The 57,671-nt window shown below is 68.7% G+C and carries 38 protein-coding genes, 1 tRNA gene and 1 pseudogene (2 of these 40 cut by a window edge); 29 read left to right on the top strand and 11 right to left on the bottom strand.

What is annotated here, in order from left to right; translation table 11 throughout:
• A protein-coding gene (locus ACZYZ3_RS09985) for a GtrA family protein (protein WP_463963668.1) crosses the window boundary here: on the top strand, positions 1-91 show its final stretch. It extends 506 nt beyond the left edge of the window; only the last 91 of its 597 coding nucleotides appear in the window; its start codon lies beyond the left edge, outside the window; the stop codon is at positions 89-91.
• 38 nt (positions 92-129) lie between these two features.
• Here the strand turns inward: ACZYZ3_RS09985 and ACZYZ3_RS09980 are convergent, their stop codons facing one another.
• The gene (locus ACZYZ3_RS09980; RefSeq protein WP_463963667.1) at positions 130-834 is read right to left on the bottom strand and encodes a TIGR03089 family protein; all 705 of its coding nucleotides are present in this window, start codon (positions 832-834) and stop codon (positions 130-132) included.
• 350 nt (positions 835-1,184) lie between these two features.
• Between ACZYZ3_RS09980 and ACZYZ3_RS09975 the strand changes: the two genes are divergently transcribed.
• From ACZYZ3_RS09975 to ACZYZ3_RS09965, 3 genes are read left to right on the top strand one after another with little or no spacing between them, the layout of a single operon-like run.
• A complete protein-coding gene (locus tag ACZYZ3_RS09975; protein WP_463963666.1) occupies positions 1,185-1,727 on the top strand; it encodes a WhiB family transcriptional regulator in 543 nt (180 codons plus the stop codon).
• Positions 1,727-5,107: a glycosyltransferase gene (locus ACZYZ3_RS09970; protein ID WP_463963712.1), complete on the top strand. Its 3,381-nt coding sequence runs from the start codon at positions 1,727-1,729 to the stop codon at positions 5,105-5,107. Before ACZYZ3_RS09975 ends, ACZYZ3_RS09970 begins: the two co-directional genes overlap by 1 nt.
• The gene (locus ACZYZ3_RS09965; protein WP_463963665.1) at positions 5,100-6,767 is read left to right on the top strand and encodes a DUF5719 family protein; all 1,668 of its coding nucleotides are present in this window, start codon (positions 5,100-5,102) and stop codon (positions 6,765-6,767) included. The genes ACZYZ3_RS09970 and ACZYZ3_RS09965 overlap by 8 nt, the downstream gene beginning before the upstream one ends.
• Positions 6,768-6,847: 80 nt before the next feature.
• Here the strand turns inward: ACZYZ3_RS09965 and ACZYZ3_RS09960 are convergent, their stop codons facing one another.
• Positions 6,848-7,384, bottom strand: coding sequence for a metallopeptidase family protein (locus tag ACZYZ3_RS09960; protein WP_463963664.1), 537 nt, complete (start codon positions 7,382-7,384; stop codon positions 6,848-6,850).
• Between the two features lie 106 nt (positions 7,385-7,490).
• On the opposite strand from ACZYZ3_RS09960, the gene ACZYZ3_RS09955 reads away from it, so the two are divergent.
• The 5 genes and pseudogenes from ACZYZ3_RS09955 to ACZYZ3_RS09935 all read left to right on the top strand — a co-directional run.
• Positions 7,491-7,880 carry a DUF3499 domain-containing protein gene (locus tag ACZYZ3_RS09955; protein WP_463963663.1) on the top strand — a complete coding sequence of 130 codons (390 nt, stop codon included), beginning with the start codon at positions 7,491-7,493 and terminating at the stop codon, positions 7,878-7,880.
• An 82-nt stretch (positions 7,881-7,962) separates the two neighbouring features.
• Positions 7,963-8,256 (top strand): Trm112 family protein, encoded by a 294-nt coding sequence (locus tag ACZYZ3_RS09950; protein ID WP_463963662.1) that lies wholly within the window; start codon positions 7,963-7,965, stop codon positions 8,254-8,256.
• Positions 8,257-8,379: 123 nt separating this feature from the next.
• Entirely contained in the window at positions 8,380-9,867 is a 1,488-nt protein-coding gene (gene ahcY / locus ACZYZ3_RS09945; RefSeq protein WP_463963661.1) for an adenosylhomocysteinase, read from the top strand.
• A 211-nt stretch (positions 9,868-10,078) separates the two neighbouring features.
• Positions 10,079-11,341: a L,D-transpeptidase gene (locus ACZYZ3_RS09940; RefSeq protein ID WP_463963660.1), complete on the top strand. Its 1,263-nt coding sequence runs from the start codon at positions 10,079-10,081 to the stop codon at positions 11,339-11,341.
• A 174-nt stretch (positions 11,342-11,515) separates the two neighbouring features.
• Positions 11,516-12,646, top strand: a pseudogene (locus tag ACZYZ3_RS09935) (TIGR01906 family membrane protein); the annotation flags it as partial.
• A 413-nt stretch (positions 12,647-13,059) separates the two neighbouring features.
• Here ACZYZ3_RS09935 and ACZYZ3_RS09930 read toward each other — a convergent pair.
• Together ACZYZ3_RS09930 and ACZYZ3_RS09925 are read right to left on the bottom strand one after the other, a co-directional pair.
• Positions 13,060-14,889, bottom strand: a complete 1,830-nt coding sequence (locus ACZYZ3_RS09930) for an AMP-dependent synthetase/ligase (protein WP_463963659.1) — start codon at positions 14,887-14,889, stop codon at positions 13,060-13,062.
• A 58-nt stretch (positions 14,890-14,947) separates the two neighbouring features.
• A complete protein-coding gene (locus ACZYZ3_RS09925) occupies positions 14,948-16,660 on the bottom strand; it encodes a dolichyl-phosphate-mannose--protein mannosyltransferase (protein WP_463963658.1) in 1,713 nt (570 codons plus the stop codon).
• 132 nt (positions 16,661-16,792) lie between these two features.
• Between ACZYZ3_RS09925 and rsmI the strand changes: the two genes are divergently transcribed.
• Both rsmI and ACZYZ3_RS09915 read left to right on the top strand, forming a co-directional pair.
• Entirely contained in the window at positions 16,793-17,761 is a 969-nt protein-coding gene (gene rsmI / locus ACZYZ3_RS09920; protein WP_463963657.1) for a 16S rRNA (cytidine(1402)-2'-O)-methyltransferase, read from the top strand.
• A gap of 203 nt (positions 17,762-17,964) precedes the next feature.
• Positions 17,965-19,464 (top strand): NAD-dependent succinate-semialdehyde dehydrogenase, encoded by a 1,500-nt coding sequence (locus tag ACZYZ3_RS09915; RefSeq protein ID WP_463963656.1) that lies wholly within the window; start codon positions 17,965-17,967, stop codon positions 19,462-19,464.
• Positions 19,465-19,491: 27 nt separating this feature from the next.
• Here the strand turns inward: ACZYZ3_RS09915 and ACZYZ3_RS09910 are convergent, their stop codons facing one another.
• Genes ACZYZ3_RS09910 through ACZYZ3_RS09900 form a run of 3 tightly spaced genes read right to left on the bottom strand, consistent with a single transcriptional unit; the run spans position 19,492 to position 24,698 of the window.
• Complete coding sequence (locus ACZYZ3_RS09910; RefSeq protein ID WP_463963655.1) at positions 19,492-22,068, bottom strand: transglutaminase TgpA family protein; 2,577 nt, start codon at positions 22,066-22,068, stop codon at positions 19,492-19,494.
• Complete coding sequence (locus ACZYZ3_RS09905) at positions 22,065-23,573, bottom strand: DUF58 domain-containing protein (protein WP_463963654.1); 1,509 nt, start codon at positions 23,571-23,573, stop codon at positions 22,065-22,067. Before ACZYZ3_RS09905 ends, ACZYZ3_RS09910 begins: the two co-directional genes overlap by 4 nt.
• Positions 23,574-23,585: 12 nt before the next feature.
• On the bottom strand, positions 23,586-24,698 hold the full coding sequence (locus ACZYZ3_RS09900) for an AAA family ATPase (RefSeq protein WP_463963653.1): 1,113 nt from the start codon (positions 24,696-24,698) through the stop codon (positions 23,586-23,588).
• Between the two features lie 300 nt (positions 24,699-24,998).
• Here ACZYZ3_RS09900 and ACZYZ3_RS09895 point away from each other — a divergent pair, with 300 nt between their 5' ends.
• From ACZYZ3_RS09895 to ACZYZ3_RS09875, 5 genes are all read left to right on the top strand, one after another.
• Positions 24,999-25,886, top strand: a complete 888-nt coding sequence (locus ACZYZ3_RS09895) for a TatD family hydrolase (protein ID WP_463963652.1) — start codon at positions 24,999-25,001, stop codon at positions 25,884-25,886.
• Positions 25,887-26,167: 281 nt separating this feature from the next.
• Entirely contained in the window at positions 26,168-27,361 is a 1,194-nt protein-coding gene (locus tag ACZYZ3_RS09890) for a resuscitation-promoting factor (RefSeq protein ID WP_463963651.1), read from the top strand.
• A 161-nt stretch (positions 27,362-27,522) separates the two neighbouring features.
• Positions 27,523-28,434, top strand: a complete 912-nt coding sequence (rsmA, locus tag ACZYZ3_RS09885) for a 16S rRNA (adenine(1518)-N(6)/adenine(1519)-N(6))-dimethyltransferase RsmA (protein ID WP_463963650.1) — start codon at positions 27,523-27,525, stop codon at positions 28,432-28,434.
• A gap of 82 nt (positions 28,435-28,516) precedes the next feature.
• A complete protein-coding gene (locus tag ACZYZ3_RS09880) occupies positions 28,517-29,479 on the top strand; it encodes a 4-(cytidine 5'-diphospho)-2-C-methyl-D-erythritol kinase (RefSeq protein ID WP_463963649.1) in 963 nt (320 codons plus the stop codon).
• A 98-nt stretch (positions 29,480-29,577) separates the two neighbouring features.
• Positions 29,578-31,407: an ABC-F family ATP-binding cassette domain-containing protein gene (locus ACZYZ3_RS09875; protein WP_463963648.1), complete on the top strand. Its 1,830-nt coding sequence runs from the start codon at positions 29,578-29,580 to the stop codon at positions 31,405-31,407.
• A gap of 392 nt (positions 31,408-31,799) precedes the next feature.
• Here the strand turns inward: ACZYZ3_RS09875 and ACZYZ3_RS09870 are convergent, their stop codons facing one another.
• On the bottom strand, positions 31,800-32,399 hold the full coding sequence (locus tag ACZYZ3_RS09870) for a TetR/AcrR family transcriptional regulator (RefSeq protein ID WP_463963711.1): 600 nt from the start codon (positions 32,397-32,399) through the stop codon (positions 31,800-31,802).
• Positions 32,400-32,615: 216 nt separating this feature from the next.
• Here ACZYZ3_RS09870 and ACZYZ3_RS09865 point away from each other — a divergent pair.
• From ACZYZ3_RS09865 to sufU, 11 genes are all read left to right on the top strand, one after another.
• A tRNA-Gln gene (locus tag ACZYZ3_RS09865) sits at positions 32,616-32,687 on the top strand.
• 212 nt (positions 32,688-32,899) lie between these two features.
• Positions 32,900-34,390, top strand: a complete 1,491-nt coding sequence (gene glmU, locus ACZYZ3_RS09860; protein WP_463963647.1) for a bifunctional UDP-N-acetylglucosamine diphosphorylase/glucosamine-1-phosphate N-acetyltransferase GlmU — start codon at positions 32,900-32,902, stop codon at positions 34,388-34,390.
• A gap of 5 nt (positions 34,391-34,395) precedes the next feature.
• Positions 34,396-35,376, top strand: coding sequence for a ribose-phosphate diphosphokinase (locus tag ACZYZ3_RS09855; protein WP_282381411.1), 981 nt, complete (start codon positions 34,396-34,398; stop codon positions 35,374-35,376).
• A 261-nt stretch (positions 35,377-35,637) separates the two neighbouring features.
• Positions 35,638-36,243, top strand: a complete 606-nt coding sequence (locus ACZYZ3_RS09850; protein WP_463963646.1) for a 50S ribosomal protein L25/general stress protein Ctc — start codon at positions 35,638-35,640, stop codon at positions 36,241-36,243.
• Between the two features lie 107 nt (positions 36,244-36,350).
• Positions 36,351-36,944: an aminoacyl-tRNA hydrolase gene (pth, locus tag ACZYZ3_RS09845; protein ID WP_463963645.1), complete on the top strand. Its 594-nt coding sequence runs from the start codon at positions 36,351-36,353 to the stop codon at positions 36,942-36,944.
• A gap of 181 nt (positions 36,945-37,125) precedes the next feature.
• Positions 37,126-39,870, top strand: a complete 2,745-nt coding sequence (locus ACZYZ3_RS09840; protein WP_463963644.1) for a helix-turn-helix transcriptional regulator — start codon at positions 37,126-37,128, stop codon at positions 39,868-39,870.
• Positions 39,848-42,571, top strand: coding sequence for a helix-turn-helix transcriptional regulator (locus tag ACZYZ3_RS09835; protein WP_463963643.1), 2,724 nt, complete (start codon positions 39,848-39,850; stop codon positions 42,569-42,571). The genes ACZYZ3_RS09840 and ACZYZ3_RS09835 overlap by 23 nt, the downstream gene beginning before the upstream one ends.
• A gap of 898 nt (positions 42,572-43,469) precedes the next feature.
• Complete coding sequence (locus ACZYZ3_RS09830; protein ID WP_463963642.1) at positions 43,470-46,205, top strand: helix-turn-helix transcriptional regulator; 2,736 nt, start codon at positions 43,470-43,472, stop codon at positions 46,203-46,205.
• A 99-nt stretch (positions 46,206-46,304) separates the two neighbouring features.
• Positions 46,305-49,184, top strand: coding sequence for a helix-turn-helix transcriptional regulator (locus ACZYZ3_RS09825; RefSeq protein ID WP_463963641.1), 2,880 nt, complete (start codon positions 46,305-46,307; stop codon positions 49,182-49,184).
• A gap of 142 nt (positions 49,185-49,326) precedes the next feature.
• A complete protein-coding gene (locus ACZYZ3_RS09820) occupies positions 49,327-50,631 on the top strand; it encodes a SufS family cysteine desulfurase (protein ID WP_463963710.1) in 1,305 nt (434 codons plus the stop codon).
• Between the two features lie 12 nt (positions 50,632-50,643).
• Complete coding sequence (sufU, locus tag ACZYZ3_RS09815) at positions 50,644-51,111, top strand: Fe-S cluster assembly sulfur transfer protein SufU (protein ID WP_463963640.1); 468 nt, start codon at positions 50,644-50,646, stop codon at positions 51,109-51,111.
• 68 nt (positions 51,112-51,179) lie between these two features.
• Here the strand turns inward: sufU and ACZYZ3_RS09810 are convergent, their stop codons facing one another.
• From ACZYZ3_RS09810 to ACZYZ3_RS09800, 3 genes are read right to left on the bottom strand one after another with little or no spacing between them, the layout of a single operon-like run.
• Positions 51,180-51,401, bottom strand: coding sequence for an SCO4848 family membrane protein (locus ACZYZ3_RS09810; protein ID WP_463963639.1), 222 nt, complete (start codon positions 51,399-51,401; stop codon positions 51,180-51,182).
• Positions 51,402-51,404: 3 nt separating this feature from the next.
• Positions 51,405-51,902: a DUF2505 domain-containing protein gene (locus ACZYZ3_RS09805; RefSeq protein WP_463963638.1), complete on the bottom strand. Its 498-nt coding sequence runs from the start codon at positions 51,900-51,902 to the stop codon at positions 51,405-51,407.
• Between the two features lie 47 nt (positions 51,903-51,949).
• Positions 51,950-53,485: an SDR family oxidoreductase gene (locus ACZYZ3_RS09800; protein WP_463963637.1), complete on the bottom strand. Its 1,536-nt coding sequence runs from the start codon at positions 53,483-53,485 to the stop codon at positions 51,950-51,952.
• A 236-nt stretch (positions 53,486-53,721) separates the two neighbouring features.
• Here ACZYZ3_RS09800 and mfd point away from each other — a divergent pair, with 236 nt between their 5' ends.
• Both mfd and ACZYZ3_RS09790 read left to right on the top strand, forming a co-directional pair.
• Complete coding sequence (mfd, locus tag ACZYZ3_RS09795) at positions 53,722-57,414, top strand: transcription-repair coupling factor (protein ID WP_463963636.1); 3,693 nt, start codon at positions 53,722-53,724, stop codon at positions 57,412-57,414.
• Positions 57,415-57,420: 6 nt separating this feature from the next.
• On the top strand, positions 57,421-57,671 hold the beginning of the coding sequence (locus tag ACZYZ3_RS09790) for a metal-dependent hydrolase (RefSeq protein ID WP_463963635.1). Its footprint extends 580 nt past the window's final position; only the first 251 of its 831 coding nucleotides appear in the window; the start codon lies at positions 57,421-57,423; the stop codon falls past the right edge of the window.

Raw genomic sequence — 57,671 nt, 5'->3', positions numbered from 1 at the left:
CCCCGCCGTCAGGAACAGCCCCGCCGTCAATACCCGCGCCGTCAAGACCCGCGCCGTCAAGGACCCGGAACGGCCGGGCCCCCCGGCCTAGGAGGAACCGGCCTGCCGCCGGCAACCCCGGCACCCGGCTCAGCTGCCGGTGATGCGCTCGTCCGCGAGCAGTTTCTCCGTGACCGTGACCTCGGGGTGCACCAGGACCACCGAACCGTCCCTCTTCCAGGCGCCCAGGCAATGGGACAGGGCGGGCTCCGGGCCGTCACCGGCGGTCACCAGCAGCCGGACGCCTGCGTCGTGCGCGGCCGCGAAGCCGTCCAGCAGATCACCATGGGTATGCTCCGTCCCCGCAGCGGCCAGCACGGCCCGCCGCGACGCTTCCGGATCCACGTGCGGCATAAAGACATCCCCGTGGGAGCGAACCTCGGCGGCGTAGTCAACGACGCCGGTGGGCAGCTCGCCCTGCCACCGCATCGCCAGCGCCGGCAGCGCCACCGCCAGGACGGCGTCGAAAGCCCCCTGCGCCGCCCCGGGGCCGGGATCGCCGGTGGCCAGCAGCTCGGCCTCGGCATCGTCGAACACGACCTCCATACCGAGCTGCCAGGCGGCGAGGGCAAGAATCACGGACTTCCAGTGGGCCGGCAGATCAAGCCGCAACCGCGTCCCGGGTTCGGCGTCAAGCTCGTCCTGGAGGAGGTTGCTGGTCTTCGCCACCCAGTTATCCAGGACCCGGCCGGAGAGCTCAACCCGCTCGGACCCGGGCCCGTACCAGGTCAGCCGGGGGGAGGTGGAGTGGCCCGAACGCAGGGCTGTCATCAGGTCGATTGCCGGGATACTCATGGATTCATCTTGCCACGGCAGCCACGGGCGTGATCTCCGTCATATGCCATCCCGCGCCCGCCAGCCGGCGGCCAGCGCCGCGCCGGGAAGTTCCCCGGAAATTCAGCAAAAATTTCTCCGAAGTGCTCAGCACCCTGATTATTCCGCGCAATCTCCGGGGTGTCGCCCAGAAATCCCGGGCGTGGCGTGCCCCCGCTTTGAGCCCGGCGTTGATTATTATCTCCGCCGCGGCTTGACTGCAGATACTTACACACGTGTAATTAGGTATCGAAGGCCGATGTGCGGAAACCGGAACTCAACCGAGTCCTAACGGGTCAGGCAAAGGCTGCAAAATCAGAGAGGAAACGCCAATGGGGCTAGCAGAGCGTATCCATGAAGAGGCCGTCGTTGCTGGGCAGGCCACGGCCAAATACCGTTCACGCGGAGTGCCGAGCGACTGGTATGTCGATCCGGCCGATCCGGACGCGGCGGACCGCTTCAACGAACATACCAAAGATCAACTGCAGGACCAGGCGACAGCCTTCCTCGCGGCGCACGACGAACTTCTCTCCGGTCCGGACCTGGAGAACGATCTTCACGATCCGCCGATGGAGCTCCAGACCCTCCACGCAGGCACCACCACTCAGCCGGTATGGATCGGACTGCCCTCCCAGCAGGACTTCGACGACGAAGGCGAGCTGGGCTGGCAGACGGACGCGCTCTGCGCGCAGACCGACCCGGAGGCATTCTTCCCCGAGAAGGGTGGCTCCACCCGCGACGCCAAGAAGGTCTGCGGGGCGTGCAACGTGCGCTCACAGTGCCTGGAATACGCCCTGTCCAACGATGAGCGTTTCGGCATCTGGGGTGGCCTCTCCGAGCGCGAGCGGCGCCGGCTTAGGAAGCGAGCAATCTAATTCTTCAAGAAGTACGAGTCACCGCCGTCGTGGTTTCCCACGACGGCGGTGACTTTCTCCCCAGGACCCTCGCGGCGCTGGCGGCTCAGAGCCGGCCCGCGGACACCTGCATCGGGGTTGATACCGGTTCCCGCGACGATTCGGCGGCGCTCCTCGAGCAGGCCTTCGGCGCAGACAACGTCACAGTCTTTGAGCAGGCCCGCAGTGGCATGGGCGCGGCGGTGCAGGCAGGCCTCGGCGCCCTCGCACCGTGGGGCGGCGCCGGCCCGTCCGGCAAGGGCGGCGCCGGCCGCCCCGCGGTCGAGTGGATCTGGCTGCTGCACGACGACGCAGCCCCCGCCCCCGAGGCCCTCGCCGAACTGCTCCGCGCCGTCGAACGTGCCCCCTCGGTCACGGTGGCGGGCTGCAAGCAGCTGGACTGGCACTCCGAGCGCCGGCTGATCGACGTCGGGCTCTCCACCAGCCGCTGGGCCGAGCGGCTGACGCTCATCGAAGCCGACGAGCTCGACCAGGGACAATACGACGGACGCAGCGACACCTTCGCGGTCAACTCCGCCGGCATGCTGGTCCGCCGCGATGTCTGGGAGGACCTTGACGGCTTCGACCCGGCACTTCCGGGCAGCGGCGACGACGTCGACTTCTGCTGGCGCAACCGGCTGGCCGGACACCGTGTGGTGGTGGTCCCGAGTGCACGGATGTTCCATGTCTCGCACCGCCCGCACGCCCTGGGCAACGCGGGGGCGGCCCGCAAGGCCCAGGTGCATTTGCGGCTCAAGCACGCCCCTGCCTGGAAAGTTCCGCTGCACGCCGCCGGGGCCCTGCTGGGCAGCATCTTCAAGCTGGTCCTGAGTATCGCGGTCAAAGATCCCGGACACGGTTTCTCGCAGCTCCTGGCCACCTTCGGTGCCCTTTCACGCCCCGCGGCCGTGGCCCGGGGCCGGCGCAACGCTGCCCGGACGCGCCGCATCCGGCGTTCCGTCATCAAGGGCCTGCAGACCCCGCGGCGCGAGGTCTGGGCGCACCGCCGTTCGCTCATGGAGGCCCTCGGGGCCGATGACGCCGGGGATAACCCGGGCGGCATCGACCCCCTGGCCGAGCAGCCCACCGGCGACTCGGCGGACGACTTCGCCGCCCTGACCACTTCCGAGCGGGGCTGGGTGGGCAACGGCGCGCTGCTCGCCGTCCTGCTCACCACCGCGGCCTCCCTGGTCGGCCTGCTAAGCCTGTTCCGGGCCGAAGCTGTCGCCGGCGGCGCAAGCATTCCGCTCTCGCTGCGGCTGGGCGACATCTGGAACCACGCCTCCGGCTGGTGGATCACCCTTGGCGCAGGACTTCCCGGGCACGGTGACCCCTTCGGCTACGTGCTGTGGGCCCTGGGCGCGGTCGGCGGCGGCAACGCCAACAGTGCACTCGCCGGGTTCCTCATCCTGGCCATGCCGCTTTCCGCCCTCGGCGCCTGGTTTGCTGCGGGAGCGCTGACGCCGCGCCGCCGGCTCCGGCTGGCCGCCGCCCTTATCTGGGCCGGAGCCCCGGCCCTGCAGGTGGCGCTCAACCAGGGCCGCGCCGGCGCCCTGGTCGCCCACGTTATGATGCCGGTGCTGGTGCTGGCCCTGCTGCGGGCCACCGGCACCGCCGCGGGACGCGGGCGCTTCGCCGTTCCGGCCCCCGGGGAGCGGCGCTTCACCGAGGCGCCCCCGGTGAAACCCGGCATCAACGGCACCCCCTCCTGGACCGCCGCCGCCGCGGCCGGACTGGCGCTGGCCGTCGTGACCGCGGCAGCCCCTTCGCTGCTGCTGCCCGGCGTCGTCCTCGTGGCCTTATGCGGCACGCTCCTGGGCCGACGCGGCCGCACCGTGTGGTGGGCGCTGCTGCCCACCCTGGCGCTGTTCGTGCCGTTCCTGGCCTCCACGATTGACCGGCCCCGTGCCCTGCTCGCAGACCCCGGCCGGCCGCTGGGCTTTGACGCGGCACCGCTGTGGCAGCAGGCCCTGGGCCAGCCGCTGCGCTTCACGCCCGACGGCGGCCTCACCGGCCTTCCGGTCTTCGGCGCAGACTCCGCCGTACCGTGGGCGCTCCTGCTCGCCCTGCTGATCGGACTGCCCGTCCTGCTCCTGGCCGTGGCCGCCCTGCTCCTGCCGGGCCGGCCTCCGCGGACTGCCCGCGCCCTCTGGACCGCGGCTCTGCTGCTGCTGGGCGGCGGCTGGCTCAGCAGCCAGGTCGCCACCGGGGCCAGCGCCGACGTCCTGGTCACCCCCTTTACCGGACCGGCTGTGTCGGCCGCGGCCTTTGCCCTCCTGGGGGCGTCCCTGATCGGCGCGGGAGGCCTGCTGGACTCCGCCGACCGGGCCGCCGCCGCAACCACCGGCCGTAAGATCCTGATCCGCGGCACTGCGGTCACGGCCATGATCCTGCTGCTGGCCGGCCCCGTGGCCGGACTGACTGTGTGGGCCGTGCAGAACGTCCTGCCGCCGGCCACTCCGGCTGCCGGAGCGGCCGGCAGCGGTTCCCTGGGCGCCACGCGGCTGGTCCAGCCGGCCGAACCCAGGACCCTCCCCGCAACAGCCATCGACCGCGGCGAAGGACCCGAACAGTCCCGCACCCTCATCATCTCCACCGGCGAAAACGGAACGTTCGACGCCGCGCTCATGCGCGGCGCCGGCACCACCCTGGACTCGCTGTCCACGATTGGCGCCGCCCGCCCGATCATGGGGGAGCCCGGCCAGGAGACCGTCCGTGACGACGACGCCGCCGTGGCTTCGCTGCGCAACGTCGTGGCCACGATCGTGGCCGGACAGGGCGTCGATCCCCGCGCCGAGCTGGAGCAGCTCGGCGTCGGCTTCGTGGTCCTGCGGGCCGCCGATACCGCGGCCCAGCTGACCGCCAGCCGGATGGACGCCGTCCCCGGCCTCGTCGCCGTCGGCAAGACCGACGTCGGCTGGCTCTGGCGGATCAGCCCCCTGAACCAGCCCGTCATCGCGGCCGCCGACGTCGCCCACCGCGTGCGGATCGTCGACGGCGCGGGCGCCACCGTCGGGCTGGTTCCGTCCCAGGCGGTGTCCGCCGACGCCGCGGTGCCCGCCGGGCCGGAAGGACGGCTCGTGGTGCTGGCCGAACGCGCCGATCCCGGCTGGAGCGCCTGGCTCGACGGCCGCAGACTCACCGCCACCACCTCCGGGTGGGCGCAGGCCTTCACCCTGCCCGCCGAGGGCGGGCAATTCAGGCTCCGCTACGAAGCACCCTGGGCCATCTGGACGGGCGCTGCCCAGGCCGTCATCATCGGCCTGACCGTCCTCCTGGCCATCCCCATGCCTGCCCGTCGGCCGAACACCGGCCTCTCCAGGGACGAAGGCTCCCTGCGTAAGGAACATCAACATGCCTAGGGACGACATCCCCGACAGACCCGCCAACGACGCCCACGACCCTGGGGCCGACGCGTACGCCGCGGAGGCCACCGCGCGCCCGCGTGCCCGGCGGCTGGGCGGTGTCGTCGCCGCCGCCGTCCTCGTCGCTGCCGGCGGCGGGCTTGTTTCCGCCACGGCGCTCACGCCTCAGGGTCCCGGCAGCAGCCGGCCCATCGCGGCACCGCTGGCTGCGGTCCCCGCAGGCAGCAGCGTGGGTGTCTGCCCGGGACCGGCCCGGCTCCTGGAAGGTGCCCCCGTGGGCACCGATCCACAGTTCAGTCCGGAATCCGCCACCGCCCGCAGCGATGTCAACGCCGTCGTGCTGGGCTCCAGCTCCGGTGTCCTGCCCGGCAGCAGGCTCGCCTCGCTGACCGGCCGCACCCTGGTCGAACTTGCCAAGGCCGCACCGGCGTCCGAGGGTCCGGCCGCGGCCAGGCCCGCGGCCGCCGCGCCGCTGGCCGGTGTCGTGGCCCAGCAGGGCGTCGACGACGTGACGGTCCTGAGCGCGGACGCCGAAGCCGACCGCCAGCCCTCCGCGGGGGCGCTCATGCGCTACACCGCCGAGGACGGCGACCTCCGCGGCTCCGCGGCCGCAGCCTGCCAGCAGCCCGGCAACGACCTCTGGCTGGTGGGGGCCAACACCGCACTCGGCCGGACCGCCGTGCTGAAGCTCAGCAACGCCTCCAGCAGCCCCGCCACGGTCAGCCTTGAACTTTTCGGCGCCGAAGGCCTGATCCAGGCCCCGGGCAGCCGGGGACTCCTCGTCGCGCCGGGCACCACCCGCTCGGTGATCCTCGCCGGGCTCGCCCCGGGTCAGGAGCGGCTCAGCGTCCGGGTGCGCAGCGCCGGCGGGCCGGTGGCCGCGCACATCCAGCAAAGCGTGTTGCGTGGACTGACGCCCGGCGGCGTCGAGTTCATCGCTCCGGCCGCAGCGCCGGCACTCCGCCAGGTCATCACCGGTGTCGACATCCAGGACCCCGCCGGTCTGGCCGGGCTCACCAGCCAGACCGGCTTCGCGGATGCCGGACCGGCCCTGCAGCTCACAGTGCCGGGTTCCGCCGACGCCGTCATCGCGATCAAGGTCCTCGGGCGGGACGGCCAGAAGGCGCTGCCCGGCGGCGGAGTGGTCACGGCGAAGGCCGGATCCGTCACTGAAGTCCCCCTCGCGGGCGTGCCGGCCGGGCCCTACACGGTGTCTGTCAGTTCGGACGTTTCCTTCACCGCGGCGGCGCGCGCCACCAGGGGACTGACGGCCGCGGATGCCTCCGACTTCGCGTGGTCACCGGCCTCGGCGAGGCTGGGAAGCCAACACGTTGTTCCGGTCCCCGGCTCAGGAGACCGTTACCTGATTTTCGGCGCTCCCGAGGGCCGGGCCACCATCTCCTATACCCCGGTCACGGCGGACGGCAAGATCCACGCGGCCGCGGCCGCCGACATCGCCGGCGGCACCACCGCGTCCATCAAGATCCCGGCCGACGTCGCGGGCTCGCAGCCCGTCGGCTACCTCGTGTCCGCCGCGGGGGATCCGGCCTACGGCGCGGTCCTGCTGCAGCAGGACGGCAAGCAGGACATCTCAACGATCGCCGTCGCCCCCGGAGCCGCGGGCCAGGAGCAGGTCCCGGTCACCCTCGGCTACTGACCGTTCCCGGTCGCCGGGCGGCCCGGGGCGTCGGTGCTGGCCGCAGGTGTGCCTGCGGCCAGGGTTTTCGGCGGATCGGGCTAGTAGCGGCGGCGGTATACAGGATCGAGCGACTCCGGCGGCACGCCCAGCATCTCGGCGGTGTACTCCACCACGACGTCATGGACCAGGTCCTGAAGTTCCTCGCGGCTGCCGGAGGCCTGCTCGACGACCCGGCGGTACAGGGTGATGACCGGTCCCTGCTCCGCCGTGGCGGGGGAGTAGGAGCCCATCGGGGCGACAGCGCGGTCCGCCACGAGCTGTTCGAGCCCCGGCGGGATCTCATCGACGGCGAACCGGACCCCGTCAAGCGGCTTGCCCCAAATATCATGGAGCCGCTCAGCCGAGTCCAGGACAAAGTCGTCGAAACGGTCCGAGCGGGTGCGGAAACCGGGCAGCGTGGGCAGCATCAGTTCGCCGCGGAGCCCGCGGCCGTGCCGGTTCCTGCGCCGCTGGCGGAAGCCCTTCGGCGCCGTGGCCCGGCCGGGACCACCCGCGGTGGAAGAGGCGTCGTGACGTCCGGCGTCGGTTTCAGCCAAGCGGACCGTAAAACCCGGATCTTGGTGCGATGACTGCATATCTCGACTCTAAACCCGGCGGATGGTTTACGCGATACGGGCCGTCCGACCCGCCGCCAGCGTGCCGACCGGCGTCCGGCGGCCCGGGGGAGTAGTCTGTGATGTCGTGGGTGCCATTCGTCTTTGTTCAAGGTCAGCCTGCCGCAATTCAGCGGTGGCCACTTTGACGTACGTCTATGCCGACTCCACTGCCGTGCTGGGGCCGCTGGCAACCTACGCCGAGCCGCACTGTTACGACTTGTGCGAACAGCACGCCGGATCCCTGACCGTCCCGCGCGGCTGGGAAGTGCTGCGGCTGGCCATGCCGGCTACCCCCGCAGGTCCCGGCCCCGATGACCTCCTCGCCCTGGCCGATGCCGTCCGGGAGGCGGCCTCACGGCCCGCATCGCCGGAATCCGGCCAGGGCAAGCGCGGAGTCCACCCCGCACTCGAAGCCCCGGCCGCCACCGAGGGCACCCGCCGGGGGCATCTGCGCGTCCTCCGCGAACCGTCGTAGCCTGCAACTGGCGGTAGGCTGGGAACTGCAAAATCCGTAAGCCACCGGCGCCTGCTGCGGCGTCCACCAGGGAGCGTTCACCATGCCGAAGATCAGTCCCGAACTCCTGTCTGTCCTCAGATGCCCCGTGACCGGGTCCCCGCTGGTGCAGGACGGCGGGGAACTCGTCACCACTGAGGCCGGTTCCGCCGGGGTGAAACTGCGTTACCCGATCGAGGACGGCATCCCCCTGCTGCTTCCGCCGGAACTGCTTCCTGCCGCCGCAGCGGCCCCCGCCTTCCAGCATGACGCCGGCCAGCACGACGCCGACCAGCACGACGCCGGCCAGCACGACGCCGACCAGCCGGACGCCGCGGCCCGGCACACCGCCGGCTAGGCAGCCGGCCCATCGCTGCGCCGTTCGGCTCCGAAGTACTTTCCAGACATTGATCAGCCCCTCTACATCCGTCACAGGCAGCCAGGTCAAGGACCTGCCCGCCGGCCACAGCAAAGGATTCATATGACTCTCGATTACAAGATTGCGGACATTTCCCTGGCCGAAGCAGGCCGGCACCAGATCCGCCTCGCGGAGCATGAAATGCCCGGCCTGATGTCCCTGCGCGAGGAGTTTGGCGCCAGCCAGCCGCTCAAGGGTGCCCGGATCGCCGGGTCCCTGCACATGACGGTGCAGACCGCCGTGCTGATCGAGACTCTCACGGCACTGGGCGCCGAGGTCCGCTGGGCCTCCTGCAACATCTTCTCCACCCAGGACGAGGCCGCCGCGGCCGTTGTGGTCGGCAACGGAACGGTCGAGAACCCCCAGGGTGTTCCCGTGTTCGCCTGGAAGGGCGAGACGCTGGAGGAATACTGGTGGACCGCCGAGCAGATCCTGACCTGGCCCGGGGCGGACAGCAACCCGGACCTCGGCCCGAACATGATCCTCGACGACGGCGGCGACGCCACGATGCTGGTCCACAAGGGAGTCGACTTCGAGGCGCTCGGTGCTGTCCCGGCCACCGCCGAGGACGAGTCCGAGGAGGGACGGGTCTTCCTGGACGTGCTGCGCGCCTCGCTGCAGGCGGATCCGCAGAAGTGGACCCGGATCGGCTCCCGCCTGCTGGGCGTCACCGAGGAAACCACCACCGGTGTGCACCGCCTCTACCAGCTCGCCGAGCAGGGCAAGCTGCTGTTCCCGGCCATCAACGTCAACGACTCCGTCACCAAGAGCAAGTTCGACAACAAGTACGGCATCCGCCACTCCCTGCCGGATGGCATCAACCGGGCCACCGACGTCCTGATGGGCGGCAAGGTCGCCGTCGTCTGCGGTTACGGCGACGTCGGCAAGGGCGCCGCGGAGGCCTTCCGCGGGCAGGGCTCACGCGTTATTGTCACCGAAATCGATCCCATCTGCGCACTCCAGGCAGCCATGGACGGCTACCAGGTCGCGAAGCTGGAATCCGTCCTCAGCGAGGGCCACATCTTCATCACCACGACCGGCAACAAGGACGTCATCATGGCCGAGCACATGGCCGGGATGCGTGACAAGGCGATCGTGGGCAACATCGGCCACTTCGACAACGAGATCGATATGGCCGGGCTGGCCCGGATCCCCGGCATTACGAAGGTTGAAATCAAGCCGCAGGTGCATGAGTGGGTCTTCGCGGAAGATCCCGCCACGGGTGAGGGCAGCCGCTCCATCATCGTGCTGTCCGAGGGCCGCCTGCTGAACCTCGGCAACGCCACCGGCCACCCGTCCTTCGTGATGAGCAACTCCTTCGCCAACCAAACGATCGCGCAGATCGAGCTCTTCACCAAGCGTGACCAGCCAGAAGGGGCGCGGGAGTACGACAAGCAAGTCTACGTACTGCCGAAGATCCTGGACGAGAAGGTTGCCCGTCTGCACCTTGACGCCCTCGGCGTCGAACTGACCGAGCTGTCGAAGGAGCAGGCCGAGTACCTGGACCTGGAGGTGTCCGGCCCGTACAAGCCGGACCACTACCGCTACTAGGAACCGCCGGGGCAGCGGCCCAGGCCGCCAAAGTTCCCGCCGTTCCGCAGTGGAGGGGCCCCGTGCCAGGTGTCCGGGGCCCCGCCCGTGACCTGATCGTGGCGCCGCCGGGGGCGGCGCGCCGGGACGCTTCGCTTATGCTGGCATAAGGAGATTGTGAGCCCGGATGTGGGCTTGAAGGCAAACGCAGTGGGGAACACAGGAAGTGGCCATGACTGAAGAGAGCGGGCGTCGACGCCGGCAGCCGGGACGCGGCTCCCGCAACACCGGGAAAATGCTGGCTGTCGTTGCCATCTGCGCAGTTGTCGGGGCGGGCGGCATCGGCGTCGTCACGTCACCGGGCTGGGCCCATGCCGACATGCCTTCCGAGGCTTCGGCGCCGATGCGGAACGTGTCCGGCCTTGCTGCCCCGGTCGTTAAGCCCGTTGAGCTCGGAGTGACCCCGACCGACGGTGCCAAAGGCGTCAACCCCGCCGCCGCCCCCTCAGTCAAGGCAGTCAACGGCGTCGTGAAAGACGTCGTGCTGGTCCCGGCCGCCGGCGGCGACCCCGTGCCGGGAACCACAAGCCCGGACGGCTCCACCTGGACCGCCGGGGATCCGCTGGAATTCGACACGAAGTACAAGTACAGCTTCACCATCCTTGACCAGGCCGGACGTGAGACAAAGAAGGTCCAGACCTTCGCCACCGTGGCCACGGCCAACGAGGCGGACGCCGCCGTCTATCCGCTCAACGGCACCACGGTCGGGGCCGGACAGCCCGTCGAAATTGTCTTCAGTGAGCCCGTTCTGGACAAGGAGGCCATGGAGAAGGCGATCACCGTCACGGCGTCCTCCGGCCAGGCCGTGGCGTGGCACTGGTATTCGGACCGGCGGGTCCGGATCCGCCCCGAAGCGTTCTGGGCCTCCAACAGTGAGGTCACCGTGGACCTGAAACTCTTCGGCGTGGACTTCGGTAACAAGATGGTCGGCAACTCCGATACCAAGGTCTCCTTCAAGGTCGGACCGCAGCGCCTGGCCGTCGTTGATGACATCACCAAGACCATGAAGGTCTATTTCGACGGCCAACTCGTCAAGACCGCTCCGGTCACGCTGGGCGGCGCTGACTGGCTCTCCCCAACCGGCTATGCCGTCATCATGGAACAGGAACGCCACTCCGACTTCAACGCCGGCAGCATCGGGCTCAAACCCGGCGACAAGGGCTACTACCCGCCGCTGACCGTGGAGTACGCCAACCGCCTGACCAGCTCCGGTGTTTACGTCCACCAGGCCCTCGAATCGGCATGGCGTGCGGTGGGCAGGTCCAACGTCTCGCACGGCTGCGTAGGGCTGCTCCCGGCGGACGCCGCCTGGTTCTTCACCAATATGAAGACCGGCGACGTCGTCCAGACCCTCAACACCGGGGCCCCGGCGGTGGAACCGCTCGAAGGTTTCGGCGACTGGAACATCCCCTGGGCGCAGTACGCCAAGCGCTGACCGGCCGCACCATGCTGCGGCTGACTCCCCGTCGCTGAATCCCGCCGCTGAATCCCTGTCCCTGCGGGGTGGCTTCTCGCCCACTCCGAGGCGCTGGCGGTAGGCTCGGAAGCAGATATGTAGCGTTGCCCGGCCCCGGCCGGCGGCGCGGACACCTACGGAAGCGAAGCTGCAGTGACTGACTCAAGTCCCACCCCTCCGAACCGGCAGGATCCGCAGCTGGATCCGGCCGGTGACGCTGACGAGCCTGCATTCGACTGGATGAAGCCGACGTCCGCCGAGCAGCATTCCGCCGCCGCGTCTGACAGCACAGCCTCTGACAGCGCCGTCTCGGGCAGCGCCGTCTCGGGCAGCGCCGGCTCGGACCGTGCCGCCCCCCACAACAAGGCCCCGGACCGCACAGCCGCACCGGCTGCCGGCAGCATTCCCGGGCCCCTGTCGCGCGCCGACCGCAAGGCGGCCGAAGCCGCCGGGGAGCCGGCGCCCCGGCATAACGGCACCCACTTCAGCGAGCCGCTGCCCACCGCCGCCTTGCAGGTCCGGCCCCCGGAGGAGGAAGTGCAGCGCCGCAACGCCGAACGTGAACATGCCTTGAAGGCCAAACCGGTGGCCCCGCGGGTGATGCAGGTCCTGCTCGCCGTGTGCTTCCCGGTCATCCTGCTGGTGCTGGCAGTCCGGGCCGTCGCCAGCCCGCTGTTCCTCTGGGTGGAGTACAACCGGCCCGGCTTCCCCGGCGACGGTTACGGGTTCAGCACTGACGACCGCATGACCTACGGCTCCTATGCCGTGGACTACCTCAGCAACTGGGCGGGACCGCGGTACCTGGGCGAACTGCTCCACCGCAGCGGCGACAGGCTGTTCGAGGACGGCGAAGTGAGCCATATGGCCGACGTCAAAGTCGTCATCCTGTCCGCTTTCGGCGCCGGGGTCCTGCTCATCCTGCTGAGCCTGATCGCCGTGGTTTACCTGCGGCGCCGCAGCCCAGGGGGAGTGCGGCGCGGCCTGTTTGCCGGGTCGATTGTCACCCTTGTCATCATCATCAGCCTCGGAGTGCTGGCGGTGCTGGGCTGGGAGCGGTTCTTCGCCCAGTTCCACAGCGTCTTTTTCGCCAGCGGCACCTGGACATTCTCCCTGCAGGACACCCTGATCCGGCTGTTCCCGGCCCAGTTCTGGGTCGACGGCGGGATTGTGATCGCGGGCCTGGTGCTGCTCGCCTCGCTCGTCACCCTGATTCTCACCTGGCCGACGCGCAAGCGCCGCGGACTGCCGAAGCGCGGCGAGGCGGTCCAGGACCCGGCCGGGGACATGGCCGCCGAGACTGACCGCGCCGAGACTGACCGCGCCGAGGCCGCCCCCAGCCAGGCTGCCCCCACCAAGGCTGCCTCCGGGGAAGCTGCCCCCACCGACGGTGCCCCCGCGAAGCGGTCGTTCTTCCGGCGGGACAGGTCCGGCAAATCCGGCGAGGCACCTGCCGCGACGGGATCCGCCACGGCCGACGCCGCCGCAGCGGATGCACCCGCCGGACGCTCCGCCGCTGGCGGGCCGGCGGGTGCGGGCTCCGGAGGAGCCCACACCGGCGACTCTGGGACAAACGAGACCCCCGCGCGGGGACACTCCAGCGCCGTCTAGGCTCACTGAACCCGGCGGACAACAGACACGCAGAAGCGGCCGGGCAAGGTGCCCGGCCGCTTCTGCGTGACCCGTTTGATGCCGCGGCGTCAGCCGTAAATCCGGTTGATCTGCTCCTCGAAGTCACGCACGACGGCGGCGCGCTTGAGCTTAAGCGACGGCGTCAGATGCCCGGATTCCACCGTGAAGTCGGCGTCCAGCACCACGAAGCTGCGGATGGACTCGGCCTTGGACACGAGGGCGTTCGCTTCGTCCACCGCGCGCTGCAGCGCTGCTCGGACCTGGTCGTTGCCGCGGGCCTCGGCCGGGCTCATGGCGGGAACCTTGTGCGTGGCACACCAGTTTTCCAGGCCCTCCGGATCCAGGTTGATCAGGGCTGACACGAACGGCCGGCCGTCCCCGACCACCACGGCCTGCAGGACCAGTTCGTGCTCGCGGATCTTCTCCTCCAGCGGTCCGGGGGCGACGTTCTTGCCGCCGGCGGTGACCAGCATGTCCTTCTTCCTGCCGGTGATCGTCAGGAAGCCGTCCGCGTCGAGGGACCCGAGGTCGCCGGTGCGGAAGAACCCGTCCACGAACGCCTCCGCGTTGGCCGCCGCGTTGTTATGGTACCCCTTGAAGACGCCGATGCCCTTGACCAGGATCTCGCCGTCCTCGGCCACGCGGATGGTGGTGCCGGGCACCGGGATGCCAACCGTCCCCACCCTGGTCCGCGTCGGAGTGTTGGCCGTGCACGGGGCCGTGGTTTCGGTGAGGCCGTAGCCTTCGAGGACCGGGATGCCCGCGCCGCGGAAAAAGTGCGCGTCGTGGTAGCTCAGCGGGCTGGCCCCCGAGACGGTGTAGCCCAGCTGGCCGCCGAAGACCTGCCGCAGTTTGGGGTACAGCAGCCGGTCGAAGAGGGCGTGCTGGGCACGGGTGACAAATCCGGGCCCGGGACCGGTGCCCCGGGCTGCGGCGTCGAGGGCCCTGGAATAGTCGATGGCGACGGCGGCGGCGGACGCGAACAGGTGTTCCTTCCCGGCGAGGGCCGCCTTGTGGGCGGCGCCGGCGTAAACCTTCTCGAAGATCCGGGGCACCACGAGCAGGAAGGTGGGTTTGAAGCTGGCCAGGTCCTCCAGCAGCTCCTTGGCGCTGGCGGTGTGGCCCAGCGTGGTTCCGGCGCTGAGGCAGATCACCTGGACGGCGCGGGCGAGGACGTGGGCCAGCGGGAGGAACATCAGCGTCCTGGTCCGGGGCTGCCGCAGGATCTCAGGAAGGAACAGCACGATGTTCCTCGCGACCAGGGCGAAGTTTCCGTGCGTGATTTCGCAGCCCTTCGGCCGGCCGGTGGTGCCGGAGGTGTAGACGAGGGAGGCCACGTCCGCGAGCCCGGCCGCGGACCGGTGCCGTTCCAGCTCGGCGTCGCCGACTCCGGTGCCCGCCGCGGCCAGGCTGGCGAGGTTGGGGGCAGCACCGTCGTAGTCCATCCGCACCACCGGGAGCACGGTGCCGCCGAGCAGGCCGGAGCTGTCCAGGACCTGGCGGACCAGCCCCGCCTTTGCCTCGTTTTCCGCGAAGATGCGCCGGGCCCCGGAGTCATGCAGGATCCATTCGATCTGGCCGGCGGAGGACGTTTCATAGATGGGAACGGGGACCCCGCCGGCGAACCAGATGGCAAAGTCCACCACGGTCCATTCGTAGCGGGTCCCGGACATGACCGCCACGGTTTCCCCGGGCGTGATGCCGCCGGCGATCAGGCCTTTGGCCAGCGCCCGGACCTGGTCCAGGAACTGCTGTGCGGAGACGTCGGCCCAGCCGGCCGGTCCTTGCCGGGAGTACAGCGCATGTACGGGATCCTTGCCGTGCTGCTCCAGCAACAGGTCCGTCACGTTGCTGCCCGGATCGAGCTCGACGAGCAGTCCGGTGCTTGCTTCTCTCACAGCCGATTCTCCGTTCCGGGTCCGCCTGATGCCGGTGGACGTCCCCTGCAATCCTGCCCTAGATCCAGGACGGCATCCACATCCGGAACCGCCAATCCTGGTAGGTGATGGTCTCGGCGGTCCAGACCGGATAGAAGAAGGCCGAGACGACGACGGCGGTGACCACAAAGAGCGTCACGAGGTAGAGCCCGGAACGCCGCCGCCACGGCGGGTCCGTGCGCTGGCCCAGCACGAGGCCCAGGCAGTACACCAGGGCCAGCACCAGGAAGGGTTCGAAGGACACGGCGTAGAAGAAGAACATGGTGCGTTCGGGGTACAGGAACCAGGGGAGGTACCCGGCCGCCACAGCCGCGAGGACGGCCCCGGCACGCCAGTCGCGCCGCCCGGCCCACCAGAAGAGCAGCACGCCCAGGCACACGGCGGCGCCCCACCAGATCAGCGGGTTGCCCACGGAGAGGATCGCCGTGGTGCAGCTGGCGGTATCGCACCCCGGGCTGCCCTGCTTGGGGGATTCGTAGAAGAAGGACGTGGGCCGGCCGAGCATCAGCCAGCTCCAGGCGCTGGCCTCGTACGGGTGCTCCGCGCTCAGCCCCTGGTGGAACTTGTAGGCCTCCAGATGGTAGTGCGCCAGGGACCGGACGGAGTCCGGCAGCCAGCCCCACTCCGCCGAGGGGACCGACCCGGCCCAGTTCCGGAAGTACGCGTTCGTGGACCGGAACCAGCCGGTCCAGGAGGCGGCGTATACCAGGACGGCCACCGGGACGATGCTGAGGAACGCGGGAATCCCGTCCTTGAGGATCCCGCCGCTGATCCAGCCGTGGATTCCGGCGATCCGGCGCGCGCTCAGGTCCCAGAAGACCGTCAGCAGCCCGAAGCCGGCCAGGAAGAACAGGCCGGACCATTTCGTGCCGACCGCCAGGCCCAGGCATACCCCGGCCGCGAGCCGCCACCAGCGGATCCCCAGCCAGGGCCCGGACGCCAGCTGGAGCAGGCCGGGACGCCCGTCCGGGGAGTTGGCGGCCTGCCGGCCCAGCCGCCGGGCAAGCCGGCGGCGGCCGTCGTCGCGGTCCATCAGCAGCGCCCCGAACGCGGCGAGGATCCAGAACATCAGGAAGATATCCAGCAGGGAGGTCCGGGACATCACCAGGTGGTGACCGTCCACCGCCAGCAGCACACCGGCCACGGCCCCGAGGGTCAGCGACCGGAAGAGCTTCTGGGCGATGAGGGCCAGCAGGAAAATGGACAGCGTGCCCGTCAGTGCCGCACCGAACCGCCATCCGAAGGCATTGTCCGGGCCGAAGAGCCACATGCCTCCGGCGATCATCCATTTGCCGACCGGCGGGTGGACGACGTACTCGGGGGTGTCCAGCAGCACCCCGGGATTGCCGGCGACGAACGCGTCATTGGCCTTGTCCGGCCACGCCCGCTCGTAGCCGCTGACCAGGAACGAGTAGCCGTCCTTGACATAGTAGGTCTCGTCGAAAACCAGGTTCCGGGGCGTATCCAGCCGGACGAAGCGCAGGACCCCGCCCAGGGCCGCCGTGATGGCCGGAATGAGCCAGAACCACAGCCGGAGCGAGGGCGGGTAGTCCCGCCAGCTCCGGATGCGGCCGATCAGGCGATCCGTGAGTGCGTCAGGGGCGAACGCCTCCGCCGGGCGGCTGACCCAGCGGTGCCCCTCCAGGTTGCGTCCGCGGCGGGGGGCTGGGGGCGTCGATCCGGTGGAACCGGCTTCGGCGGGCCGCGTGGGGGTCTGCGTCACGATGCCCATGCTACCTTTTGCTGTTGCGGCTGTGGTCCCCGGCCTTGCGCGTCGGTCCCGTCCCCGGCGGGGCCGGCCGTGTCCCGCCGGGTGCTGCCCGGTGAGTCGGCCCGCACCCCCTGCCAGCAGTAGGCTGGTCATGTGGACCCTAAACTCAGCACCTCCCCGAATCTTCCCGGCGACGACCCGGACCTGGCGGACGGCGTTGAGGGTGGTGCACGTCCCGGACCCGGCGGTACCCCCGGAACGGAGTCGGAGCCGGTTCCCCAACACGGCGGACCCGGCCGGATCGTGCTGGCGGCTACCCCGATCGGCAACGCCGGAGACGCCACCTACCGGCTCGTCGAGCTGCTGACGACGGCGGACATCGTCGCCGCTGAGGACACCCGGCGGCTGCACCGGCTGGTCCAGAACCTGGGCATCACCGTCGCCGGCCGGATCATCAGCTACCACGAGCACAACGAGGCCGCCAAGACCGGCGAACTCCTGGATCAGGTCCGGTCCGGGAAGACCCTCGTGATGGTGACCGACGCCGGCATGCCTTCCGTCTCGGACCCCGGCTTCCGGCTGGTTGAAGGGGCCGTGGCCGCCGGACTGACCGTCACCGCCGCCCCCGGGCCTTCCGCGGTGCTGACGGCACTCGCACTCTCCGGTCTGCCCACCGACCGCTTCTGCTTCGAGGGGTTTCTGCCCCGCAAGGCCGGGGAACGCGCCTCCCGCCTCGCGGACCTCGACGCCGAGCGGCGCACCATGATCTTCTTCGAGGCCCCGCACCGGCTGGAACCGATGCTCCGGGCGCTGCGTGAGCGGTTCGGCGCGGACCGCCGCGCCGCCGTCTGCCGGGAACTGACGAAGACGTATGAGGAAGTCATCCGGGGCACCCTGCGCGAACTGCTGGAGTGGGCCGAGTCCAACGAGGTCCGCGGCGAGATCGCCGTCGTCGTGGGCGGTGCCCCGGAGCGGGAGCCGGGCACACCGGAGGACCACGTGGCCGACGTCAACGCGCTCATCGCGCAGGGAATCCGGCTCAAGGAAGCCGTGGCGGCCGTGGCGGAGGACGCCAGGGTCAGCAAGCGCGAGCTGTACTCCGCGGTGCTCGCAGCCCGTTAGGCCGGGCTGCCTCCGGGCCGGACACCCGCTGTGCAGGTGCACAGCGGACCCCGCTTGACGTAGTGCGGACACGCGTAGACAGTCCGGAGAGCCCGGCAGTACCGTGGCAGTAAATCCAGCACGTTCCCGGCCTGCGTTTCCGCGGTCTGCGGAACCGCTGAATCCGATCCAATCCACCCGAATCGCTGACGAGGGAGTCAACCGTGACTGTAACTGCCCAGCCCATTGTTACCGCGGAGCGCGAAAGCGCCCTGCTGGCCTCTGTTCCCACCGGTCTGCTGATCGGTGGCCAGTGGCGCCCGGCCGCGTCCGGGAAGACCTTTGAGGTGGAGGACCCCTCGACCGGCAAGGTCCTGCTGAGCCTCGCCGACGCCGGCCCGGAGGACGGGGCCGCGGCCCTGGATGCGGCGGCTGCCGCACAGGAGTCCTGGGCGAAGGTCCCGGCCCGTGAGCGCGGGGAGATCCTGCGCCGGGCCTTCGAGATGGTCACGGCCCGCGCGGAGGACTTCGCGCTGCTGATGACCCTGGAGATGGGCAAGCCGCTGGCCGAGGCCCGCGGCGAGGTCACCTACGGCGCTGAGTTCCTGCGCTGGTTCTCCGAGGAAGCCGTGCGGGCCTTCGGACGCTACTCGGTGTCCCCGGACGGGAAGTCCCGGCTGCTGGTGACGAAGAAGCCGGTGGGCCCGTGCCTGCTGATCACGCCGTGGAACTTCCCGCTGGCCATGGCGACCCGCAAGGTCGCCCCCGCCGTCGCCGCAGGCTGCACCATGGTGCTGAAGTCCGCGAACCTGACGCCGCTGACCTCCCAACTGTTCGCCGCCGTGATGATGGAGGCCGGACTGCCGGCCGGGGTGCTGAACGTTATCCCGACGTCCACGGCCGGCGCCACGACGGGGCCGCTGATCAAGGACTCGAGGCTGCGTAAGCTTTCCTTCACCGGATCCACCGAGGTCGGCCGCCGGCTGCTCGCGGATGCCTCCGAGAACGTCCTGCGGACCTCGATGGAACTTGGCGGGAACGCCCCGTTCGTGGTCTTTGAGGACGCCGACGTCGACGCCGCCGTCGCCGGGGCGATGCTGGCGAAGCTGCGGAACATGGGCGAGGCCTGCACGGCTGCGAACCGGTTCATCGTGCACGAGTCCGTAGCGGACGAGTTCGCGGAGAAGTTCGCCGCGAAGATGGCGGGGATGACCACGGCCCGCGGCACCGAGGCGGACTCCAAGGTCGGCCCGCTGATTGATGCGAAGAGCCGGGACAAGGTCCACGAGCTGGTCTCCGATGCGGTGTCCGCCGGTGCGGTCGCGGTGATCGGCGGCGCCGCCGTCGAGGGTCCGGGCTACTTCTACCAGCCCACCATCCTCAAGGGAGTCACCGAGGGCACCCGGATCCTGTCCGAGGAAATCTTCGGACCCGTCGCGCCGATCATCACCTTCGACACCGAGGACGAGGCCGTCCGGCTGGCGAACAACACCGAGTACGGACTCGTTGCCTATGTCTTCACCCGGGACCTCAACCGGGGCATCCGGATGGGCGAACGCCTGGAGACCGGCATGCTGGGCCTGAACGCCGGTGTGGTCTCCAACGCCGCGGCCCCCTTCGGCGGGGTCAAGCAGTCCGGCCTGGGCCGGGAAGGCGGCCTCGAGGGCATCGAGGAATACCTCTATACCCAGTACATCGGCATCGCCGACCCGTACGCCGGCTAGGACCAACCCCGGCAGGCCCGAGCTGCCTCAGTTCCGGTGCGGCCACCGCTCCCGGCGCACGCGCCGCAGCGCCCCGCGGATCCTCGACCTGGCGTCGGCGAGGCCGCGCCGGGTGCGCTGTGCTGCGCGGCGGGCGGAGCGGAACGGCGCCGTGGCCGCACGCCGCCAGGCGGCCAGGATCGACGGCGGGAGCCACTCCGCGCGGAACCGCACGACCGGCCCGGCGTGGTCGCGCAGCGAACTGCGGACCGCCGAGATCAGTGGCCCGGCGGATGCTCCGTTGCTGCCGGCGCCGGCGGACCCGTCGGCGCCGGTCCGGACGCCGTTGACCCCGGGCACGGACGGGGGCCGTCCATACTGCAGGCGCTCGAAGCCCGCGGTCAGGGACCTCACGGCCTGGTCGCCATCCGCGTCCAGACCGTGTGGCTCCCCGAGTGCGCCCGCGTGGCGCAGCCGTTCGGAGAAATGGCGTGGTGTTTCGCTGGTCCGCGGCGCGATGCCGTAATCCGTTGCGAGGTCGCGCAGTTCCAGCCAGGCGCGCGAGGCTGCCGCGCTGTCGAGCCCGGAACCGCCCAGCCGGCGGCGGCGCAACGCCGTGCGCGCCAGGTGCGGGGACGCCAGCAACAGCCCAAGGAACAGCACTGCGCCGGCGCCGTACAGCACGGGAAGTAACACGCTTGCCGCGTCCGGCTGGGCGGCGGCGCCCGGGAGCGGCAGCGGCGCCACACTGGACGGCGGCGTGGGGAGGGGGCTGTTGCCCGGAATGAGGCCATCGTTGTTTTCATTCGTGCTGGCGCCGCTGGGGGCCGCGGCTTCCGCGGCGTAAGACGGAACCACACCCCGCGATGGGGTCGGCTCGAAAGGAACCCAGCCCAGCCCCTGGAAATACAGTTCCGGCCACGCATGGGCGTCACGGGCATCGACCTCATACTCCGGCAGGGCACCATGGCCACCGATCGACACCGTAGCGCCGGTGGGCCGGCCCGGGGCATAACCGACGGCGATGCGGCTGGGGATGCCTTCCAGTCGCGCCATCACGGCCATCGCGGACGCGAAGTGGATGCAGTAGCCGCTCTTCTGGTTCAGGAAGTCCGCCAGCACGGACAGTCCGTTGCCGTCATAGCCCCCCTGCACCGGGGACTGCAGCGAGTAGGTGAATTCGACGGAGCGCAGGTACCGCTGGATGTCCATGGCCCGGGCGTAGGGGGTGGTGCTTCCCGCAGTCACGGCCTCGGCGGTGGTGCGCACGATTTCCGGCACGTTGTCCGGTGGCCGGATGAACTGTTCCGGGACACCCTGCACCGGCCCGGTGGCCTCTGCCAGCAGGTCCGGGGTGAGCTGGGGGGCAACGGAGAGCGCCACGTACCGCTGGTCGCGGGAGTCAGTGTCGACCCCCTTGATGCTCAGTGTCGCAGGGTCCCAGCTCCAGCGGCCGGTGAGGCCGTTGACTGCCTCCGGCGCGTAGGGCACCGGCAGATAGGGGCTGATGAACTGGCCGGTATTGACCGCGGTGACCACACGGACTTCGGTCGCGGCGGACTCGACGCCTGATTGGATCCGCCCCGTGCCCAGCCGGCGGGTGTCATCGCGGTCGTCCGGCGCCCAGTTGTCGCCGTTGAAACTGTCCACGGTCACGGAGCGCAGGTACGGCGTGCTGGGCGCGTTGGTGGCAAAGGTGATCCGGCCGTCCCCGCCGGGGCTGCGCAGGCTGTTGCCCAGGCTGATCATCGGGTTCAGTCCCGAGGCCGAGCCGAACGGATTCAGCCGCGAGCCCTGCGGGAAAACTCCCTGGTTGAAGCCCGGGATCACCAGCTGGAGCAGGAGGGTGGCGGTCAGCGCAACGGCACCCGTCAGGGCACCGCGCCGGAACTGGCCCCGGTTGCGTACGGTGTCGGCACCGGTCCCTGCATCGGGCGCGAACCAGTGGCTGCAGCCGAGGATCATGAGGTAGCCGGCGGCAGCCGCCGAGAAACCCAGCGCGCCGACGCTGTGCGGCTTGATCATGGCGGGAACGATGAGGACAGCGAGGATCCCCAAGCCGCTTGTCGCCGGCAATGCCAGGGGATAGGCAAGGGCATCGACCAGGATCACCATCAGCCCCAGGGCGGCGCAGACCAGCAGGACGATGCCGGCATTCGGAGCCACGGGTGCGCTTTCCGCAAGGACAGTCTCACTGGCCCGGCGCAGGTACCGGCCCAGCTGCGTCATGGTGGCGCCGGAGGGGATGAAGCCGATAATGCTGTGCGGGCGGAAGAAGGTAAATGTCAGGATCAGCACGAGCGCCGCCAACGCACCGGCTGTCACGAAGACGCCGCGCCAGCGGAGCGCGCGGAGCCCGGCCATGGTGAAGGCCACCGTGAGGACCGTCGAGAGGACAGGGGAGTACCACGCCCATCCCCGCAGCACTCCATTGAGGCTCAGCGCCGCACCGGCGACGGCGGTTGCCACCGCGAGGGCCATCAACCACGGCTGTGCGCCCACCGCCCTCCGGGCTTTCTGCGTCCCACGGGATTCCGGCCCGGGGGCGCCCGGGGCTTCCGGATCCCCTGCCGCCCCGGCCTGTCCGGCATGCGTGCCCGCGCTTCGCTGTGGTGTCAGTGTCATCGCCGGAGCCCCGTTCCACGCCGCACATCGGCTGCGGCCGCCATCGGCGCAGTGCCGCCGTCGTCGAATGCCGCCCACGCTGCTGGCAAAGGCGTCAAGGGGGAGACGGCCACTGCCCGCCAGCCGCCGAGCCGGAGCGTTTCAAGCACTTCCTCGGGTTGCCCGGCCCGCTCCGTGATCACCATGGCGAAGGCGTTTGCCGCGAAGCCGGCAGCCGGGGACAGCGCCCGCGCTTCGGCCGGCGTGAGATTTCCCAGGATCGCAAGCACCGGCCCGCGCATCCGGTGGGCGGCCAGCTTGTCCATAAGCCGGTCGTCGAAAGGCTGCAGGCCGGCCTCCGCGCCCGAGGGATGCCGGCGGCCGGCAGTCCCGGGTGCGGCACCCTCCTTCGCGCCCCGGCGGGTGTAGTGCGCGCTGGTGAGCTGGATCGCGGCCAGGCTTTCGGCGACGGACTGCAGCCCGGATGCGCCGACGTACTCCTCGGCCTCCGGTTCGGGGGCGGACGGCGAATGCTGGAACGCGGGCTCGCCGGCGGCGTCGAGGAAGCGCAGCGCGTAGTTGCGCTCGGCGAGATGCGCACCGATGGACATCGCTGCTGCCACTGCCCACTCGAAGGTGTCGCTGGTCAGGAATCCGTGGCCGTCCGCGGCGATAGCGCCATGGTGAAGCGCCCCTCGGTCAGTCCCGCGTGGGCTGCCGAAGGTGCGGTGGGTGTGCGGCGTCGAGCCGCCGGAAAAAGCGCCGCGGCTGAAGGCAGACAGCCGCTGGTCCAGGATGATCGTCGCTTCCGGAGTGGTGACGGACTCCTCCTGGCGGACCATCAGCTCCCCGTGCCGAGCCGTTGCCGCCCAGTGAACACGGCGCATCGGATCACCGTGTCGGTACTCCCGCGTCATGACGTCGTCGACGCTGGGGTTTGCCCGGATGCGCGTGGCGGTGACGCCATCCTGCCCCCTGGCGCCGGCCAGACCGGTGGCGGGAAGGTCGACTGCGGCGGGCGTCACCGTGAGGATGTCGCCGTCATCGATGGCGCGGCGGTGCAGGGACAGCCCGAAGGGGTCGCTGACCTCAGCTGTGACCGGCCCGATCAGGAACTGGCCGCGTTTTCCGGAGCGCAGGCGATACTCGTAGCGGCTGGTCCCGCCGGGGGACGAACGGGCCGGGAACCGGAAAACGGGGGATTGGCCGAACCGGGCAGGGATGTGCTCCTCCATCAGCGCGTCACCCGAGCCGATTCCGGTCCGGGCGACGGCCAGCCGGACGGTTGCGGCGGTGGCCGTTTCGACGCTGGCGGGGTTGAATTCCCGATAGACGCTGAAGTTGGGTTTGAGCAGGCGGGTGCCGGCCAGGGAGAGCAACGGCAGGACAAAGAGCAGGATGGCCAGCGCCAGCAGGTCCCGGCGCCCCATTACCTGGGCTGCCAGCAGGAACACCGAGCCCGCCCCAAGCAATCCCCAGCCCCGGGTCGTGAAGATGTGCCTCGGGAACCGGACTTTCAGCGGCACGGCCAGGCACCCCTAGCGGCGGTTCGGCAGCGTGGCGGCCGGGGCGCCCGCCAGATCCGGGCTGACCGGGATCATCGCCAAGATGGAACGGACCACGCTTTGGGCAGTCTCACCCGTGCTTGCGGCTTTGCGGTCCAGGATGATCCGGTGGGCCAGGACGGATTCAGCCACGCTGACGACGTCGTCGGGCAGCACGAAGTCCCGGCCCGCCAGGGCCGCGGTGGCTTTGGCCGCGCGCAGCAGCTGGAGCATGGACCGCGGGCTGGCGCCGAGCCGGAGCATCCCGCTTTCCCTCGTCGCGCGCCCCAGGGCTACGGTGTATTCCTTGATCGACTGGGAGACATACACTTCCCGCACGGTAGCGATCATGGACGCGACCTCGCCCGCGGTGACGACGGCGGTGACCTTGGCCAGCGGGGACGTGGCCTGATGGGTTTCCAGCATCTCCATCTCTGCCTCCTTGTCCGGGTAGCCCATGGAGATCCGTGCCATGAACCGGTCCCGCTGCGCTTCCGGGAGCGGGTAGGTCCCCTCCATTTCGATCGGGTTTTGCGTGGCCACCACCATAAAGGGCTCGTCGAGCTTGTAGGAATGGCCGTCCACCGTGACCTGGTGTTCCTCCATGCATTCCAGCAGGGCCGACTGGGTCTTGGCCGAGGCCCGGTTGATTTCGTCCCCGATGACGATGTTGGCGAAAACTGCCCCGGGCCGGAACTCAAAGGACCTCGACGCCTGGTTGTAGATGGACACACCGGTGATATCGGAGGGCAGCAAGTCGGGGGTGAATTGAACGCGGCTCACCGAACAGTCGATGGTGCGGGCCAGCGTCTTCGCGAGGAGGGTCTTGCCGACCCCGGGGACGTCCTCGAGGAGAAGGTGGCCCTGGGCCAGGAGCACGGTCAGCGCCAGCCTTGCCGCGTCCGCTTTCCCGTCAATCACGGTGTTGATGGCGGTCAGGATCCGCTCGCTGGCGGAGCGGAACGCCGCCGCATCCATGGCCGCGGTGGGCTGGGCGGTGCGCAGGGCGGGGAGCAGGGCGGCCGGGATGCCATCCGCAGCGGAGTCTTCCGTGAGGTCCTGCCCCCCGGGGAGTGCTTCGTCTAGAGAGATGCGGTGGTACTCCATCGGTAGCCTTCCAGCCCTGGTGGTTTTCCCGGGGCGGATCGGCATGGAGCCTGCCGGGCCACTCGTCGGGTATACGCCTGTGTTCCTGACCGTTGATTCCTAGCCATCTGTTCCTGACGGTTGATTGTATTTGTTGTCCGGCAGTCAGTCTTTAGAACAGAGTACTAACACAACTGCCGGACCTGACAGAGAGTTCCGGGGAAATCTCCGGCCGGCTTCGGGCCAGGACATAGCGCACTCCGGTTAACTCGCGGCGCGCGGACGGTTCATAGGGCCGGGGAGCGCCGATAAGGTGGAGAGATGATCACCCCCCTCACTCCCGTCCCGTTCCGTGCCCCCGGCAGTGATGGCACCGGCAGGCAGGGCTATCCGCCGGCGCCGGAACCGCTTCCCGTGCCGGTAATGGACAACCACACCCACCTCGATTTCCCCCACGACGGGCTCAAGGTCAGCATCGCTGACGCCCTGGACGCTGCTGAAGCCGTAGGCGTGGGGGGTGCCGTGCAGGTGGGGTGCGACCTCGAATCGTCCCGGTTCACCGTGCAGGCGGTCGAGTCGGACGCGCGGCTGCTGGGCGCCGTCGCCCTGCACCCCAATGACGCGCCGGACTACGCCGCCCGTGGCGAGCTGGAGGACGCCCTGGCCGAGATCGAGGCCCTCGCGACGCACCCCCGGATCCGGGCCATCGGCGAAACCGGCCTTGATTTCTTCCGCACCGAGGGTGGCGGGCTGGCGCACCAGCGTTACTCCTTCCGCCGCCACATCGATATCGCGAAACGCCTTGGGCTGACGCTACAAATCCATGACCGTGACGCCCACGACGACGTCGTCCAGGTGCTGCGGGAGGAGGGAAGCCCCGATCGGGTGGTCTTCCATTGCTTCTCCGGCGGGGAGGAACTGGCCCGGATCTGCAACAGCGAGGGCTGGTACATGTCCTTCGCCGGGACGCTGACCTTCAAGAACGCCGGCAACCTGCGGGCCGCCCTGGCCATCGCGGAACCGGAACGGATCCTGGTTGAAACCGACGCCCCGTTCCTCACCCCGCATCCGCACCGGGGCCGCCCCAACGCGAGCTATATGGTCCCCTACACCGTCCGGGCCATGGCCGAATTGACTGGATGGGAACTCTCGGAAATGTGCTCCCGGATCGCCGGAAATACCCTGCAGGCATACGGATCCTGGGATTGATTCAACGAAAATACCCCCGCAGTTATAGATACCCGGTATGCACAATTTGTTGGCTGCTTTATAACGCTCCGGTTACAGTGGACAACTATTAGCCGGGGTCGGGGAAGGCCTTCGGAAAATTTCACTTCTGCTGGGCGCGCATCGTGGCGAACGAACCATATGCGCGCTCTCGTTTGTGACTATGGCAGTGCACACAGCTTCCGCTGACAAAACGCACCCATGCGGTGCGGCCTCCGGGCTGTCCGCGGCGGGTGCGGCTGTGCACGTTTCCCCGTGCCCGGATGGTCCAAAAGATATGGGCAATCGTGGTCAAGTTCTTTACATCGGATGGCAAGTTCAGCTTCGTCAAGGTCGGCACGCAACTCGTGGTGCTCATGGCCCTGGTGCTGGGGCTCGTCGCCTTCGTCGGCAACAACAAGACGGTCACCCTCAACGTGGACGGCAAAGTGAGTTCAGTCCAGACCTTCGGCGGCACTGTCGGCCAGGTCGTGAAGGCCGCCAGCCTTGAACTCCAGCCCTCCGACAGGATCACGCCGGCTGCTGATTCGCACGTCCGGGACGGTTCCGTCATCAACGTCAATCTCGCCAAGGCCGTCAAGGTCAGCCTGGACGGGGCGGAGCGGACCATCAGCACCACCTCGCCCACGGTGGAGGGGCTGGTGACCGAACTCGGCGTCGCCGGTACCTCCGAACTGTCCGTTCCGAAGGACGCACAGCTTGCCGTCTCCGGTTCCTTCGTGTCCATTTCGACGCCGAAGTCCGTGAGCATCGTCGCTGACGGCAAGGCCGACAAGACCACCACGACCGCCGCCAACGTCGGCCAGCTCCTCGCCGATGCCGGCATCACGCTGGGGGCCAGCGACCGCGTCTCGCAGCCGGGCAACGCACCGGTCGTCAACGACATGGTGATCAAGGTGTCCCGGGTGGACGCCAGCCAGACGGCTGAAGCGGCCGAAGCCGTGCCGTTCGAAACCCTCACCACGGAGGATGCAGGCCTGGCCACGGGCGAAAAGAAGGTCACCCAGGCAGGTGTGGCCGGCACCATCAACAAGAGCTTCAAGCTTGTCCTCGTCGACGGCCGCGAAGCCTCCCGCACCCTGGTGTCCCAGTCCGTCAGCGCGCAGCCGGTCACCGAAAAGATCACCGTCGGCACCAAGCCCAAGCCGAAGCCGGCAGCCCAGGCCGGTGCCAGCACCGGCGCCAACACCGGCGCCGGAGCCCCGGCCATGATGAACGAAGCCATGTGGGACAAGATCGCGCAGTGCGAGTCCACCGGCAACTGGTCCATCAACAACGGCAACGGCTACTACGGCGGACTGCAGTTCGACGTCCGGACCTGGCTCGGATCCGGCGGCGGCGCGTACGCCCCGAACGCCAGCCTGGCCACCAAGGCCCAGCAGATCGACATCGCCAACAGGGTCTATGCACAGCGTGGCCTGCAGCCCTGGGGCTGCGGCTGGGCAGCCTCCCGCTAGAGTTGCCCCGCCGGAGTCCTCAGCCCCGGCTGACGGGCACTTGGATGGCACGGCTTCCGTAGCGGCTGACCACGGCAACGGATGCCCCGCCCAGGCCGGGTCCGGCTTTTCGGACCCGGCCTTTGCCATGCCCGGGCTGGCCAGCGGGATAGGATACCTAGGTGACTGAACCGACCCCCTCCGCGCCAGGCAGTGCCCCAGGCAGTCCGCCGGCCAGCACGCCCCCACCCCTGATGGGGGCCTCTGACATCCGCAGGCTGGCTGAGGAGATCGGCGTCCGTCCCACGAAGACCCTCGGCCAGAACTTCGTCATCGACGGCAATACCATCCGCAGGATCGTTGCCGCCGCGGACATCCACCCGGACGAGACGGTCCTGGAGGTCGGGCCCGGGCTGGGGTCCCTGACCCTGGGGCTGCTGGACGCCGCCCGCTCGGTCGTCGCCGTCGAGATCGATCCGGTTCTCGCCGGCAAACTTCCCGCCACGGTCGCCGAATGGCGCCCGGCCGCCGTCGGAAACTTCCACCTGGTCCTCGCCGACGCCATGCGGGTCACCGAGCTCCCCGCCGAGCCGACCGCGCTCGTGGCGAATCTGCCGTACAACGTCGCCGTGCCGGTGGTCCTGCACCTGCTGCAGCACTTCCCAAGCCTCCGCCACGGCCTGGTCATGGTCCAGGACGAGGTCGCGGACCGGCTTGCCGCAGGGCCCGGGTCCAAGACCTATGGCGTTCCCTCGGTCAAGGGGGCCTGGTACAGCAGCATGCGCAAGGCCGGCGTGATCGGCATGAATGTTTTCTGGCCCGCGCCCAAGATCCACTCCGGCCTGGTGGCGTTCACCCGCCGGGAACCGCCCGTCACCACGGCCACCCGCGAACAAGTTTTCGCCGTCATCGATGCCGCCTTCGCGCAGCGCCGCAAGACCCTTCGCGCCGCCCTGGCCGGATGGGCCGGCAGCGCTGCGGAGGCCGAACGGTGCCTGCGGGCCGCCGGCGTCGATCCCACCGCCCGCGGCGAGGTCATCGACATCGCGGCGTTTTCCCGGATCGCCGAGGCGCACGCGCGGCCGGCTCCCTAACCCCGGCGGCGTTCCCCGGAACGGTGACGCTGGTCCGGCGCCGTGCTTGGAGCCTGACCCCGCCATGCCATAGCGTGGAGCCATGAACGCAGTGAGAGGGCACTTTGCCGCGAGGACTGTCCGGGTCAAGGCCCCCGGCAAAGTAAACGTCTCGCTGGATGTCGGGCCCCTGCGCGCTGACGGCTACCATTCGGTCGCCAGCGTCTACCTCGCGGTGTCCCTCTATGAAGAAGTCGCCGCCACCAGCACGGACACCGGGGAAATCACCGTCAGCATCAGCCCGGCGAGCACCCTCGACCTCGACGGCGTCGACATTCCCCTGGATAAGCGCAACCTGGCCTACAAAGCCGCCGCGATCATGGCTGATGTCTCGGAACACTCCACCGGCGTCCACCTTGAAATCACGAAACGGGTGCCCGTGGCCGGAGGCATGGGCGGAGGCTCCGCGGACGCAGCAGCCACCCTGCTGGCCTGTGACGCACTGTGGAACAGCGGGCTCTCACGCGAGGAACTCGCGCACCTGGCCGCCGAACTTGGCGCCGACGTGCCCTTCTCGCTGCTGGGCGGCACCGCCGTCGGGCTCGGTCTCGGCGACGAACTTTCCCCGGCCCTCGTCAAGGCCCAGACCGACTGGGTCCTGGTGGCCGCTGACTTCGGCTTGCCCACTCCTGAGGTGTACCGGACCCTGGACCGGCTGCGTGCGGCCGAACAAGCCGCCATCGAGGAACCCAAAGCGGTGGACCCGACGATCCTGCAGGCCCTGCGGGCGGGCGACGCCGATGCCCTGAGCCGGGTGCTGGTCAACGACCTCCAGCGCGCCTCGATAGAACTGGCGCCGAGCCTCCGGGACACCCTCGGGCTCGGTGAGTCCCTGGGTGCGATCGCCGGGATCGTGTCCGGCTCCGGACCCACAGTCGCGTTGCTGGCACACAGCCCCGCGGCCGCCGCAGGCCTGGCCGATGACCTCCGGCACCACGGCCTGGATGCCAGGGCGGTGCACGGCCCGGTTCACGGGGCGCGCATCATCTCCGATACGCTCCTTTAATAGGAATGTCGTGATCAGCACGACGTCAGCGGGCTTGGGTCGATCAAGCCTGACCGAATTTGCACGGCATAATTTTTTCTCTAGGAAAGCAGTTCCCAGTGGCACACCTGCTCGGCGGCGAGAACCTCACGGTCTCGTATGCAACCCGTACCGTTCTTAACGGCGTCACCCTTGGGCTCGAAGAGGGCGACCGGATCGGCATGGTCGGCCGCAACGGCGACGGCAAGTCGACGCTGATGCGCCTGCTGGCGATGCGCGCCACCCCGGACTCCGGCCGGGTGACCAAGCGCAGCGAGGTCAACATCGGCTACCTGGACCAAAGCGACGTGCTCGACGGCGACCTCACCGTCGGCGCCGCGATCGTAGGGGATCAGGCCGACTACGAATGGGCCCGCAATCCCCAGATCCGCGAAGTGATGGGCGGACTCGTGTCCGACGTCGACTGGCACGCCAACGTCCACGCCCTCTCCGGCGGGCAGAAGCGGCGCGTGGCGCTGGCCAAGCTGCTGATCGAGGACCATGACGTGATCATGCTCGACGAGCCCACCAACCACCTCGACGTCGAAGGCGTCGCGTGGCTGTCCCGGCACCTGAAGACCCGCTGGCGGGCCAACCAGGGCGCCTTTCTCGTCGTCACCCACGACCGCTGGTTCCTCGACGAAGTCTGCACCAAGACCTGGGAAATCCACGACGGCATCATGGACCCGTTCGACGGCGGTTACGCCGCCTATGTGCTGGCCCGAGCCGAACGTGACCGCTCCGCGTCCGTGGTGGAAAGCAAGCGCCAGATGCTCGTGAAGAAGGAGCTCGCCTGGCTCCGGCGTGGCGCCCCGGCCCGCACCGCCAAGCCCAAATTCCGGATCGAGGCGGCCAACGCCCTGATCGCGGACGTCCCTGAGCCGCGCGACTCGACGGCCTTGAGCAAGATGGCCACGGCCCGGCTCGGCAAGGACGTCCTGGACCTGGAGAACGTCTCCCTCGACTTCCTCGGCGGCGAGCCCGGGCAGAAACTCTTCGACAACATCACCCTGCGGCTCGCCCCCGGTGAACGGCTGGGCCTCGTGGGCGTCAACGGCGCCGGCAAAACGACCCTGCTGAAGCTCCTGAACGGCGAAATCCAGCCCAGCTCCGGAAAGGTCAAGCGCGGCAAGACGGTTGTTACCGCGGTCCTGACCCAGGAGGTCAAGGAACTTGATGACGTTTCGGACCTGCGCGTGATCGAAGTGATTGAGCGCGAAAAGCGCTCCTTCAACGTCGGCGGCAAGGAATTCACCGCCGGCCAGCTCGTGGAGCAGCTTGGCTTCACCAACGAGAAACAGTGGACCCCAGTCAGGGACCTCTCCGGCGGCGAACGCCGGCGCCTCCAGCTCCTGCGCCTGCTGGTGGGGGAGCCCAACGTGCTGATGCTCGATGAGCCCACCAACGACCTCGACACCGACACCCTGGCCGCCGTCGAGGACGTGCTGGACGGCTGGCCGGGCACGCTCGTCGTCGTCAGCCACGACCGCTACCTGCTGGAACGCGTCACGGACCACCAGATGGCGCTCCTGGGCGACGGCAAGATCCGTGCCCTGCCGCGCGGTGTGGACCAGTACCTGGAACTGCGCGAAGCGGCGCTTGCCGGCTCCACCATCACCGGCGGCGGCAATCCTGTCACTGCCGCCAGCGGCCCTTCCGCCCCCGCCGCAGCCGGGGCATCGGAAGCCGAGAAGCGGGACGCCCGCAAGGCCAAGAACCGGATCGACCGCCAGCTGGGCAAGCTCAAGCAGCAGGAGGACAAAATCCACGCCCAGATGACCGCGGCGGCCGCCGACTCCTCCGCCGTCGGCGACCTGGCCGGGCTCAACAAGAAGCTCAAGGACCTCGCCGTCGAACGCGAAGCCCTCGAACTCGAATGGCTCGGGGCCCTCGAGGTCCTCGGCGAGTAGTCGCCTCCCGGGGGACATGCCCAGTGTGTTGCGGCAGGGCTGGACATGTCCCTAGGTAGGGTCGTGTCCCGCTGGACATGCCCCCTGCGGCAGCCGGCGGTTGGACATGTTGGTGTTATGTCCAGGCTCGGCGCCCAGGGGAGGGCACGTCCCGCGGGGCGCTCAGTTACTGCGTCGTCAGGCGAGGCTCGTCTGGTTTCTGGCGTCCCACCCCGGCTGGACATGTCCCTCGGTCGACTTATTGCCCGCAGGACAGGCCCACTGGGGCAGGCGACGGTTGGACATGTTGGTGTTATGTCCAGTCTCTGGGGCCAGGGGAGGGCATGTCCCGCGGGGCCTTCAGAGCCTCCGGGCGCAGTCCGCTGCCGTCAGAGGCTGCCAGCCCGCGGACTTTAGTCGTCGCTGCGGAGCTCGGGGTCCTTTTGGAGGCCGGTGAGGCCGTTCCAGGCGAGGTTGACGAGGTGGGCGGCGACTTCGCGTTTGTCCGGGGTTCGGCTGTCCTGCCACCACTGGCCCGTCATCGCCACCATTCCGACCAGCATCTGCGCGTACATGGCGCCGTCGGCCGAGGTGAAGCCGCGGCGGGCGAACTCGTCGGCCAGGATGTGCTCCACGCGGGCCGTGACGTGGGAGATCAGGGTCGAGAAGGCGCCTTCGGGCTGCGTCGGCGGGGCGTCGCGCATGAGGATGCGGAAGCCCTCGGCGCGGTCCTCGATGTAGCTCAGCAGGGCCAGGGCGGCCCGCTCGACCAGGACGCGAGGCTTCGCTTCCTCGGACAACGCGTCACTGATGGAGCCCAGCAGGATCCGGAACTCGCAGTCGACGACCTGCGTGTACAGGCCCTCCTTGGAGCCGAAGTGCTCGTAGATCACCGGCTTGGAAACACCTGCGGCGGCAGCGATCTCCTCGATCGTGGTCCCGTCCAGCCCGCGGAGGGCGAACAGTCCCCGGCCGATGCCGATGAGCTGGCTGCGGCGCTGGGGCCCCGTCATTCGGACCCGGGGTACGTACCCGGCGGACCGTGCCGGCCTGCCGCTGCTGCCCTCCGCCCCTCCGGGCACCCCTGTGCTGTTGCTCACAGCTCCATCATGCCCCACATCATCGACCGGGAGGGGCGCGCCCGGGCCCCGTCCGCGACGCCAGCACGTGGCGGCAACGCAGTATGGCAGAATTGACTCTCGTGCCACAGGCTCAGTGCCTTGGCATGGTCCGCCCTGGTGTAATGGCAGCACCCCGGCCTTTGGAGCCGTGGAGTATAGGTTCGAGTCCTATGGGCGGAACTGCCGTGCGTCGCGGAGGCCGGGAAACGGCACCCGCCGGGCGCGGCCCCGGGTAAGTCCAGTAGGATGAATCCGGTGCCGTGACCGAAGTCTGGCCCGCCCAAGATGTGCGGATCCGGCAGCCGAGGTGCACCAGCTGGCCTCGGCCGCCGGCCACCCACATCCACCAAGCAGCGGCATGCGCTAAGCCACTGAGCAAGGAGAGCCCGTACGTGAGCCCCGAGAAGACCGGCCCAGCCGCCGTCATCGTCCTAGCTGCAGGTGCCGGTACCCGGATGAAGTCCCGTACCCCCAAAATTCTCCACGAGATCGGCGGCCGGTCCCTCGTCGGCCACGCGCTGCACGCCGCCCGCACCATCCGGCCGCAGGAGCTTGCCCTCGTCGTCCGGCATGAGCGGGACCTCGTTGCCGCCCACATCGGCGCCGTCGACCCGGCCGCCCTGATCGTTGACCAGGACGAGGTGCCCGGCACCGGCCGCGCGGTGGAGGCCGCGCTCGAGGCCCTGGACGCGCTTCATCCCCACGGGCAGCTCAGCGGAACGGTCGTCGTGACCTATGGCGACGTCCCGCTCCTCACCGGCGGGCTGCTCGCCGAGCTCGTCGCCAGCCACGAGGACGGGCACAACGCCGTCACCGTCCTGACCGCCGTCCTGTCCGACGCGACCGGCTACGGCCGCATCCTGCGGGCTGCGGACGGAACGGTCACCGGCATCCGGGAGCACAAGGACGCCACCGACGCCGAACGTGACATCCGGGAGGTCAACTCCGGCATCTACGCCTTCGACGCCGCAGTGCTCCGCGATTCGCTGGCCCACGTCACCACCGACAACGCCCAGGGCGAGAAGTACCTCACCGACGTGCTGGCCCTGGCCCGTGCCGCCGGGGGCCGCGTCGCCGCCGTCGTGACCGAAGACCGCTGGCAGGTCGAGGGCGCCAACGACCGGGTGCAGCTCTCCGCCCTGGGCGCGGAACTCAACCGGCGCACCGTCGAAGCCTGGATGCGCGCCGGTGTCACCGTCGTTGACCCGGCCACCACCTGGATCGACGCCACCGTCACTCTCGACGAGGACGTCCGGCTGCTGCCCAACACCCAGCTCCACGGCACCACCACGGTGGCGCGCGACGCCGTCGTCGGCCCGGACACGACCCTCACCGATGTTCAGGTGGGGGAGGGCGCCAAGGTGGTCCGCACGCACGGTTCCGGCTCCACGATCGGCGTCAAGGCCAGCGTCGGCCCGTTCACCTACCTGCGCCCCGGCACAGTCCTCGGCGGGGCCGGCAAGATCGGCGCCTTCTACGAGACCAAGAACGTCACCATCGGCCGCGGCTCCAAACTGTCCCATCTCGGCTATGCCGGCGACGCCGAGATCGGTGAAGACACGAACATCGGCTGCGGAAACATCACCGCGAACTACGACGGCGAGAAGAAGCACCGCACGGTCATCGGGTCCGGCGTCCGCACCGGCTCCAACACCGTCTTCGTCGCTCCCGTCCAGGTCGGTGACGGCGCCTACAGCGGTGCCGGCGCAGTGATCCGCCGCGACGTGCCGCCCGGCGCCCTGGTCCTTTCCCTGGCCAAGCAGCAGAACACCGAGGGCTGGGTCCAGGCGAACCGCCCGGGCTCGGTTTCCGCGTCCCTGGCCGCGGCCGCCGGCGCCACCACAACTTCCTCCAGTACTCCGGCATCTACAGAAGAGGGCTAGCAACAATGAGCGAAATTACGGCACGCGGCGAGAAGAAGCTGGTGCTTGCCGCTGGGCGCGCGCATCCTGAGCTGGCGAGGGAAATCGCCAAGGAGCTCGGCACCGAGCTGCTGCCCCTGGATGCCTACGACTTCGCCAACGGTGAGATCTACGTCCGGGCCGGGGAAAGCGTGCGCGGTACGGACGCCTTCGTCATCCAGGCGCACCCCGCCCCGCTGAACAACTGGCTGATGGAACAGCTCATCATGATCGATTCGCTCAAGCGGGCCTCCGCGAAACGCATCACCGTGGTGTCACCGTTCTACCCGTACGCCCGGCAGGACAAGAAGGGCCGCGGCCGCGAGCCCATTTCCGCGCGCCTCATCGCCGACCTCTACAAGACCGCGGGCGCCGACCGCATCATGAGTGTGGACCTGCACACCTCGCAGATCCAGGGTTTCTTCGACGGCCCCGTCGACCACCTCATGGCAATCCCGCTGCTGGCGGACTACATCCGCACCCGCGTTGGCGCGGACGACATCACGGTGGTCTCCCCGGACACCGGCCGCGTCCGCGTTGCCGAGCAGTGGGCCGAGCGCCTCGGCGGCGCGCCGCTGGCGTTCGTGCACAAGAGCCGCGACCTGACCGTTCCGAACCAGGCGGTGTCCAAGACGGTCGTCGGCCAGGTCGAAGGCCGCACCTGCGTGCTGATCGACGACATGATCGACACCGGGGGCACCATTTCCGGTGCGGTCCAGGTGCTCAAGAACGCCGGAGCCAAGGACGTCATCATCGCGGCCACGCACGCCGTGTTCTCCGATCCCGCGGCCCAGCGGCTGTCCGAGTCCGGCGCGCGCGAGGTCGTTGTCACCAACACCCTCCCGATTGACGCCAGCAAGCGCTTCCCGCAGCTCACCGTGCTGTCCATCGCGCCGCTGATCGCCCGTGCCATCCGCGAAGTGTTCGACGACGGTTCCGTCACCAGCCTGTTCGACGGCAACGCCTGACCCCAGACTGGGCCATGCCCAGGCGTCCGCCAGTGCGGGCACGTTTTCATGAAACCGTGCCTGCGCTGGTAGCCTTGTAGCGAAACCTTGGCGAGGGAGAGCGCTGGTCAGCCGTGTTCACGGCCGACCGGACTGCTGGTCTCCGTTATCGACTGGGTCTGAATCTCCCTTCGGAAGGGCGGCCCCACGGCCACCCGGCGTTGAAGGTCGCAAACAGACCTCCGCCCTTGCTGAACACCGCTAGTCCACTAGGAGATACCCATGTCTGAGCAGAAGCTCGCAGCAGAAGTACGCACCGAATTCGGCAAGGGCTTCGCCCGCCGCGCCCGCATGGAGGGCCTGATCCCGGCCGTCATCTACGGCCACGGCGCAGAGCCCATCCACATCACCCTGCCGTCGAAGTCCACCACCCTAGCGGTCCGCCGCGCCAACGCCCTGCTGACCCTGGACATCAACGGTGAACAGCACCTTGCCCTGGTCAAGGACATCCAGCGCGACCCGATCAAGCAGATCATCGAGCACCTCGACCTCCTGACCGTCCGCACCGGCGAAAAGGTCACCGTCGACGTTCCCGTGCACGTCACCGGCGAGCTGGCTCCGGGCAACGTGTTCAACCAGGAAATGACCACCGTCTCCCTCGAGGCCGAGGCAACCCACCTGCCGACCGCCGTCGAGGTCAGCATCGAGGGCCGCACGGCCGGCGAGCACATTCACGCTTCCGACCTGGTCCTGCCGAAGGGCTCCGTCCTGCTGGCTGACGCCGAGGCCCTCGTTGTGCATATCTCCGAGGCCACCGAGGTCTCCGAGGAAGAAGCATCCGCCGACACCACCGAAGGTTCCTCGGTCGCAGAAGCAGCAGCCGAGTAGTTTCGGCGATTGTCGGTGGCCGGGTCCCGTTGGGGCCCGGCCACCGTCGTCTGCACCGCCTGCCCACCTGCCGCCCGACGCGGACTGCCCCACCAAAGGACTGATCCATGACTGACACCTGGCTGATCGCAGGCCTCGGGAACCCCGGGGCCGAGTACGCCCACAACAGGCACAACGTCGGACAGATGGTCCTCGACGAACTCGCGTCCCGGATCGGAAGCGGCTTCAAGTCCCACAAGTCCCGGGCCCAGGTCCTGGAAGGCCGCCTTGGCATCGGCGGCCCGCGCGTGGTGCTGGCCAAGCCGCTGAGTTATATGAATGTCTCCGGCGGCCCGGTTTCGGCGCTGTGCAAGTTTTACGACATCGAGCCCGGCCACGTCATCGCCGTGCACGATGAGATCGACATTCCCTTTAATACGGTCAAGCTGAAGCTGGGCGGCGGCGAAGGGGGCCATAACGGGCTGCGCGACATCTCCAGGGCACTCGCCACCAAGGACTACCTGCGGGTCCGGGTCGGCGTTGGACGCCCGCCGGGCAGGATGGACACGGCAGACTATGTGCTGAAGGACTTTTCCGGTTCTGAGAAGAAGGAACTGGCCTTCCTGATCGACACCGCCGCGGACGCCGCGGAAGCCCTGGTCCGCGAGGGCCTGCCGGCGGCGCAGCAGCAGTTCCATCCGACGAAGAGCCCCCAGCCGTAAAAAGCCGAAAAACTTCCGCCGGGCCGCACGACGTAACGCGCGTGCAGACCCTCGAATTTCTTCCAAGCGTCCTGAATTGCCGATAAGATCGCTCTACTCTCATGTCGGGGGATAGGGATACGCTACTTCTAAGCGGACGGTCTCAGGCTTGCTGTCCGCAAAGTGGTACGAAGGAAACAAGATGTCGAGGGATTTGCTGGGCTGGGGGAATGTTTCCACTACATTGGCACCCGCCGAAGAAGGGGCTGCCGCCGGTCCGCTGGACCGGCACAGGTGGTCAGGTCTCGCGCGCAACGCTGACGCCGACCGGGTTCGCAGCGCCCTGCTCGCGGAGGACCGCATGGGCGTGGTCATCACCGGTGACCGCGGAGTGGGCAAAACCCAGGTAGGACGCGCCGCGGTTGCGGGCTTGGGACCTGACGTCTATACCCTCCAGCTCCGCAGCTCCGGACCGGGCTCGGCCACGCCCTACGGATGCCTGGCCTTCACTCTCGCCCGCCTGCCGCAAAGCTCCCTTGGCTCGCCGACGGCCATCCTGCATGGCATCACGTCCCTGATCCGCGACGACGCCGCCGGACGCAAGTGCGTCATTCTGCTGGACAACGCCGGAGCCCTGGACGAACTGAGTACCGGGGTGCTGCTCAACCTGGTGCAGACCCGGACCGCACGGCTTGTCGCCACCGCCCAGCGCACGACGGACCTTCCGCCCGACTTCTACTGGCTCATTACCTCCGGGCAGGTCGCCGAGGTCCGGCTCGCCAACCTCACGGAGGTCGAAACCCTCGAGGTGCTCCAGGCGGCGCTGGGGCACAGGGTGTCCAGCGCCCTGGCCAGCCAGCTGCACCATCTGGTGGGCGGCAGCCCGACCCTGCTGCAGGCCGTGGTCTCAGAGCAGATCGAACGGGGCAACCTCGTGCTTTCGGGATCCGTCTGGACCCTGGTGGATGAGGTGGTCCTTGACGGGCGCACCGCGCTGGAAGACATCGTCCGGGCCAGGTACGCCCGCGAAACACCGGTGGCCCGGGAACTCATCGAAGTCCTGTCCTGTGCCCGGACCCTGCCGTTGGCCCGGCTCGCGCGGATGTACAGCCCCGGAGTCATCGCGGACATGGAAGATGCGGGTCAGGTTGTTGTCGACCGGACGGGCCGGCACCTCGTTTCGCTCGGGGACCGCTATCTGGGCGACATCGTCCGCAACTGGCTCAGCGTGGAGCGCAGGCTGGAGCTGCGGGACAAGGTGCCGGGGCACCAGCAGGACGAGCTCAGCGAGCTGACCGTGGAGGACTTGCTCGCCTACGCGGCGTGGACCCACGACTGCGATGCGCCCCTGGCGCCCGCGCACGCCGTGGCGGCCGCCGGCGCCGCCGTCAAACTTTTTGACCCGAAGTTCGCGCTCAAATGCGCTGGCAGCGTGAGTCCGACGGACCCGGAGTGGACCGAGGGCCAGCTGCAGAAATCCGCAGCATACCTTCAACTGGGACTTCCGCTGCAGGCCATGGCCGCCCTGGACGACGTATCCGAAGCCCAGCTCGGCGCCCTCGGCGCTGAGGCGTACGCGGAACTGATTGGCGCGAAGGCGGACTGCATGTCCTGGCTCCATAACCGTGCCGGTGAGGTCCCTGAGCTGCTCCGGCTGGCCCGCCTGCGGCTCTGCGAGCTCGCCGGGCAGCCACCGGTGGCGTCACCGCAGGAGCTGGCCCGTGCCCGACTGTGCCTGGACCTCTGCGAATTCAACTACTTCTCCTTTGTCGGCGACTACGCTCCCATGATGGACCGGCTCAGCGCGGCGGCGTCCTTCGAGGTGGACGACGTCGATCCGGTGCACCGGCTCAGGTGCGGCATCATTCTGATGGAAGCCCTCTGCATGACGGGCAGGGAGGTCGAGGCCCGCAATCTGCTGCGGGAGATCGGCGGCCAGCTGGGGGAATGGTCCAATGTTCCACGGATCCGGGAAAACTTTGCGTGGCGATCCTTCAACGTGCTGCTCCTGTCCGGGTTCTGGCGCCAGAGCATTGACATGCTCAAGGACGCCAGCGGCCGGGCCGGCCACGGGCTGCATTCCGGCAGCGCGGCCACTGATCTGGCTGTAGGTCTTGCCTATGTTTATGCGGGCCGCGGCTATATGGCCCTGGACCCGCTCCTTGCGGCGATCGCCCAGCTCGAAGTCCGGGCCAGCCTGCACTCGCTGCGGCAGGCCTACGCGGCCACTGCCTTCGCCTACGCCCAGACCGGGAATTCCGTGCAGGCCACCGTCTACCTGGACCGGGCCCGCTCAGCGGGCGGCCCTGCCCGATTCGCGGTCCGAAGTTCCGCGGACTTTTGCATGGACATGGCCTCGCGCTGGCTGGGAGATCCCGAGGCGAAGGACCGGCTGGTGCGCGCGGCCGAGGAACACTACCAGGCGGGACGGTACACCCTGGCCGGCATCTTCATGCTCGGTGCGACGGTCAACGGCACCACCAGGGATTTCCAGTTCCTGGAGGAGATTGCGGCGTTGCGGCAGGGTCCCCTCGCGGAACTGTCCCGGACGATTGCCGTGGGCAGCGCTGCGAAGGACCCTGCCGTGATGTTGGAGGCCGCCAGCCAGGCCTCGGCCATGGAACTCGACGCCGTCCAGGCCAGATGCGCTGCCCTCGCCTTCGACTTCGCTAAGGCCGCGGGCCTGAGCGTGAAGGCCAGCGCCGCCCACGCCATCCTGGAAGGTCTCGCGGATTCCTTGCCGGCGCTGCCGATTATCCCCAGGAACAAGGGGCCGCTGCTGACGGACCGGGAACGGCAGATTGCCACCCTGGCCGGCAACGGGGTCTCCAACAAGGACATTGCCCTGGCGATCGGCATTTCTGTTCGGACAGTGGAAGGACACCTTTACCAGGTGTTCACCAAGCTGGGAGTTTCTTCGCGAAGTGATCTGCTTGGACTTATCTAGGAACCGCGCGACCGTTTCCGGGCCGGCGGAAGCACCGAGGGCCCTGACCGGGCGGGCGGAGGATCTGCGGTCGGCGGTGGAGGCGATCCAGGGGAGCACCCACGTGGCGGTCCTCCTGCTGGGCGACAGCGGGATCGGCAAATCCACTCTCCTGGACGCCGTGGTGGCCGAACTGCAGACAGCCGTGACGCCTGTCCGCATCCACGGCAGCCCTTCGCTGGCGAATGTGCCCTACGGCGTGCTGGGCCCTTTTATTGTCGGGCTGCCCGTCGAGGAGGCCACCTCGCAACTGGCAGTGCTCAGGACCTTCTGGGCGCGGCTGGAGGAAGAGCGCCGCGCTTCCCAGAAGCCCCTGCTGCTGGTCGTGGACGACGCACATGACCTGGACGAGTCGACGGCCGGAATCCTGGTGGAACTCGCCGCTGCCGGCTGGGCCAAACTGCTCGTAGCCTCGGCCGCCCGGCCGGGCCTGCCGGAACCGCTGCTGCAGCTGTGGTTTGAGGGGATAGCGGAACGCCTCGACCTGCGACCCCTGACCCAACTGCAGACCTATGACATCCTCGAAGGCGCACTGGGCTCACAGATCCTGCCAAGCGTAGCCGAAATCCTCTGGGAAGCTTCCGAGGGCAACCCGCTGCTGCTCAGCGGTCTCATCGACGACGCGAAGACCGACGGCACGCTGCTGCAACGCAACGGGGTGTGGCTGCTCGCCCGTCCGCTTAACAGCCACGGGGACCGCCTCACTGACGTTGTGCGCCGGCAGTTGCTCCGGCGTTCCCCGCAGGAACGGCAGGCCCTGAACCTGATTGCCCTGGCCGAGCCGGTCTCCCGGGATCTGATTGAGGCCACGGTGGGCGAAGACGCGGTGGCCGCCCTCATCGAACACGAGATGATCCGGGTGACGCCGGCACCGCACCCGCAATTGAGGCTCTGGCACTCCATCTACGGCGACACGCTGCGTAACCTGATTTCGCCGGCCCGCAGCCTCCAGCTCCGGCAGAGCCTCCTGCGGCTCATGGACAACGAACCGACGTCGGCAGAAGGCCTGCTGCGCCAGGTCAGCTGGTCGATTGAATGCGGAGCGGAGGTCGAGGACCGGCAGCTTCTGCGGGCAGCCGTCCTGGCCAGCCGGCTCCATGAGGACAAACTGGCACGCAAAGCCGCCTCGCTGGTCAAAGACCCCGAGTTGCAGGTGGCTGCACGGGCCGTGATGGCCAGGACCTACTTCAACACCTCGGACTACTCGTCCGCCCGGGACATCCTGGAAGCCGACTTCGCCAAGGGCCAGAGCGTGGCTGTCCTCCTCACGGGAACGATGATGTGGGCCGCGGTGCAGGCTGCCCTGGGCCACGCGCCGGCCGACATCATGGACCGCGCCGCAGCCCTCCTGGAGGCAGGGGAGCAGCTGGCCCGGGACAACCCGGACGATGCCGAGGGAATCCTTGCGGCAACCCGGGAACGGTATGCGACCGTTCATGCCATGGTGTTTGCGCTGGCGGGGGAGTACCCGGACAGTGCCGGCACGGAAGCCGAAGCGGAGGCCGGCGCGCAGCCTCCTCCCACCAACGCCCTGGAGGCAGCGTTCAGGCTGGCGCTGGTATCGGAACGGCTCCTCGTGCAGGGCAAAGCGGTGCAGGCGTTCGCTGCGGTGTCCCAGGCGCTGGAGAGCGCGGGTTCCGGAGACAGCGAACTGCATTTCCTGGCCGAATTCCTCGTGGCGCGGGCAGCGGCGGCCGTGATCCACGGCGGCGACTGGGAAGCCGCCGAAAACCTCCTGGCCAGTGTCGCCGCCGGACACGGCCCCAACCTCGCCTCGTTCGGCGGCGGAGTCCACGCCGCACACGGCATCACCCTGCTGTACCAAGGCAAAGCCGCCGAGGCCGTGGACACGCTCAGCGCGGCGCTGGAATCACTGCGGCTCGCGGATCCCCAGCAGCTCTTCGCCCTGACCGCCGCGATGGCCTTCGCCGCCGCCGCCGACGTCGGCGCCAAAGACAAAGCAACGGCATTCCTCGCCGACTACGACGCGGCCCCGCGGGCGGTGTCACGCTACCTGCGCATCCTCTCGCAGATGGCAGTCACCTACGGAAAGGCCCGCATGGGCAACTACCCGGGCGCCGTCGACGAGTTGAGGGCGCTGGGCCGGCCCCACGGCGACGATTCCACGGCGGGCCTGGAGTTCGAATCGCTGGTGTTCTGCCTGGCCCTCGGAGACCGGGGCGCGGCCACGCGGCTCCTCGAACTGCAGCCCGAGCTGGAAGGCCCCAGACCCGCCGCGATCTGCCGCTATGCGGCGGCGGCCAGCACCGACCGGGCCGCTGATTATCTGGAAGCGGGGAAGAGTTGCGAAGAAGCCGAGCTGTGGGGCTTCGCGACGCTGGCCTACGACGCCGCCGCGGCCAGGTACCGGGCAGCCGGTGACACCCTGCGGGAACGCATGGTGATGTCCCAGCGGAAGCGCTGCCTGGACAGGGCAGACCGAATCGGCGGCCAGGAACAGGGCGCCGAGTCCGACCCCCTTGGCCTGCTGACGCGCCGGGAGCGCGACATCGTGGCCCTGGCGGTGCGCGGCCTGAGCGACCGCCAGATAGCCGCCGAGCTGCAGGTGTCCATCCGAACAGTCGAAGGCCACCTCTACCGCAGCTATGCCAAGCTCAACGTCAAAGGCCGGGACCAGTTGCCGGGCGTATCCTCATCCTGACTGTACCGGGCATTCCTCTGCCCGGGCGTTTGCGGTTTCCCCACCCCTGTAGCCCGCGGAGGCCCGGCACGGGCACCAGGCGTACTGACTTTCCCTTTCGCCGTGCGTAGCTCCGGAGGGCCGGCAAGTAGGCACCCGGCGGCCCGGGTATGGGGACCGCGTAGCCGGACCGCGCAAGCATCGCGAGCCGGGCGCCAAGGCAAGTACCCTCGATGACAGCTTCGATCGGAACCCGCCGCGAATTCGAGTACGCACTACCGGTGTGCGGTTGGCGTCCGATTCGCTAGATTGTATTCAAGCACCAGGAACCACCGGACAAAACCACCCGACAAAGGACTTTGAACGTGGAGCCATCAACGCGGAAGCGGCCCGGGCAGATCGATGAAGTTGCCAGGACCGCCGGCGTGGGGATGATGGTCCGCACCGGTGCAACAGATGCTAAAACCGCTCCGAAAAGGTCTCCCGAATGGTTCCCGCCACGTGCGTGAACCCCTTTGACGGAGCCGACGGCGTCGGAACCTTCTGAGACCGAGGTTCCTCCCCCCAGCCGCCGTCGGCTCCCTAAGTTTTCAGTGGCCCCAGTCCTGGCTCGGCCGCCCGCAGGCCGGGCGGCCGTGCCAGAACTGTGACGGCACAAAGCCATCCTACGCAGGGGCGCGGCAGCCCTCACAGCTCTCGGCAACACGGACACCCGCGTGCAAAGCCCCACCCGGCTTTCGGAACGGGTCCTACTACTTGGTTTGGGACACGATCCTGCCCGGAGATCCTGAGTACATCCACGTAGTCCAGGTCCCGCCCCCGCGCTGGTAATCGAGTAGCGGTTACGCATCCGAAAATTTCCTGCTGTCCATAGGTTGGACTCATCGGTAGTCATACTTTGATTGCGAAGGTCTCTCTCATGTTTCAGCAAGAAGCCGGCCTGCCTGCGGGCAGCGGCAGAACAGATATGGTCTCAACCATCCAATATTCGGGGAAGGGGCGGCCCGAGAAGCACTACGCCCGGCACAAAACCGTTGAAGACGTGGTGGCGGCACTGACATCGGGATCGGGCTGCGGGGCAGTACTTGTGGGGGAACACGGGGCTGGAAAATCCTTTACTGCCCAGCGGGCCCTGGAACACTTGGGGGACGACTACCTCGTCGTCCAGGTCCGGGGCAGTTCCATCTCGTCCAAACTCCCGTACGGTGCATTGAGCGTGCTGCTCAACGAACTCGATGCTTCCCACCTTGAGCACCCGCTCATGGTGCTCAGGGGCTTGACCCAGCTGCTTCAAACCCGGGCCCAGGGCCGCAGCGTCGTGCTCTTTGTCGACAACGCCCATGACCTTGATGAGCTCTCCACCATGATGGTTGCTCAGCTCTGTGCAGGCGGACACGTCCTGCTGCTCGCGGCGTGCGTTGACCTCCCGAATCTGGGCAGCGACATCATGGGACTCTGGAAGGACGATCTGTTGCGCCGGATCGACCTTGGCCCCTTCGATTTCCGCGAAACGGCCGACAGCCTTGCCCAGGAGTACGGCGGACGCTTCTCCCACACCGCGGCCCGCGCGCTCTGGAACGCAAGCGGGGGCAATGCTCTCTTCCTGCACTCCCTGGCACGGGAGCAGATCAAGCTCGGAATCATTGTCCGCCATGAGGACTCCTGGGTATTGGGGGACAAAAGTATCGCTCTGGCCGGAGAGATACGGGATGTTCTCAAAGCCCGCCTGAACCGGCTCAGCTCCGGCCAGCGCGACGTGTTCGAGCTCTTGTCGCTCGCCGGAGCCTTACCCCTGCAGACCCTGATGAGCGTGTCCCGGGCGCAGGACATAGACACGCTGCAGGAACGGGCACTGATCCTCGTCAGCCATGACCACCCGCCCATGGTGAGTGTCGCCAATTCGGTCACGGCCGGCATCGTTGCCAGCGTGGTGCCGCCGGGCCGCAGTGCGGAGCTTCGGCGCCGGCTGGGGGCTGTGCTCCAGGACCAGGACCTCGACGAATTCACGGGGTCCACGGCCGTCGCGTGGGCCCTGGACTGCGGCGAAGAGGTGGGCCCCAGACTGGCCCTGGCGGCGGCCCGCCTCGCGAACAAGGCATCCGACCCGCAGTCCGCCCTGAGGTTTGCCCGGGAAATCGCGGGCGGTGAGAAACTGACAGAAGTGGCCGTCGAATCTGCCCGGGCGCTTATCGCCCTGCACAACGACGACGCCGCCCGCCGAATCCTGAGTGACGTTGAACAGCGGGCAGGTGACGAACTTGCACTGGGTGAGTGGGCCTCGCTGCAGCTCCTGTGGGCCGAACTGGACAGGCGCGGCCCCGCAGCATCGGCCAGCGCATTGGCCAGGCTGCAGGAGATTGAACTGCGGCTCACGGTAGCCGGGAACGCCGGGGCGGAACCGGATTCGGTCGCAGAGCGGGTGCGTCTGGCCTATGCCGAACTGGCCGCCTTCGAAGGCCGGTACGGTGACGTCCTGCACATGTTCGAGTACGCGGACACCACCGACCTCGGCAGCGAAGCAAAGGTCATCGCCGCGAGCCTGCTGTGCGAGGCGAAGGCTGTCACCGGCGACGTCCTGGGCGCCGTAGGGCTCGGCAGGCAAATCATCCTTGCCACCGGCACCCTCGACCTTTCCGATGCGTCGATCCGCGAAATCCGCGGGCGGTTCCTGTTGCTCCTGCTGTTGTCCGCCAAATTCCGGGAGGCAGCAGACTTCATCGCCGACACCTCGGAATCCTGGGACCGGCAAGCCAGGCTGGGCGGCATGTTCGAGATCGGCCAAGGGATCGTGGACCTCCATCGCGGTCATCTCACGGGGGCAATCAAGCGACTGCAGTCCGGAGTCTGGCAGCTTGGCGTGCACGACCCGGACGCTGTTGCCGGACTCGCCACCGCAGCCTGTGCGTACGCATTCGCGCTCCAGGGCGATGAGGACAAAGCATGCGCCCTGCTGGTGGAAGGCGAGGAGCAACAGCCCCGGGCATCGTGGCTCGTAAACCGCGTCACCCGGTACTTTGAGCTGTCTGCCAAAGCGGAAATCGGCCAGAAAACCGAGGCTCTCCGCGCCCTGAAGCTGGAAGCTGACATTGATACGGACGCGTCGGCCCTTGCTACCGGCCTGCAGTTCCTCTCAGCGGTGGCCCGGCTGGGAGACCGTCAGGCCAGCGCGAAACTCAGTGACCTTGCGGACCAGGTCACCGGGCACTTCGCCGCCCTGTGCTCCCGTCTCGCGGAAGGGCTGGCGGATGCAGACAGCGAGGAACTGCTGGCGACGTCCAAGGACGCCGATGCGGCAGGCCATGCGGTCTTCGCCAGGGATGTGACCAGAAAAGCGGTCAGCTGCGCGAACGACGCCGGGAACCGTATCTCCCTCCGGATGGCCCAGCGCACGCAGCAGTCCCTTGAGGACCGGTTCGGCAACCCCAGGAACGGAGTGCTCTCGCTGCTGACCTCGACGTTGACAGCCCGGGAATCGGAGGTGGCGGTCAGGGCGGCCGCGGGTACGTCCAACCGGAAGATCGCTGACGAGATGCACGTTTCTGTCCGCACCGTTGAGGGGCATCTCTACCAGGTGTATGCGAAACTCCACGTCGCGAGCAGGTCGGAACTCAAAGATGTCATCTCCGGACCAGTGGAACACGCCCGCCTGGGCTAACCGGCCCGGCGCCCGGGCCACCGGTCGGTCGGGGCGGACCCGGCGCCCCCGCCACCGGGCGGTCCGGGCGCCGACGTGCTGCCGCGGGGAGGGCCACAGGTGGAAAGCCTGACGGAGTCCGCAACCCTGGTGGGCAGGTCCGGCGTCGTCAAGGACATCGTCAGATGCCTGCGCGACGGCGGGACGTCCGGTGCCCTCATCGTGGGCAACCCGGGCGCGGGGAAAACCGCCGTCTCCCGGGCCGTCATCCGGGAACTCCGTCCCCACACGGCCGTTATCCGGCTCGCAGCAACTCCGGCGCTTTCTGCCGTGCCGTTCGGCGCGCTCTCGCCCTACCTCGGCGAGCTGCCCGCCCATGATCTGGATTCCTTTTCCGCCGTCGTCAAGGCCGTGACGGACAGCATCAAGTCCCAGCCCAGCAAGCCGCTCTTCGTGATCGACGACGCCCAGTGCCTGGACCGCGGGACGACGCAGCTCGTTGCGCAGGCGGTAGCGACCGGCGCTGCCAGCATTCTCGCCTTCAGCCGGCCAGGATTGCTGATCCCCGAGGAATTCCTGGCCCTCTGGGATGACGGAATCGTGGCCAAGTTCGACCTCGAGCCGCTCACCCGGACCGAGGTGCATCAGCTCTGCGAGCAAGTGCTCCGCGCCGATGTCTCGCCGTGGGCCAGCGCACTGTTCGCCGATACTTCCGCCGGAAACCCGTTCATGCTGCTGTCCCTGATCGAACATGCCCGGACCACAGGTGCCCTGGCACTGCGCCATGGCACCTGGTTCCTCATCTCAGCTCCCGGCCTGGCCGATATTCCCGTCGCTGACCTGATCGGCCACGAACTGCGGTCGATGTCACCCGAAGAAAGGAACGCCGCCGCGATAGTTGCCCTGGCAGGGCCGTTGCCACTGGGCCAGTTACTGGGATTTGGCGGCCCGAAGGCTGTCGACGCCTTGGAACGCGCCGGCATCATCAGCGTCTCACGAGGCGCCGACCGGACAGTCCGCCCCGCGAGTCCCCTCATCGGGGAGATCATGCGCCGTTGGGTTCCGGCGGGAAAAAGCGCCGGATTGCGTGCCAGCTTTGTCTCACTTCCTTCGGGAGGGCCAGTGCCCCCGGACGCATTCCTGAACCGGGTCCGGTGGGCGCTGGACTGTGGAGCTGCTGTGCCGCCGGAGGAGCTTCTCAAGGCGGCGTGCACCGCCAACGCCGCCCTCGACGCCCGGTCCGCGTTGCGGACTGCCGAGGCAATTTCTGATGAAGCGAAGCTGCCCGAGGCCCGGTTGCAGATAGCCTATGCGCGGTACCTGCTGGGCGACCGCCAGCAGTCCGCAAAATTCCTGCAGCTCGCTGAGCCCACGCCAAACGAAAACGCCCGCTATCTGGCGGCTCTTCTGTCCGCCCGGCTGACGGCACGAACAGCGACGCCGGGGAGCCGCGCAGCAATCGACCGCAGCCGTGCCCCCGCCGCAGGACCAGACACCGCCGCAGGACCAGACACCGCCGCAGGACCAGACACCGCCGGAGCTGGCACTGCAGGCGCTGGCACTGCAGGCGCTGGCACTGCAGGCGCTGGCACTGCAGGAACGGGCGCTGCGAGAGGTGGCACTGCCGGAGCTCCCGCCGCCGCACCACCCGCCGGGCCGGCCGACGTCGAGCGTCCGGCCAACGGACAATGGGCGTTCCGCAGCGGTGCCGGAACGGGGCCGTCATGGCTGGATCTGGCTGCGGTGGTCCTGCCGGCGGGGTCCGTTGGCAGCCAGCCGAACGGGAGCCAGTTGAACGGTGGCCAGGAGGACCGTGAGGGCCGGCTGAGCCGGCTGGTGGTGGCCGCCGGGGAGCGGCAGGAGATCAGGATCCCGGCTGAGTCGCTGCTCGCCGAATTGCTCTGTGCCAAAGGCCGGGTGGTGCACGGACTGGGGCTGGCCCGCGAGGCCTGGCAGGGGGCGCAGAGCGCCAGCTTGGCGTTGCCTCTCGTGTATGAGGACCTCCTGGTGCGCTACAGCCTGAGCCTTAGCTGGGCAGGGGAATGGGAAGCGCTCGCCGCAGTCCTCGATGTGTACGAGGCCGACTATCCTTCGCGGCTGCTGCTCAGCGGCGGCATCCTGCACCTGATGAGGGGCCTGGCCCGTGTCCGTCAGGGGCGCATGCCCGAGGGAATTGCCGAGCTCGTTCTCGGCGTCGAGGACCTCACGATTGCCGATCCCTGGGAATTGCTGCCGTTCGCCCATTCGGTCGCGGCATACGCCGCCTCCGTGGTGGGTCACGCACGGGAGGCCGAGGAGCACGCGACCGCGTTCCGGCTGTCCCGGTACCGCGGTCCGGGGGCACTCCCGTTGCTCGCCGAAGCGTACTCGACCGCGGCCGGCGGAGCGCCCGGCGGCGCTGGAGACGTCAGCAAGAGGCTCGGCGGCCTGGCGGAGGAGGCCCGGCGGCAGGGTTTGCGGGGGGTTGAGACGGACATAAGGCGGCTTGCCGTGCGCCGAGGGGACACCGCGGCCGCGGACGGTCTTGCCCGCAGCAGCCTTGCGGTTGAGGGGCGGGAGGCCGGCATGCTGCACGACTACGCGCTCGCGGTGCTTCATGCGGACGACGCCGAACTCGTCAGGATCAGTGACAAGGCGCTGCGCGCCGGCTACGTGTTGCTGGCGCTCGAAGCGGCGCAACAAGCGGAACGCTGCCTCGCCGAAACCACGGACAAGCGGAAACTGCTGGCTGTCCAGCGCAAGATCCAGAACAGGATGACTGCTGCCGGCATGGCTGCCCATATTGACCTGGTCCGTCCGGAACCGGATGCCGAACTCACCGCCCGGGAAACCGAAATCCTGGACCTGGTGTCCGGCGGAGCCACCAACGCCGAGATCGCCAAGCGGCTCTGTGTGTCCCAGCGGACCGTGGAAGGACACCTCTACCGCGTGTTCGCCAAACTGGGCGTCAGCCGGAGGGTTGACCTCATCGACACCGGCGGCGATTCACACCGGCCCTGAGCCCCCCAGAGGGACAAACATAGGGGCGACGCGGGGACCCCCGGAGCACCCTCAGGATTACCTGCAGAATCGGGTGCGCCGTTCCGTGGGATGATGGAAAGTAGTCCATTTCACCCGATCCGAGGAGGCCAGCGTGGCTTTTGTGCCGACGTCAGAGTCCCGGGCCCTGCTCTCGCCAGCCCTGACCGACGATGAGGTGTTGCGGATCCGCAACGACTTCCCCATCCTCTCCCGGCCTATGGGCGGTCACCCCCTGATCTATCTCGATTCCGGGGCCACCTCGCAGAACCCGATCAGCGTCATCGAAGCCGAGCAGGAGTTCTATGAGCAGCGGAACGCTGCCGTTCACCGCGGGGCGCACCTGCTGGCCGTGGAAGCCACGGAGTCCTTTGAGGACGCCCGCGATACCCTGGCTGCCTTCCTCGGCGCGGGCGCCGACGAGATCATCTGGACCTCCAACGCCACCGAGGGACTGAACCTGCTCAGCTACGCCTTCCTGAACTCGTCCCTGCCGGGGGCCGCCGGGCCGGCGGCACGCTTCGCCCTGGGAGCCGGCGACGAGATTGTCGTCACCGAGATGGAACATCACGCGAACCTTATCCCGTGGCAGCAGCTCGCGGAGCGGACCGGTGCGACCCTTCGGTTCATCCCCGTCGACGATGCCGGTGCACTGGACCTCGACGCTGCCGCCGGGATTATCGGCCCGGCCACCAGGGTCCTCGCCTTCAGCCACGCCTCGAATGTCCTGGGCACCATCAACCCGGTCAAGACCCTCGTGGCGATGGCCCGCCGCGCGGGTGCCCTGACCGTGCTGGACGCCTGCCAGTCCGCGCCCCACCTGCCCCTGGATGTAAAGGACCTGGACATCGACTTCGCCGTCCTCTCGGGCCACAAGATGCTGGGCCCCACTGGCATCGGCGTGCTGTACGGCCGGTCCGAACTGTTGAACGCGCTGCCGCCGTTCCTCACCGGGGGATCAATGATCACCACGGTGACGATGGAGCGCGCCGCCTTCCTGCCAGCCCCGCAGCGCTTCGAAGCGGGGACCCAGAAGGTTTCCCAGGCCATTGCCCTCGCCGCTGCGGCGAACTACCTCACCGAGACAGGCATGGACCGCGTCCACGCCTGGGAATCCCTGCTCGGGCAGCGCCTCGTCGAAGGCCTCTCCTCGATTCCCGGCATCCGCGTCCTCGGGCCTGCCCCCGGACAGGAACGGATCGGCCTCGCGTCCTTCGACGTCGCCGGTGTGCACGCCCACGACGTCGGACAGTTCCTGGACAGCAAGGGAATTGCCGTCCGGGTGGGCCATCACTGCGCGCAGCCGCTTCACCGGCGCCTCGGCCTGACGGCCAGCACCAGGGCCAGCACCTACCTGTACAACACAACGTCCGACGTCGACACGTTCCTCGCGGCTGTCGCCGGGGTCCGAGCCTACTTTGGAGCCTAAGGACTTTTCCGCATGAGCCTTGAACAGCTGTACCAGCAGATCATCCTGGAACACGCGAAACTGCGTACCGGCAGCGGGCTGGCGGAGGCGCCGGTCCCCGCGGGGGCGTCGTCCGGGCAGTCCCACCAGCTCAATCCTGTCTGCGGGGATGAGATCACTGTCCGCGTGGCGGTCTCTGACGGGAAGGTCGCCCAGCTGCGCTGGGACGGTGAAGGTTGTTCGATTTCCATGGCCTCGGCCTCGGTGCTCGCCGAGCTCGCCGAAGGAATGGACGTGGCCGGGTTCACTGCGGTGATCGACAGCTTCCGGGACGTCCTGCGGTCCCGGGGGAAACTCGCCGCGGATCCCGAAATCCTCGGCGACGCTGCTGCCTTTGAAGGCGTTTCGAAATACGCCGCCCGGGTAAAATGCGCCATGATCTCCTGGGTTGCGGCCGAAGACGCCCTGGCGCAGGCCCGAACGTCCAGCACCGCACCCTAGGCCCTGGCGGGTAGCGCCGGATCCTGGCCAGACCTGCAACCTGGGCCGGGCATGTTGGGCCGCGCCCCTTAGCTGAGCAGGCCGGCGATCCCGATGGCCGCCGTCGCAGCCCCGAGCAGCATGGAGATGCTGACCAGCACGACGTGGACGGTGAGGAAGCGGGTGCCTTTGCCGTTCGTGTCGCGGGACCTGGGATCCTTCATGACCCGGCGCAGGAACTGCGGCCAGACAACAAGGGACCAGAGGCCGGCAACGATCAGAACGACGGCCAGGATTGCCGGCAGCTCCATGAGCTAGTGGCTTTCGAGCCAGGCCTGGGCCTGGGTGGACTGGATGTTCAGGGCCTTGCCCACCATCGGCTCGGCCGCCTCGGCAATCTTGCCGCCCAGGAACGGGACCGAGGACGTCACGGTGCCCTCGAGCTCGATCCGGGTGCTGCCGCCGTCGGAGACAAGGCGCTGGACGGCATTGACGTCCAGCGGCGCGCCGGAGACTTTCAGGGTGATGTTGCTCAGCCGGGAGCCGTCGGCAGCGGGGGCGTCCCAGCTCTCGAGCTGCGTCACCTTGAGGCTTTCGCCGACGAACTTCCGGGCCATGTCCGGCATCCGGTGGGTCGGGATGGTCCGCACGGTCGTGGTGCTGAACGCGCCGGCCGTGTCGCCGTCGACGGTGAAGGATTCGAGGGTGCCGCCGACGAGTTCGCTCGTGTGGCGCAGAAAGTCCTCGTTGACGAATACGGCGGTGACGCGGTCAACGTGGTGCGGAAGGCTGGTGGATGCACTCAATGCCATGGGGGTCCTCCGTGGGGTGGAACTGGTCGTTTCGGGCTCCAAACATCCTACGCGGTGTGCCCGGCCGGCTCCGATTCCTGGTCCTGGAGGGCCTTCGCCGCGGCCGTGATGTTCCGCGACATGGCGGGGAAGATCAGGCTGTGGAACGGCAGCACCGCCAGCCAGTACAGGCGCCCGCTGAGACCCTTGGGGAAGAAGATCGCCCGCTGGCGGTAGCGGCTGCCGGTTCCCTCCGGCTCCACCGAGAGCTCCAGCCAGGCCCGGCCCGGCGCCCGCATTTCGGCGCGCAGACGCAGCAGCCGGCCGCGTTCGATCCGCTCCGCCCGCCACCAGTCCACCACCTCGCCCTCGGCCAGCAGGTGCGGGTGGCGCCGGCCGCGCAGCAGCCCGGCGCCGCCGGTGAGCTTGTCCAGGAGACCGCGGATGCGCCAGGCCAGGGGCATGGAGTACCAGCCGTTCTGCCCCCCGATCCCTTCAATAATGGTCCAGACGTACTTGGGATCCACGTCGCTGGAGTAGCTGCGCTCATCCAGGTACACGAGGTAACCGGCCCACTCGGGATCGGAAGGCAGCGGATCGGCGTCGGCGCCCGCGCTGGCCCAGGTGGTCTGCACCTGGCCGTCGCGCTCCTTGCCCAGGGCCAGCCCCACCGCCCGTCGGTAAGTCGTGAGTCCTTCTTTCGGCGGGGGGATATACGCGTCGATGTCGTGTTCCCGGGTGACGGCGTCGTGCTGGAGGGACTCCACGAGCGGCAGGGACATCGACAGCGGAATCGGCGTGGTCAGCGCGACCCACATGCCCGCGAGCTTGGGCGCGGGAATGGGGAGCGCCAGCACCACGCGGTGCGGGAGCCCCGCCTCCGCGGCGTATTCCTGCATCATGCCCGCGTAGCTGAGGACCTGGCGGCAGCCGATGTCGAAGGTGCGGTTGATCGGGCCCTCAAGCTCCGCGGCCCCGACGAGGTAGTGCAACACATCGCGCACGGCGATCGCCTCAATCTTGTTACGCACCCAGCTGGGCGCAGGCATCAGGGGCAGCGTCTCGGACAGGTGCCGGATCATCTCGAACGACGCAGATCCGGAGCCAATCACGACGCCGGCCTGGAAAACGATGGCGTCGACCGGACTGTCGAGGAATACGTTGCCCACCGCTTCGCGGGACCTCATGTGGGTGGAGAGTTCAGTGTCGGCGGGGTGCAGGCCGCCCAGGTAGACGATCCGGCCCACTCCGGCGTCGGCTGCGGCCCGCGCCGCGGTCTTGGCCATCGCCTTTTCCTTGGACTCGAAGCCCGACCCGGCCGCCATGGAATGGACCAGGTAGTAGAGCACGTCGACGCCGTCCAGGGCCGCGCGCAGGGCATCGCCGTCATCGAGGCTGCTCTGGACGACCTCGACGTCGGCCAGCCACGGAACCCCGGCGATCTTGGCCGGCGTGCGGACCAGGACCTTCACGGTGTGCCCGGCTTCCAGCAGCCGGGGGACCAGCCGGCCACCGATGTAGCCGGTCGCGCCGGTGACAAGCACCGTTCGTGGAATGCCGCTCGGTGCGGGGGAGGTCTGTGCAGATTCGGGGGTGTCGGTCATGGTGACTCCTTGTCGTCTATGAAGCATTCGGAGCGCCAGGCCGTTCGGACGGCCGTGTATCCTGCCAGCCTAGCCCGGCGGCCGTCTGAGCCGGCAGGGCCGCGGCCCCGCAGGCCAGAGGACTCCCGTGCGGACCGGCCTGCTGGCTGAGCGGTAGGCTTGGGGGAACCGGGATTCTCACGAATTTCGGCTATTTGTGTTGCCTGCACCCCGTAATCCCTCCAGGAGCAACAGCTATGAGCCTCAACGGCCCCACTCTCACCGGTTTGCGCCGCGTCCTCGCCGAAGACCGGAACTACGCCCGCGTCCGGGCCGAGGCCGCCCGCGGGTTCGCCGCCCGCAGCGAGGATTACCAGATCAGCGCCCCCGCCGGGCTGCGCTCCGCGCTGCTCGCGGAAATGGCCGATGGGCTGACTGTGCTAGCAGAAAACACAGCGGACGCCACCGCGACGGCGGGTGGCCGCAGCCTCGCCCCGGTCGTGCTCGCCATCACCGCGACCGGCCGTGAGGCCGAGGACCTCACCGAGGCGCTGCGCGCGTTCCTGCCGGCCGATGCCGTCGCCGAGTTCCCCAGCTGGGAAACGCTCCCGCACGAACGGCTCTCCCCGCGCTCGGACACCGTGGGCCGGCGCCTGTCGGTGCTCCGCCGGCTCGCGCACCCCGAAACCTCCGCAAGCGGCGCGCTGCGCATTGTCGTGGCCCCGGTGCGCGCCGTCGTGCAGCCGATTGTGGCGGGACTGGGCGAACTGGTCCCGGTCACCCTGAAGGTGGGCCAGGACGCCCCGTTCAGCGGTGTGGTCCGGAGCCTCGCCGACGCCGCATATGCCCGGGTGGACATGGTGACCCGGCGCGGCGAGTTCGCCGTCCGCGGCGGCATGCTGGATGTCTTCCCGCCCACCGAGGACCACCCCATCCGGGTGGAGTTCTTCGGCGATGAGGTGGACCAGATGCGCTGGTTCGCCGTCGCCGACCAGCGCTCGCTGTCCGCGCCCGGGGTGCACCACCCCACCGAACTGCACGCCCCGCCGTGCCGCGAAATCCTGATCACGCCCTCCGTGATGTCCCGCGCCGCGACCCTGAAAGCGCAGCTGCCGGCCGCCGCGGACATGCTGGAGAAGATCGCCGGCGGCATCGCCGTGGAAGGCATGGAGTCCCTGGCCCCGGTACTGGTGGACGCCATGGTGCCGTTCCTGGACCAGTTCCCGGCCGGCTCGATGGCCGTGGTGATCGAACCCGAGAAGGTCCGGGCCCGCGCCCACGACCTCGCCGCCACCAACGAGGAATTCCTCGAGGCGGCCTGGTCGACGGCGTCCGACGGCGGCACCGTGCCTCTGGCATTGGATACTGTTTTGAGCTCGGCGGCGTCGGCGGCCCTGCATTCGGCCAGCTTCCGTTCCCTCACCGAAACCCGCTCCGCAGCCCTCGAGCACGAGGTGTCCTGGTGGTCCATCACCTCACTGGCCACCGACGAGGAACTGCTGCCCGACGTCGACGTCCTGAACCTGCGCGCCCGGGAACCCCGCGGCTACCAGGGCGACGTCGCCGAAATGATGGACTTCATCGGCTCGCACGTGCGCGAACAGTGGCGGATCGTCGTCGTCACCGGAGGTCCCGGCCCAGCCCAGCGCCTCGCTGAGCTCTTTCACGACAACGACATTCCCTGCGCCCGCGTCGACTCCCTCGATGAAAACCCGCAGGCCGGGCTGATCGAGGTGACCACGGCCGCCCTCGGACGCGGATTTGTCCTGGAGCCGCTTAAGCTCGCCCTGCTGACCGAGGCGGACCTGCTGGGACGGACCTCGGCCGGTTCCACGAAGGACATGCGCCGGATGCCCTCGAAGCGGCGGAACGCCGTGGACCCGCTGCAGCTCGTGGCCGGCGACTCCGTGGTGCACGAACAGCACGGCATCGGCCGGTTCGTGGAACTGATCCAGCGCAAGGTGGCAGGGGGAGGCGATGGCGTGCGGGAATACCTCGTGCTGGAATATGCCCCGTCCAAGCGCGGCGCCCCCGGTGACCGGCTCTTTGTGCCCACCGACCAGCTGGACCAGGTCACCCGCTATGTCGGCGGGGACACCCCGGCGCTGAGCAAGATGGGCGGCGCTGACTGGGCCAGCACCAAGTCCAGGGCCCGCAAGGCGGTCAAGGAAATCGCCGGCGAGCTGATCCGGCTCTACTCGGCCCGGATGGCTTCCCGCGGCTACGCCTTCGGCCCCGACACCCCGTGGCAGCGCGAGCTTGAGGAAGCCTTCCCGTACGTGGAGACCCCGGACCAGCTGACCACCATCAACGAGGTCAAAGCGGACATGGAGCGGGAGATCCCGATGGACCGGCTCATCTCCGGAGACGTGGGCTACGGCAAGACCGAGATCGCGGTCCGGGCGGCGTTCAAAGCGGTCCAGGACGGCAAACAGGTCGCCGTGCTGGTGCCCACTACGCTGCTCGCCCAGCAGCACTACGAGACTTTCACCGAACGCTTCTCCGGCTTCCCGCTGGTGGTCAAGCCGCTGTCCCGTTTCCAGGGGGGCAAAGAGGCCAAGGAGACCGCCGAAGGGGTCAAAGCGGGTTCTGTGGACGTCGTGATCGGCACCCACCGGCTGCTGTCCAAGGACTTCGCGTTCAAGGATCTCGGCCTCGTGATCGTGGACGAGGAGCAGCGCTTCGGCGTCGAACACAAGGAGGCGCTCAAGAAGATGCGCACCAACGTGGACGTCCTGGCGATGAGCGCCACCCCGATTCCCCGGACCCTGGAAATGTCGCTGACCGGCATCCGCGAGACCTCCACCCTGGCCACCCCGCCGGAGGAACGCCACCCGGTGCTGACGTATGTGGGCCCGTACACGGACAAGCAGACCTCGGCCGCGATCCGCCGCGAACTCATGCGCGAGGGCCAGGTGTTCTTCGTGCACAACCGGGTGTCCACGATCGACCGCACCGCGGCGAAGATCCGCGAACTGGTCCCGGAGGCCCGGGTCGAGGTGGCACACGGACAGATGTCCGAGAGCCGGCTCGAGCAGATCATCGTGGATTTCTGGGAGAAGCGCTTCGACGTGCTGGTCTGCACCACCATCATCGAGACAGGCCTGGACATCTCCAACGCGAACACCCTGATCGTGGACGGGGCGGAGAAGTACGGGCTCTCCCAGCTGCACCAGCTGCGAGGGAGGGTGGGCCGCGGCCGCGAACGCGCCTACGCGTACTTCCTCTACCCTTCGGAGAAGCCGCTGGGCGAGGTGGCGCTGGAACGGCTCAAGGCTGTCGCCACCCACAACGAGCTCGGCGCCGGGATGCAGCTGGCCATGAAGGACCTCGAGATCCGCGGCGCCGGCAACCTGCTCGGCGGGGAGCAGTCCGGCCACATCCAGGGAGTGGGATTCGACCTCTACATCCGCCTGGTCGGCGAGGCCGTGGCCGATTACCGGGGCGAGGCCGAGGAGAAGGCCGCGGAGATGAAGATCGAGCTGCCGGTCAATGCGCACCTGCCGCACGACTACGTGCCGGGCGAACGACTGCGCCTCGAGGCGTACCGCAAGCTCGCCTCGGCCGTCACCCACGAGGCGATCGACGAGGTGCTCGCGGAGCTCATGGACCGCTACGGGGAGCTGCCGCTGCCCGCGAAGAACCTGATCGACGTCGCCCGCTTCCGCGTGGGTGCCCGCGAAGCCGGGCTGTCCGACGTTGCCCTGCAGGGGAACTTCATTAAGTTTTCCCCGGCGCAGCTGCCGGAGTCCAAGCTCATGCGGCTCACCCGGATGTACCCCGGTGCGCAGTCCAAGCCGGCCCTGGACGCGGTGCTCATCCCCAAGCCCAAGACCGCCCGGATCGGCGGCCGGGACCTGCAGGACGCCGAGATCCTCGAGTGGGCCAACGGTGTCATCCGCAACATCTTCTCCGACGCCGCTGTATCTGTCTCACCGACGGGGAAGTAAAGAGTGATGGGGGGACACCACGCCGCGTCGGGCGCCGCGGCGTGGGTGGCGATTGCCTCGACGGGGCCTTACGCGCTGGGCTGGTATCCGCTGGACGCGACCGGGATTGTGATCGGCGGGATGGCGACGGCGGGCACGGCCCTGGTCTGCGACTGGGACCACCGCTCCAGCACAGTGGCGCATTCGCTGCCGCCGCTGTCGAACGTGATCGCCGTCGGCATCGAAAACGTCTCCGGCGGCCACCGGCAGGGCACGCA

Source organism: Pseudarthrobacter linnaei (genome assembly GCF_055412825.1).
The sequence above is the reverse complement of the archived record's forward strand: the minus strand, read 5'-3'. Positions and strand labels throughout refer to the sequence as shown.

Coding starts and splice junctions, on each gene's coding strand:
- ACZYZ3_RS09980 (WP_463963667.1), bottom strand. CDS start 834: ATGAGTATCCCGGCAATCGACCTGATGACAGCCCTGCGTTCGGGCCAC.
- ACZYZ3_RS09975 (WP_463963666.1), top strand. CDS start 1,185: ATGGGGCTAGCAGAGCGTATCCATGAAGAGGCCGTCGTTGCTGGGCAG.
- ACZYZ3_RS09965 (WP_463963665.1), top strand. CDS start 5,100: ATGCCTAGGGACGACATCCCCGACAGACCCGCCAACGACGCCCACGAC.
- ACZYZ3_RS09960 (WP_463963664.1), bottom strand. CDS start 7,384: ATGCAGTCATCGCACCAAGATCCGGGTTTTACGGTCCGCTTGGCTGAA.
- ACZYZ3_RS09950 (WP_463963662.1), top strand. CDS start 7,963: ATGCCGAAGATCAGTCCCGAACTCCTGTCTGTCCTCAGATGCCCCGTG.
- ahcY (WP_463963661.1), top strand. CDS start 8,380: ATGACTCTCGATTACAAGATTGCGGACATTTCCCTGGCCGAAGCAGGC.
- ACZYZ3_RS09940 (WP_463963660.1), top strand. CDS start 10,079: ATGACTGAAGAGAGCGGGCGTCGACGCCGGCAGCCGGGACGCGGCTCC.
- ACZYZ3_RS09925 (WP_463963658.1), bottom strand. CDS start 16,660: ATGGGCATCGTGACGCAGACCCCCACGCGGCCCGCCGAAGCCGGTTCC.
- ACZYZ3_RS09910 (WP_463963655.1), bottom strand. CDS start 22,068: ATGACACTGACACCACAGCGAAGCGCGGGCACGCATGCCGGACAGGCC.
- ACZYZ3_RS09900 (WP_463963653.1), bottom strand. CDS start 24,698: ATGGAGTACCACCGCATCTCTCTAGACGAAGCACTCCCCGGGGGGCAG.
- ACZYZ3_RS09895 (WP_463963652.1), top strand. CDS start 24,999: ATGATCACCCCCCTCACTCCCGTCCCGTTCCGTGCCCCCGGCAGTGAT.
- ACZYZ3_RS09890 (WP_463963651.1), top strand. CDS start 26,168: ATGGTCCAAAAGATATGGGCAATCGTGGTCAAGTTCTTTACATCGGAT.
- ACZYZ3_RS09880 (WP_463963649.1), top strand. CDS start 28,517: ATGAACGCAGTGAGAGGGCACTTTGCCGCGAGGACTGTCCGGGTCAAG.
- ACZYZ3_RS09870 (WP_463963711.1), bottom strand. CDS start 32,399: ATGACGGGGCCCCAGCGCCGCAGCCAGCTCATCGGCATCGGCCGGGGA.
- ACZYZ3_RS09855 (WP_282381411.1), top strand. CDS start 34,396: ATGAGCGAAATTACGGCACGCGGCGAGAAGAAGCTGGTGCTTGCCGCT.
- ACZYZ3_RS09850 (WP_463963646.1), top strand. CDS start 35,638: ATGTCTGAGCAGAAGCTCGCAGCAGAAGTACGCACCGAATTCGGCAAG.
- pth (WP_463963645.1), top strand. CDS start 36,351: ATGACTGACACCTGGCTGATCGCAGGCCTCGGGAACCCCGGGGCCGAG.
- ACZYZ3_RS09840 (WP_463963644.1), top strand. CDS start 37,126: ATGTCGAGGGATTTGCTGGGCTGGGGGAATGTTTCCACTACATTGGCA.
- ACZYZ3_RS09830 (WP_463963642.1), top strand. CDS start 43,470: ATGTTTCAGCAAGAAGCCGGCCTGCCTGCGGGCAGCGGCAGAACAGAT.
- sufU (WP_463963640.1), top strand. CDS start 50,644: ATGAGCCTTGAACAGCTGTACCAGCAGATCATCCTGGAACACGCGAAA.
- ACZYZ3_RS09810 (WP_463963639.1), bottom strand. CDS start 51,401: ATGGAGCTGCCGGCAATCCTGGCCGTCGTTCTGATCGTTGCCGGCCTC.
- ACZYZ3_RS09805 (WP_463963638.1), bottom strand. CDS start 51,902: ATGGCATTGAGTGCATCCACCAGCCTTCCGCACCACGTTGACCGCGTC.
- ACZYZ3_RS09800 (WP_463963637.1), bottom strand. CDS start 53,485: ATGACCGACACCCCCGAATCTGCACAGACCTCCCCCGCACCGAGCGGC.
- mfd (WP_463963636.1), top strand. CDS start 53,722: ATGAGCCTCAACGGCCCCACTCTCACCGGTTTGCGCCGCGTCCTCGCC.